This is a genomic window from Pandoraea commovens, from assembly GCF_902459615.1.
Classification (GTDB): Bacteria; Pseudomonadota; Gammaproteobacteria; order Burkholderiales; family Burkholderiaceae; genus Pandoraea; species Pandoraea commovens.
The window spans coordinates 113,450-171,120 of sequence record NZ_CABPSA010000003.1 but is presented as its reverse complement, the minus strand read 5'-3'; the positions used below and the strand labels follow the sequence as shown (position 1 = coordinate 171,120).

Below are 57,671 nucleotides of genomic sequence, written 5' to 3'. Positions count from 1 at the left end.
GCGAGCGGCGTCGCGCTCGCCTGAGCGGCCTGACTTTTCATGGTGTCTCCTGAAAGGATGGAATACCTGTCCGGGTGAGGGCGCTTGCGGCACTGACTCAATGCCGTGCGCCTCTTGTCACTCAGGCGGTACGTTGTTGTCTGGGCAGATCGATTTGCATCCAGGGGAAATCGGTGCGATGGCGGGCTTCGAATGCGGTGATGGCGTCGCTGTCCTTGAGCGTCATGCCGATCATGTCGAGACCTTCCACGAACATGCGCTTCTGACGCGGGGGCAGATCGAACGCGAACGACTCGCCGCTTGCCGTCACCACACACTGGCGCTCGACGTCGATGGTCAAAGCGTTCTGCGCGGGATCGCTCACGGTCTCGGTCAGCTTCGCGATGTCCTGCGGGGCGAGCACGATCAGCAGCAGACGGTTGTTCTGCGCGTTGAAGTAGAAGATCTCGCCGAAGCTCGGCGCGATGACCGCTTCAATGCCCGATTGCTGCAAACCCCACACCGCGTGCTCACGGCTCGATCCGCAACCGAAGTTGGCCCCGGCCACCAGAATGCGAGCGTCGCGATACGCGGGACGGTTCAGAACGAACGCGTCGTTGGGCGTGCCGTCGGCATTCGTGCGCAGGTCGTACAGCACACCGCGCGCGAGGCCGGACTTGTCGATGCCGAGCAGAAATTGCTTGGGCATGATCTGGTCCGTATCCAGATTGTTCAGCGGTAGCGGGGCGGCCGTACCGGCCACGATCGTGTGCTCAGCCATGAGCGGTCTCCTTGCGAATGTCGACGATGCGACCAGCGATGGCGGCGGCGGCGGCCATGACGGGGCTCATCAGATGCGTGCGTGCGCCGCGTCCCTGACGTCCCTCGAAATTGCGGTTGGTGGTCGACGCGCATCGCTGACCGGGCTTGAGAATGTCGTCGTTCATCGCGAGGCACATCGAGCAGCCCGGTTGACGCCACTCGAAACCCGCGTCTTTCAGCGCATCGGCAATGCCTTCGCGCTCGGCCTGATCGCGTACGCGACCCGAACCCGGCACGACCATCGCACGCACGCCGTCGGCCACCTTGTGACCTCGTACGATCTCGGCAATCGCGCGCAGGTCTTCGATACGCGCGTTGGTGCAGGACCCGATGAAGACATGATCGATGGGCAAGCCGTCGAGCGACTGACCGGCGTCCAGCCCCATGTAGCCCAGCGCCTTCGACGCGTTGTGCCGCTCCACCTCGTCTTCCGAGAGCGAGGGAATCCGCGCGTTGATCGCAATCGCCTGATCGGGGCTCGTGCCCCACGTCACGAAGGGCGCGACGTCGGTGGCATCGAAACAATGCGTGACGTCGAACGCTGCGTCCTCGTCGGAGCGCAGCGCGAGCCAGCGGCGCTTGGCGTCCTCCAACGCGTCGCCGGACAGATCGCGAATGTGATCGCCGACGTATTGCAGCGTGGTGGCGTCCGGCGCGATGAGCGCACCGCGCGCGCCCGCCTCGACGGTCATGTTGCACAACGTCATGCGGGCTTCGGCAGACAGCGCCTCGATGGCCGCGCCCGTGTACTCGACAACGAAGCCGCGCGCGCCTTGCGCACCGATACGGGCAATGATGTACAGCACGAGGTCTTTCGACGTGGTACCACTCGCCAGCGTACCGTCGACGTGGATTCGCATGTCGCGCGCCACGCGGTAAATGAGCGTTTGCGTCGCCAGCACATGCTCGACTTCCGACGTGCCGATGCCGAACCCCAGCGCCCCGAGAGCGCCGTAGGTGGTTGTGTGGCTGTCGCCGCAAAGCACCACCATGCCGGGACGGATCAGCCCCAGTTCGGGGGCCACCACGTGTTCGATCCCTTGCTCCGGGTCCGTCACGTCGAACAGGTGAATGCCGTGTTTCTGGCAGTTGCGGGTGAAGTTGGCGGCCTGATGGGCGGCGGCGTCGATCACGATGGTGCGTTTGTCGACCGGCACCGGGTGCGTGGGAATAACGTGATCCACGATCCCCATCTGCTTCTCCGGGCAACGCACCGGCAGGCCTTTCTCAGCGAGTCCCGCGAACGCTTGCGGGCTCGTGTACTCGTTCATGATGTGCAGGTCGGCATAGAGCGCGACGTGCTGCGCATCGACGTCGAAGGCCGTATGGCTTCGCACGATCTTTTGGTAAAGCGTTTGTCCCATGAGGTACTCCTTGATGCGGGCGGTCGTCGTTTTGCTATGTCTCGCAACCTTGCGTGCAGTCTAATTCGTTCATAGAATCGCAAAATGCATATTCGCTTAACCTATTTTTAAGTTGAAGTTAATAATGGACGCCATCGCCGATCTGGAATTCTTCGCCCGTCTGGTGACGTTGGGCAGCCTGTCGGCGCTGGCGCGCGACCTTGGCGTGACGCCGCCAGCGATCAGCGCACGCCTGAGTCAGCTGGAGCGACGACTGGGCGTCAAGCTGCTGAACCGCACCACCCGGCGACTGGCGATGACGCATGAGGGGGAGCTGTATCTCGGCACTGGCTCGAAGATCATCGAACAGGTGCAGGAGCTGGAGCGCATGGTGTCGAGCAGCCGCGATTTGCCGCGCGGTCTGCTGAAGGTGAATGCGACGTTCGGCTTCGGACGCCGCCATGTCGTGCCTGCGCTATCGGAATTTCGCGAGCAGTATCCCGAGGTCGAAGTGCAGCTCGATCTGACGGACCGTCCGATGAATCTGGCCGAGTTCGCGTTCGACGTCGGTATTCGCTTCGGCGAACTGCCCGACCAGCGCGTGGTGGGACGCCGCATCGCCGCGAACCGGCGACTGGTGTGCGCGTCCCCCAAATACCTCGCGCGCCACGGTGTGCCCAAGGTGCCCGACGATCTGCGCAATCACCTGTGCATCGTGCTGCGCGAGAACGACACGGCGTACGGCACGTGGCATTTCACCAAGGGCAAACGGCACGAACTGGTAAAGGTGCACGGGGCGATGAGCAGCAACGACGGCGAAGCGACGCTGCGCTGGGCGCTCGACGGGCATGGTGTGCTCGTGAGATCGGAATGGGATGTGCAATCCGCATTGGCTTCGAATGCACTGACGCAATTGCTGAGCGACTGGGCGTTACCGGCCGCCGACATCTACGCGATCTATCCGGAGCGGCTCAATCTCTCGGCCAAGGTACGGCTCTTTGTCGAGTTTATGGAGCGCTATCTGGCGCGTGAATTGAATCGGGATGTCGGCGGTATCGAGTAATGAATTAAAAGTATTCGCGTATATCGATTACGCAAATGGTGTGCGTCATGCTTTGCGATTTGCATGCAATTCCCCGGTTCAAATGAAAATTCCAAACGATCGTGTGAATGTTTGGCGAGGGTATGTGGGCGGCCCGGCGGCGTGGCTTGTCACCATTGGGTATAGCGCCTCAGATGTTAATGAACCGGTATCGGAATTCGTCGGCAATAAGTTTTGTATAACGAACAATCCGGAGGCATGAATTCCGGTCTTCCCCTTATAATCCGCTGAATCGGGCGTCGAATATCCGGGCGGTCGCGCGCAAACCTGCGAAGTCATCACGGGGTGCATGGCGTTGTGCGCATCAATCACCGGTTCATATGACGCGCAATGACACCGGGTTGAACTTGGTGCTCGTGTCTCGCGCGTCGTCACAACGGCATCCGAAGTTGTCCATCAAGCCGCTCACAGGCGAGGAGACCGACGATGAAGTGTCCCGCTGTATTACCCATGGAAACGCAGAGGCTGGCTGCACTGGCGGAGTACGGCCTGGGCAGTGAACGCCCGCTTCCGAGCCTCGATGCCGTTGTGCATATTGCCGCGCACATGTTTGGCGTGCCGGTGGCGGCCGTCAACATGGTGGGCAACGATCACGTATTTTTCGCGGCGGCCACAGGCTTTTCCTCCACCAACACCGATGTCGACATGAGCCGCGACGCGTCTTTCTGCGCGCACGCGATCAATGGTGACGGTGTGATGGTCGTGCCCGACGCCACGGCCGACGAGCGTTTTCACGACAACCCGCTCGTGACCGGCAACGCGCAGGTGCGCTTCTACGCGGGCGTGCCGCTCATGTCGGTGGACGGTCACGCACTCGGTGCGCTGTGCGTCATCGACAACAAGCCGAATCACACATTCTCCGACGTGGATCGCGCGCGTTTGCGCGAGCTGGGACGCATGGCGTCAGACCGTCTGGAATTGCGTCGTGTGGAGTTGTTCATCGAACGTGAACGGCGCACCTTTGCCGAGCCGGAGCGCTATTCGCCCACGGCGATGATCCGCTTCGATGCCTTCGGCGAAATCCTCGACTGGAACCATGCGGCAGTGACGATGTTCGGCTACGCGATGTCCGACGGACCGGGGCGTTCGCTGGAGACGCTACTCGCCGGGCGCAGCCGCTCGGCGCTTCGCGATCAGATCACGCAGGCGGTGAGCGCTGGCTCGGTCGATGGCATGACGATGCCCTCGGAGGTCTATGGCCTGCGTCGCGATGGACGTGAGTTTCCGATGAGTCTCTCGCTGTTCTGCTGGGTCGAGAACGATGTGCAGACGTTCAACGCACATGTGCATGACCTCAGCACGCTGCGCGAGGGCGGGGAAGTGTTGCGGCGGCTCGCGAGCACCGATGTGCTGACGGGCATCGCGAATCGCGCGAGCTTCTATCGCGACGCGGAGGTGGCGTCGGTCTGTCTGCGCGGCGCAGCCGTCGCGATATTCGATCTCGACGGTTTCAAGGACATCAACGATACGCTGGGCCACGCGGTCGGCGACGGCATTCTGTGCGAAGTAGCGCGCCGTTTGACGCGTCTCGTGCGCACGGTCGACACGGTCGCGCGCATCGGTGCGGATGAGTTCGCGCTGCTGCTGTGGGGCGTGACGGATGCGGTGGAGGCGCGTCGCCGCGCCGATGCGGTGCTGTTGGCGATTGCAGAACCGATGGTGATCGGCGGGTTCGATGTGCGCGTGAGCGCTTGCTGCGGCATCGCAGTCGTCCCGCAGCAGGCGGAGGAGGCGCTGAGCCTGATCAGCAATGCCGATCTGGCGCTGTCGCGGGCGAAACAGCATGGGGCCGGGCAGACGTTCGTCTTCATCGATGCACTGCGCATCGAAGCGGCGGCGCGGCGCGTCTATAACATCGAACTGCATCGTGCGGTGAACGACGGCGAGTTCGTGCTCTTCTATCAACCGCAGGTGGATTTCGCCGATGGGTCGCTGACAGGGGCCGAGGCGCTGATTCGCTGGCGGCATCCGCAACGTGGACTGCTGTCGCCTGCCGCGTTTCTACCGGCGCTCGAACGCGGGCCGCTGGCGGCGTCGGTGGGCGCGTGGGTGCTGGACGAGGCGTGCGCGCAGGCGGCGTATTGGCGACGCAACGGTGCGCCGTGTTTCCGGATCGGCGTCAACTTATTCGGATTGCAATTTCGCATCGGCAGCATCTTCGACGAGGTGGTCGCGGTGCTTAACCGGCACGGGCTGCCACCGCAGGCGCTGGAACTGGAGGTGACGGAGAGCATCGTGCTGGACGACGACGTCGTACTCGAAGCGTTGCAGCGTCTGCATGCGTACGGTGTGAGTATTGCCTTCGACGACTTCGGCACCGGCTACGCGTCGATCAGCATGCTGCGACGCTATCCGTTAAGCCGTATCAAGATCGACCGGTCGTTCGTGCAGGGGATGATGGAGTCGGAGCGCGATGCGTCCGTAGTGCGTGCGTTGGTAGACATGACGCGCAGCTTCGACCTGCGCACCATTGCCGAGGGTGTGGAGACGGAGCAACAGCGCGACAACCTGCGTCGACTCGGTTGCGACGAGGGGCAGGGATACCTGTTCGGGGTGCCCATGCCTGCCGTCGAATTCGGGGAGATGTTCGACGTGGGACGTCAGTTGAATCAAGCCTGAGCGCGGCGTCTGTACGTCTCTCGCAACGATGCGCCGCTTACCCGACGGGTGTGGCGGCGCATGTATTTCACGTTGCCTGCGTCACTTCCTTACTTCGCTTCTTTCGGCGGCTGAATCATCTTCCAGCCGTTGCCCGCCGGATCCCGGAAACCGGCATCGACGCTGCCGTAACGGTCCACCGGTTCTTGCGTGAATTCCACGCCTTTCTCCTTCAGGCGCGCGTAGTGCGCGCGGCAGTCGGCCACGTAGAGCACGAGCGGCGGCATGGCGCCCTTGGCGACCATGGCGCGCAGCGTCTGCGCGGTGGCGTCGTCGTGAATCGGTGCGCCGGGCGCAAACAGGCCGAGCTGGAACGCGGGCTGATCGGGATGCTGCACCGTCAGCCAACGGTACGGGCCGTTGCGTACATCGGTGTGAACGCGAAAACCGAGCTTGTCGACATAGAACGCGAGTGCTTCGTCCTGATCGTCGACATACAGCCCCACCACGCCAATTCCTTCGTTCATAAGACCTCCTCGTTGGTTGATGGAGGGACTTTACCGTCGGCCATGCGGCGGCGCTTCTCCAAAACTGCGATGTTGAGATCAGGCCGCTGGGCCGCCTTCAGGACGCAGCCCGGAACCTGATCGAGTGGCGTGCCGTTGGCCTGCGCCTGCTCGCGAAATTCGCCAGGGCTCTGTCCGGTGATGTCGCGAAAGATCCGTCCGAAGGTGCCGATGCTTTCCCAGCCGGTCGCGAAGGCGATTTCCGTGATGTTGAAGTCGGTATCGCGCAGGAGCGTGCTGGCCTGTTCGATGCGCCGGGTCAGCAGATAGCGATGCGGGGGGAGTCCGAAGGCCTGTTTGAACGACCGGGAGAAGTGCGCCTCGGACGTGCCACTGACCTCTGCCAGCCGCTTGACGGGCCACGCCTCATGCGATGCGGCATCCATACGGTCCTTGGCGCGCAGTAAGCGGCGAAGCAGTGCGGGTGACTGCATAGGGATGGCCGCGGCAGGGGCTTGGGGTGTGTCAGAGGCTTGGCTGCGTGCTTTAGCGGGCATAAGGGCTGACGGCGCAGGGACGGTGTGGGTAGTGTAGGCCCAACGTATGGCGCATCGCACGCATTGCACCAAAACAGGCATGCGGATGATCGTAAAATCGATCTTTGAGTCGTTAATGTTCGATTTAACGAGCATTCACTTTGTTGATTTTTCCGGAATTGCTCGTAAAATCACTCTTTGAGTCTGTAAGGAGCGATTTTACGAACATGAAAACTTCTCAAAGCAGCTCGCTTACGTCGGCGCAACTTACCGAAGCCTCGAAACTCGGCCAGTTGCTTGCTCGCCTGCGCACCGCTCGTCGGGTAAAGCAGGTCGATGCGGCGATCCGTGCGGGCTTATCACGCAATACCGTATATCGAATGGAACACGGCGATCCAGGGATTGCCTTTGGTCAAATCCTGCGTTACCTCGACGCCATCGCGCCAGGCACGACGCTCGGCGATCTGTATGCTGAATCGGATCCTGCACTTGCAATGCTGCGCGTGCGGGAGCAGACGAAGCGTGTGCGCGACATGTCGTCTTCGGAGCTCGATGCCCTCGACTTCTGACGCCTGAGCAAAACCGCTAACGTCTTCAGCAACTTATCTCGAACGAAGGGGCGCGATGCATGGCAGAGGTGACCACACGGTTGATTGTTTTTTCGCATTTGGCGCAAGGGTGGGCACCGTGCGGTCAACTGGACCTGACCGAGTCCGGCGCAACATTGATGGCCTCGACGTTTGCGTATGGTCTGAAATATCTCAAACGAAAAGACGCCGTTGAGATAGACCCGGTCAGCCTCGGCACAGGCGACTCCAACCTCGTCACTGGTAAGCGGCTGTTTCCCGTGAATCGCCTGACGTCATTTGGTGGTGTACGCGACGCAGCGCCTGACGCATGGGGGCGTAGAGTCATCGAGTCCAAACTCAAAGCGCCTGCGAACAGTCTTGCCGAGTCCGTGTATCTGCTGCACGCTGGCAGCGAGCGCGTTGGTGCACTGGATGTGCGTCGAGCGTTGAATGATCCGCCTACCGCTGGCGTGACGGGTGTGCAATCGCTGTCGCATCTGATCGAGGCGGCCGAACGAATAGAAGCGGGCGTACCGGTGCCAGCACATCTCGACGCCATTTTTGCAGACGGTTCTGCACTAGGCGGAGCACGACCGAAAGCTTCAGTTCGGGACGAAGAAGGCGCACTCTGGCTAGCGAAATTCCCTAGCCGTGGCGATTCCATCAATGTGCCAGCGCTTGAATGCGCAACGCTCAAGCTCGGCGCACACATCGGACTGTCTGTTCCGGACGTCGTCACTCGCAATATCGGAGACCGGCAGATCATGATGATTCGCCGCTTCGACCGTTTCTGGACGAATCCCGAGAGCGGTCTCGTCTCGGCGTCACCCGGTGAGGGACGAATCGAGCGGCGTATGCCGTTCGTCAGTGGGCTGACGCTGTTGGCGTGCGACGAGATGGAGTCACACGCCAAGTCTTATCCGGAAATTGCCGATGCCATTCGTCGCTATTGTCATCCGAGCGTTGTCCGGCAGAACAACACAGAGCTGTTCCAGCGCATGATCTTCAACATCTTCGTGAGTAACGACGACGATCATCTGCGCAATCACGGATTCCTATGGGATGCACAGATCGGTGGTTGGCGATTAAGCCCCCTATATGACGTCATGCCACGAGCCAGCATGGCGGAAGAGAGACTCTTACATCTCGGTGTGGGTCCTCAGGGACGTCTTGCAACGCTTGATAATGCGCTGGAAGCCCACGAGCGCTTTACGCTGTCGCGACGCGATGCCTGTCGACTAATTGATCGGGTTTGGCGAGACGTCCGGGAGTGGCGAGTCCACTTCGAAGCCTTTGGTGTCGGTGCTGATGATATCGACCGTATTGCGCCCGCATTTCGACATATCGACGCCATTTCCAGCGCGGCCTTGCGCAAAGCGTTGGTCTGACTCGCTGATCTCTTTTAACTATCCCGTCAATCCCGGCACCCGATCCACCGCCGACAACACCGCCTCCGGTGTAATCGACGTCGTGCATTCGAAGGCGCGCTCCGTGCCTTTGTGGCGAGGGCAGAAGTGGAAGTCGTCGTGGTTGTAGCGGATGGCGGGGTCGTGCCAGCAGCCGGTGCAGACGTCGGGGTTGATCACGCGGTACGGCGTCGCGAACTCGTTGTGCGGCAGGGTGAAGCCGGAGATCAGGACCGTCGGCGTGTTCATCGTCCACGCCAGCCACGACAGGCCGCTCGACAAGCCGATGAAGGCGCTCGCATGCATCAGCCAGCGCGCCCGTTCGGTCAGCGGCAGGTCGCCCGTCGCATCGATGGCCCCCTCGGGGATCGACTGCCAGAAATCGTTCTTGCCGTAGCGCGGCTTCTGATCGACGCACACGACCTGAAAGCCACGCTCGCGTAGGCCTGCAACGACGGCGTCCCATCCCCCGGGATGGTTCCAGTATTTGCACTGCGCCGTACTCTGCACGGCGATGCACACATAGGGCTCGGTCATCGGACGCGACACGTCCGGCAACGCCGTCTTCGCGCGTGCTTGCGCGTCGTCGACGCCGAGAATGTGCGCGGCCGTACGGTGCAGTCCCGTCTCGCGAAAGTCGCGAGGTTGCTGGATGCACTCCTTATCGTCGAAGAACAGGCCGATGTTGTAGGTCGCGTAGTACTTGCGCCGCTCCACCTTGTCCTGTGCAACGAATTCGACGTCGGGATGCGCGTCGCGGAACAGCGCGGCCACCGCTGGCGTAACCACGCACGCCAGTCGACAGCCATGCACGTCCTTGAAGCGCAAGGCATACGGTATCCATCCCAACACATCGCCCAGGGCCGCCAGCGGAATCTGGATCAGCACGTCCTGATCGCGGAGGTCGAAGCGATGCTCGAAGACCACCACGTCGTTCAGCCAGATCGTGATGCCATACGGCACGTAGTACTTTGCCGGGCTGCGCACCACGCCCGACGACAGCGAGACTTCCGTGAGCGTGCTGTCGTCGCGCAAATCGCTGATGCGCACGCGCCACGGCAGCGGCTGACCGAAGTCGGGGATGACCACGCGCGCGCCGTCGTTGAAGTCGAAGCGCAGCCCGGCCGGGCCGACCTGCGTGGGCAGCAGCGCCGGGGCCAGAAAGATCTGTTGCGGAGACGCGGCGAACGGGGTGACGGGCGGCGTGATGGGCGGCGTGGTGGGCGGCGTGGTGGGCGGCGTGACAAGCGGCGTCCCCGCCGATGCGGGGTTGGCCGATGTCGCGGTGTTCTGAGGGGAGAGGGGGACGGCGTCGTTCATGGGTCACACGATACGACGGACACAAATCGGGCAATCGTGCGGGAAACGAGCCGAAAAGGCTTCATTTCCCGAAATTCGCCGGTTTTGACGGCAAAGGGACTTTCAATGCCTTTCCGGCACCGGCTCAGGCCGTCCCCGCCATCAACTGATACTGAGTGCGCAGCGCCTGCGTAAAGAGCCGGTGCGTCTCCCGCGGGTTCTCGCGGCGGGTGAACATGGCCACGGGCGGCAGTGTCCACGTGAGCGACCACGGCACGATGGCTACGCCCGCGATGCGAACCAGTTCCTCGGCGATATCGGCCGGTAGCAGCGACACGGCGCGCTCGCTGCTGGCCAGCAGTTCGCCCGTCAACCGGGACGAAAAGCTCTCCACCACAGGCACCGGCGGCACCACCCCGGCATGCAGGAACAGGTCGGAGAGTTGGTCGCGCATCGGCGTATTCGGCGCGCCCATCACCCAGTCGAGTTCTGCCAGTTGCGCCCACACCGGGGCGCTGCGCCCCAGCCGGGCCGCCAGACGACGGCTTGCCACCACGCGTGGGGCCTGATGGTGCAGCACTTCGAACTGCACTTGCGTGACGTCGACGTTCGCTGCCGCGCGGGCGATCACCACGTCTAGCGTGTGGTCGCGCAATTGCGCCATCAGCGACTCGCTCGTGCCTTCATGCAGCGTGACGGTCAGGCGTTGGGGAATCTGGGCCAGCGTCTGCTGGATGGCGGCGGAGAGGGTCTTGCCGGAGATGTACGGGATCACACCGACTTGAAGGCGGGCAGCATGCCCGGCCATGACGGCTTCGATATCGCGGGTCAGGTGGTCGAGATCGTGGACCATTGCCTGTGCGCGGGCCAGCACGACGTCGCCAAGCGGTGTCGGCGTCATGCCGCGCGGGGTGCGGTCGAAGAGCGGGCCGCCCAGCATGCTTTCCAGCTCGGCCAGCGCGCTGGTCACGGCGGGCTGGCTCGTCGCCATGTGCTCGGCCACGCGCGTGAGCGAGCCGTGCTGCTGAATCTGCAACAACAGCACGAGATGACGCATCTTGAGCCGGGTCGTCAGCCGCCGGACTACTTCCCCCGTATCGAAAGGCACCGCCACCATCTGTCCTGAATCCTCTGAAACCCCCGATGTTCGGGGCTTATATGGAAAATATGATGCCCCCATAGTAATTCAGAATCGCCCCCCGCTGGCGGCTCCCTAGAATGGGCTCACCTCTATGCGCTCAGGTCGACAGCCGTCATCAGAACGGTTCGCCGCGCAAAACAGAGTGAGACACAAGTTCAGAGAACCTACGAGGACGACATTGCCATGAGCAACAGCAACGATCACCAGGCCGCCCTGGAGTATCACCAGTTCCCGACACCGGGCAAGATCTCCGTGACGGCCAGCAAGCCGCTCGTCACCCAGCGCGATCTGGCGCTCGCCTACACCCCGGGCGTCGCTATCCCGTGTCAGGAAATCGCGGCCGACCCGTCGGCTTCGTTCAAGTACACCGGCCGTGGCAACCTCGTTGGCGTGATCACCAACGGCTCCGCCGTGCTCGGTCTGGGCAACATCGGCGCGCTCGCCTCCAAGCCGGTCATGGAAGGCAAGGCCGTCCTCTTCAAGAAATTCGCTGGCATCGATGTGTTCGACATCGAAGTGACCGAGAGCGACCCCGACAAGCTGGTCGACATCATCGCCAGCCTCGAAGCCACCTTCGGCGGCATCAACCTCGAAGACATCAAGGCACCGGAGTGCTTCACCGTCGAGCGCAAGCTGCGCGAGCGCATGAAGATCCCGGTCTTCCACGACGACCAGCACGGCACCGCCATCACCGTGAGCGCCGCGTTCATCAACGGCCTGAAGGTCGTGGGTAAGGACATCCGCGAAGTGAAGGTCGTGACGTCGGGCGCAGGTGCGGCGGCTCTCGCCTGCCTGGACCTCATGATCGACCTCGGACTGCCGCTCGAGAATATCTGGGCGACGGATATCGACGGCGTGGTGTTCGAAGGCCGCACGGTCGGCATGGACCCGGACAAGGCGCGTTTCGCTCAGAAGACCGACAAGCGCACGCTCGCGGAAGTGATCGACGGCGCCGATGTGTTCCTCGGCCTGTCCGCCGGTGGCGTGCTCAAGCCGGAAATGCTCAAGAACATGGCCGCACGTCCGCTGATTCTGGCGCTGGCCAACCCGACCCCGGAAATCTTCCCGGAAGACGCTCGCGCCGCCCGTGAAGACGTGGTGCTCGCGACCGGTCGTTCGGACTTCCCGAACCAGGTCAACAACGTGCTGTGCTTCCCGTACATCTTCCGCGGTGCGCTCGATGTGGGCGCCACCACCATCACGCGCAACATGGAAATCGCCGCTGTGCACGCGATTGCCGGTCTGGCGCAGGAAGAACTGAACGACTCCGTCGCCAATGCTTATGGCGCTTACGACCTGTCGTTCGGGCCGGAATACCTGATTCCGAAGCCTTTCGACTCGCGTTTGATCGTGCGTATTGCCCCGGCCGTGGCGCGCGCTGCAATGGAAGACGGCGTGGCCACGCGTCCGATCACCGACTTCGACGCTTACGCCGACCAGTTGCAGCAGTTCGTGTACCACTCGGGCGCGTTCATGAAGCCGATCTTCTCGGCCGCAAAGCAACTCGTGCGTGACGGCGGCAAGTCGCGCATCGTATTCGCCGAAGGCGAAGAAGAGCGCGTGCTGCGTGCCGTGCAGGTGATCGTCGACGAGAAGCTGGCACGCCCGATTCTGGTCGGTCGTCCGGAAGTGCTGCTCGCTCGCATCGAAAAGTTCGGTCTGCGTCTGCGTCTGGGTGAAGACGTCGAAGTCACCAACCCGTACTACGACGAGCGCTTCCACCAGTACTGGACCAGCTACTGGGAACTGCGTTGCCGCGACGGCATCACCAAGGAAATGGCGCGTGTCGAGATGCGTCGTCGTCTCACGCTGATCGGCGCGATGATGGTGCGTCTGGGCGACGCCGACGGCATGATCTGCGGCACGGTGGGGGCCTATCACGACCACCTGCGCTTCGTCGATGAAGTCATCGGCAAGCAGCCGGGCGCGAACACCTACGCCGCGATGAACATCCTGCTGCTCGACAAGCGCACGGTGGCACTGGTCGACACGCACGTGAACGACGATCCGACGGCTGAGCAAATCACCGAGTTCACGTTGGCGGCTGCCAAGCAGATGACGCGTCTGAACCTGAACCCGAAGGTCGCGCTGCTCTCACGCTCGAACTTCGGCTCGGGTAGTGCGGCGTCGGGCACGAAGATGCGCCGTGTGCTGGAGATGGTGACGGCGCAAGCGCCGGATCTGGAGATCGACGGCGAAATGCACGGCGACTGCGCGCTCGACGAAGGTCTGCGCAGCCGTATCCTGCCGCAGTCGAAACTCAAAGGTGCTGCCAACCTGCTGGTGTGCCCGAACGTCGACTCCGGCAACATCGCCTACAACCTGCTGAAGACGGGCGCGGGCAGCAACGTCGCCGTCGGCCCGTTCCTGCTGGGCGTGGGCGCACCGGTCAACGTGCTGACGTCCAGCTCGACCGTGCGACGCATCATCAACATGACGGCCCTGACCGTCATCCAGGCCAATCGCGACTGAAGTCCACCCGGCGTCGATGCTCCGGCAGTTGTTCCGGGGCGCGCCGCCGGTCGCGATGCGCCAGACGGCTTAGCCGTCGAGTGACTCTTGCAAGCCCCGGCGGGGTCGGCAACCGTATCGATACGATGCGCTGCCAGCCCCGCCGGGGTTTTGCTTTTGCGTCGTCCGGATCGCTGGCTTGCGGTTGCAGAGGTTTGCCGAGCAGCGTCGTGCAAAGCCATTCGAGTGCGGTGCACATCACGAAGTAGATCAGCGCGACGAACGCGAACACTTCCGCCGGGTAGACCATCAACCGGCTGTTCACCTGTGTGGCGACGAACGACAACTCAGCCACGCCGACGATGTACGCGAGTGAGGTGTCCTTCACCAGCGAAATCCACTGATTGACGAACGACGGCGTCATGATGCGTAGCGCCTGCGGCAGCACGACGTGGTGCAACGTCTGCACGCGCGTGAGGCCGAGCGACATGCCTGCCTGCCATTGCGCCGTGCCCACGCCACGAATCCCCGCGTAGACCGTGTGCGAGAGATATGCGCCGCCGATCAGCGCGAGCGCGCACGCCACAGTGGCGAGCCCGGGCACGTCGACCCCGAAGAGGATCGGCAGCAGAAAGTACGTCCAGAAGATCAGCATCAGCACCGGAATGGCGCGAAAGAAGCCGATCACGAAAGTCAGCACCCAGCGCGCCGGGCCGCCGAGCATTGCGAGGGCGATGCCGCCCGCCAGACCCAGGACACCGGACGCCACGGCGCTCACCGTGGCGAGTACCAGCGTGAGCGCGGCACCGGAGAGCGGGCCGTCGGGGAAGTCGCCCCAAAGCAGGTGGGGCAGGTTGTCGAAGACGGCGGAGAAATTCATGAGGACGTCCGGGAGGTCGCTGGCGTCGGGTGCGGTGGGATCAGCGAAATCAGCGAAATCAGCGTGAAGGGGCGGTGGCGTGACGATGCGTCGTAACCATGCTCACGGCTTCGATCAGCGCAATCGCACCGACGTAAAGCAGCGTGGCAATGCCGAACGCCTGAAACGTCTTGAACGTTTCCGTCTCGACCTGACGCGAGGCATACGAGAGTTCCGCGAGGCCGATCGCCATCGTCAGCGAAGAGTTCTTCACCACGTTCATGTATTGCCCGAACAACGGCGGCATCGCAATGCGCACCGCCTGCGGCAGCACGACATGACGGAAGATCGCGAAGCGGCTCAGGCCGAGCGCGGCGGCCGCGTGCGTTTGTCCGGCAGGCACCCCGCGCAGACCCGCGCGAATCTCTTCGCCGATGAACGCCGTGGTGTAAAGCGTGAGGCCCACGAAGCCCGCGAGCGTTTCCAGCGTCGGCCAGCGAATGTCGAACAGCACGACATGCCAGACATGCGCCTGCGAGAGCCATTGCACGGCACTCGCAGGCAGCAGCGCTGCGACGCCGAAGTACCAGAAGAAGAGTTGGACGAGCAGCGGCGTGTTGCGCATCAGCGCAACGTACGCGGTCGCGGGGCGGGCGAACAACGCGCTATGCGAGTTGCGCGCCACGGCCAGCCCGAAGCCGAGCAGCGTCGCCGCCGCGCTGGCCGCGACAGCCAGTGCGACGGTGACGCCGAAGCCCGTGAACAGCCAGTCGAGATACTTCGGAGCGAGCCAGTCCGTCACGCCTTGTCGCCGATCTTGAACAGACGCGGCAACGGCTGGGCCGACTTCGGACCGAACCAGCGGTCGTAGATGTTGGCGGCGGTGCCGTCCTTTTCCAGATCGCGCAGCGTGTCGTTCACGAACGCGGTCAGCCGCGCCTCGCCCTTCGGTACGCCCACGCCCATGTAGTCGTTCGAAATCGTGAAGGCAGGGATCTCGTAGTTCTGCTTGTCCGGCACATTGGCGAGCAGGCCGACGAGCTTCGGCCCGTCCTGCGTAATGGCTTGCACGGTGCCCGTACGCAACGCGGCGAAAGCGAACGGTGTGTCGTCGAACGCGACGATGGTCGCTTTCGGGAATTTCTCACGAAGCGTGATTTCGTTCGTCGTGCCCTTGTCGGCACCGATGCGCAGCGCGCTCAACTGATCAGGCGACGACAGCGTGCCCTTCTTCGCGAGGAACTGCTGGCCCGAGGAAAAATAGGGAATGCTGAAGTCGACCTGCTTGGCGCGTTCGTCCGTGATCGTGAAGTTGGCCAGTACGAGATCGACCTTCTTCGACGTGAGGAACGGAATCCGGTTGGCCGGGTTCGTCGGTTGCAGTTCGAGCTTCACGCCGAGCTTGTCGGCCAGTGCCTTCGCGTAATCGACGTCGAGACCGACGATCTTGTGCGACTTCGCGTCGACGTAGCCGAACGGCGGATTGCTGTCGAACGTTGCGACGCGCAGCACGCCCGCCCTCTTGATGTCGTCGAGCTTGTCGGCGTGCGCGGCGAGCGGTGCGAGGGCTGCGATGCTCAGCAGAGCTGCGGCGATGGAGGAAACGGCTAGACGTGTGCGTGGCTGGCGAATCTTGTTTTGCATGGCCTGTTGGGCTCCGATTATCGTAGGTCGCGGCGGATAGCAGCGAGCGGATGTCTACGATAACGGTGCGCGTACTCGCGCCCAACCAACCGATTTTCCTTAGCAAAACGCCGGCGCTGATAAGCGCCGGCGTTTCGATGCCACGTTTTGAATCAGTAACGATTACCCGTGATAGCGGTCATGATCGTGGTCGTGATCGCCATGGTCGCCGTGGCCGCGATTGTCATGACGGTTCGGGCCGCCGGGGCCACCATGATCCCATCCGCCACGGTTCAGTTCCCAACCATGCGGGCCCTGATGCCAGGCCGGTGCACGGTAGGCGTAACCCGGGCGTGCACGTTCCCAGTGACCGGCGCGCCAGTCGTGACGGTGGCCGTCCCAATCCCAGAAGCCCGGGGCCCAGACGTAACCCGCGCGCGGCGGCGGGACCGGTTCATAACGCGGCGGCGGCGGTGCGCCGATGCTGATGGACACGCCCACCTGAGCGTGAGCCGGTGCTACGGCAAAGCCGCCGAGCGTGGCAGTAACGAGCGCGATGGTCAGAGTCAGTTTTTTCATTTTCGCCCCCTTGCAAGCGAAGTTTTGGTACGCCTTCATCGTACGAGGGGGCGCGTCGGTTACGAAGCTAATAGTCGTAAGAAAATGTTGAAATTGTTTCGTTTCATCCCGCGAAAAGCCGCGTGAACATTAGCTTCGGTGAGATTGACCGTCGGTCGGCTTTGCGCACATTTCCTCTTACAGTGAGGGCGCACGCTGATGCCGGTACTCCTGCGTGCGACCGCCGTAACCATACGCTGCGGCACGCGCGTCGATCACATGGATGTACGAGCACTCGTGCACGTTACCGAGCAGGCCGGACAGCGATTCGAACACCTGCGAAATGAACCGCGCCTTCTCGGCTTTCGTATTCGTTTCGTCCGTCACGCTGATATCCAGATGGAACGCGTTCTTGCCTTGCTCCGAGAGTGGCGCGCCGCCGATGAACCAGCGTTCGTGCGGAATGTAATCGACGGTCACGGCGATGACTTCCGGTGCCTTGTGCAAAGTGTCGACAGTCAGTTGCGAGACGATGCGAACGGCATTGCGCGAGAGCGTGTCGTCGGGCGTGCCGGAGAGTTGCAGGACGATGTGCGGCATGGTGAAGCTCCTTGAGAGTGAGAGTCGGTGCGGTGACAACGACTTCAGTCTAGGGAGATGTTTGACATCGGAAAAGCGGGAATATACGATTCCATCCATCGGTTTCTTTAATGGGTAGGATCATGGCCCCCGGATTCGATTTCGACCAGTTGCGTACTTTTGTGGCGGTCGCCGAGGCTGGCAGTCTGTCGGCAGCGGCACCGCGCGTGTTTCTGTCGCAGTCCTCTGTCAGCGAGCAGATGCGTAAGCTCGAAGAGCGTATCGGCGTGACGCTGTTCACGCGTGGCAAGCAGGGCGTGGCCACGACGCCCGCTGGCGAGCGGTTGCTCGGGCACGCGAGACATCTGCTCGCGCAGTCGGAAAGCGCCTGGCACGACGTGCGTGGCTTTTCGCTCTCGGGAGAGTTGCGGCTGGCGATCACCGACTACTTCCGTCCCGGCGATGTGGCGCGCATGCTCCGGCATCTCGGTGTCGCGTATCCGTCGTTACGCATCCACGTGACGATTCTGAAAAGCGGCGTGATCGAAAGCGGTTACGACACGGGTGACTTCGACATCGGCTTGTCGATGCGCATTCTTGGCAAGTCGTTGGGGCGCGATGCCGTCGCGGGCACCCGTCCGCTCGGGCGCGAGTCGCTCGATTGGGTGGCGTCTTCGGATTTCGTGCTGGACGCGGATGCGCCGCTACCGCTGCTGGTGCTGCCCGACACGTGCGCGCTGCATCGTTTCACGACGCAATGGCTCGACGAGCAGCAGGTCCCGTACACGATCGCGCATGTGGCGTCAGGCGTCGCGGGCTTGCAACTGGCGTTGAGTGCGGGGTTGGGGGTGGCGTGTCTGAATACGTCGGCGGCGGGGCCGTCGCTTGCCCGCGTCGACAAGTTGATGCCGGGGCGGCGCTTGCCGCCGCTGCCCGAAGCCGAGTTTCATCTGCTTCCGGCGCGGCGTGGCGAGCCCGAGTGGGTGACGCAGGCCCGCGACGCGCTGGCCGAACATCTGACGACGTCTACGTCGCTGACGTCGGCCACGTCGGTTACAACGCGTTGAGCGGAATCTTCAGATAACGCGTGCCGTTCGCCTCCGGCGCAGGCATGTCGCCTGCGCGGATGTTCACCTGTACGGCGGGCAGGATCAGCGTCGGCATGTCGAGCGTGCGGTCGCGTGCTTCGCGCATGGCGACGAAGGCGTCTTCGTCGATGCCGTCATGCACATGGATGTTCGCGCGCCGCTGCTCGCCTACAGTCGTCTGCCAATGCGCCGTGCGCCCGGCGGGCGGATAGTCGTGACACATGTACAGACGCGTCGATTCGGGGAGGGTCAGCAGGCGACGGATCGAGCGGAACAACGTGTGTGCATTTCCGCCGGGGAAATCGCACCGCGCGGTGCCCACGTCGGGCATGAACAGAGTGTCGCCCACGAAGACGGCATCGCCCACCCGGTACGCCATGTCCGCCGGTGTGTGGCCCGGTACGAACATCGCCTCGGCCTGCAATGTGCCGATGGCAAACGTCTCTCCATCCTCGAAAAGATGGTCGAATTGCGAGCCGTCGGGCGGCACGTCCGCGCCCAGATGGAAGAGCTTCTTGAAGACGTGTTGCACGTCGCGGATGTGCGCCCCGATGGCAATGCGCCCGCCCACGCGTTCCTTGAGCCAGCGGGCCGACGACAGATGGTCGGCGTGCGCATGCGTCTCGAGAATCCAGTCGACGGTGAGCTTCTGCGCGGCGACGAATTCGAGTACGCGCTCGGCCGAACCGGTGTGCGTGCGGCCCGCCTTGGGATCGTAATCGAGCACAGGGTCGATGATCGCCGCGCGACCGCCGGGTGCATCGAACACGACATAAGTCACCGTAGCGGTGGTCGTGTCGAAAAAGGCTTCGATGTGTGCTGGCGTGGCTGACATGACCGGCTCCTGCAAAAATTTATCAATTCATATATTATAAATCAGTAAAGTGTACGCGCTACGCGTGACATCTTGCGAAAGGGCGCGGCATCTCGTCGCGGTCCGGTTTCCTGATTTGCATCGATCCTGCCATGCCACGAGTCACTGCGCTATCCCCTGTTGCGCCTGTCGACCCTCCTGCGGCTGTTGTCCCGGCTGCTTCGCTCGACCTCGCGCGCTTGCGTGCCGCGGCGCATGACGCGACGGCGCTGCTACGCGCCCTCGCCAACGAGGACCGTCTGCTTATCCTGTGTCAGCTCACACAGGGCGAGCTATCGGTGGGCGAGCTTGAAGCGCAGCTCGATATCCGGCAGCCGACGCTCTCTCAGCAACTCGCCGTCTTGCGCAGCGAAGCGTTGGTGACGACGCGGCGCGACGGCAAGCGCATCTACTACGCCGTGGCCGACGGCGCGGTGCTCGCAGTGCTGGCGTGCCTCTACGATCAGTTCTGTCCGAAATCCTGATACCACGACGGAGCCTCACCTCATGACACTCGACTCCTTTCACTTCACGCCGTGGGCATCGCTCGCCGGTGGCGTGCTGATCGGCATTGCGGCCGTCTGGCTGATGTTGTCTGCCGGACGGATTGCAGGCATCTCCGGCATTGCGGGCGGGTTGTTGCGGCCTCGTGCGGGCGACGTGGCCTGGCGCGTCGCATTCATCGTTGGCCTGATGGCTGCGCCGTGGGTGTACCGCGCCGTGGCGATCGTGCCCGACGTGCAGGTGGAGGCGAGCACGGCGATGCTCGTCGCTGCGGGCCTGCTGGTCGGCTTTGGCACCCGGCTCGGCTCGGGCTGTACCAGCGGACACGGTGTGTGCGGGCTGTCGCGTCTGTCGTGGCGCTCGCTCGTCGCAACGCTGTGCTTTATGGCGACGGGATTCCTGACAGTCTACGTCGTACGTCATGTGCTTCACGTCGGAGGTGCCGCATGAAGAAGATTCTCTTCGCCCTTATCGGCGGTCTGGTGTTCGGGGTGGGACTGATCCTCGCGGGCATGGCAAATCCCGCAAAGGTGCTCGGGTTTCTGGACATCGCAGGCAAGTGGGACCCGTCGCTCGCCTTCGTGATGGGCGGTGCGGTCGCGGTGGGACTCGTGGGGTTTCGGCTTGCACAGTCGCAGGCGCTGGCGTGGACCGGCGAGCCTCGTGTCTGGCCTACCTTGAAGGGGCTCGACAAGCGGCTGGTGGGCGGCGCGTTGCTGTTCGGCGTCGGCTGGGGGATCGCCGGGATTTGCCCCGGTCCCGCGCTCGTGCTGCTTGGCGCGGGATCGGGCAAAGCGCTGGTGTTCGTCGTCGCGATGGTCGTCGGCATGGCGGTGCATGCCGTCGTCACCTCAGGCCATTCGGCCTCCTCTGCCAGCGGGAAAGCCGCGAAGTAACGTCCCCCGGGGTCAGTGCTTGCGTGCGAGTTCCGTACCGGCGTCCGCAGGCAGTTGCCGCGTGATGGGAATGGATAGCCAGGAGAACAGGCCGATCACGAGGAAGGCCGGGAGGAAGTCGCTGGCGACCAGTTCGGTGTGGCCAGCCAGTCGGCTGCTCGCCTGAAGCACCATCCCCGAAATCGTCACCCCAAGCCCCAGCGACAGTTGCTGAACGACGCTGGCGAGACTGGTGGCGCGACTCGCATCCTCGCTCGCGATGTCGGCGTAGACGATGGAGTTCAGGCAGGTGAATTGCAATGAGGGGAAGAAGCCACCGAACGCCACGACGCCTAGCATGACGCTGACCGGCGTATTGTGTGTGAAGAGGCCGTATGAGGCGAGCGCCAGCCCGGCTAGCCCGGCGTTCACGATAAGCACCTGGCGGAAGCCGAATCGCGCCAGCACCCGCTGGGCAATCGCTTTCATGAAGATCGCGCCGAACGCCGAGGCGCAGGTGATCATGCCGGACTCGAACGGGTCCATGTGCAGACCTTCCTGCAACGCCAGCGGCAACAGGAATGGCACCGCACCCAGGCCAATGCGAAAGAGCGAACCGCCGACCACGCTCGCATGGAACGTGGGGATGCGCATGAGACGAAAGTCCAGCAGCGGCGCTTCGACACGATTAGCGTGTCGCCAGTAGGCGTAGACGAATACGCCGCCGAGCACGCACATAGTGATCACGAGCGTGTCGCTGACCTGATGCTCGCCGATCATTGCCAACCCCAGCATCAGCAGACCGCTGCCGAGCGCCGAGAGAATAAAGCCGATCGCGTCCAGCGGACCTGCATCGCCGCCGCGCTCGTTATCGATGTACTTCCCCGCGAGATAGATGCCGAGCAGACTCACGGGAATATTGACGAAGAAGATCCAGCGCCAGTGCAGATAGGCGGTGATAGCGCCTCCGAGCGGCGGGCCGATGACCGGGCCGAGCAGGGCGGGCATGGTCAGATACCCAATGGCTTTCACCAGATCGTGCTTGGGCACCGCCCGGAAGATCACGAGCCGGCCGACCGGCACCATCATCGCGCCGCCCACGCCTTGCAGGAAGCGGGCAAAGACGAACGTCGGCAGCGAAAACGACACCGCGCAGAGAATAGAGCCGACCATGAAGATGCCGATGGCAGTGCGGAACACATTGCGCGCGCCGAAGCGGTCGGAGACCCATCCGCAGATCGGAATGAAGATGCCCAGCCCGACCACGTATGCGGTGAGCGCCATCTTCAGTGAAATCGGATCCTGATGGAGGTCGCGTGCCATGGCTGGCAGCGAGGTAGTGATCACCGTGGCGTCGATGTTCTCCATGAACAAAGCGCAGGCGATGATGAGCGGGATGATGACGGCGCGCGACACGATGGGGGAACGGCTGGCGCAAAGACTCGGATTCTCCCACGATTTAAGCGTCCGCTTCAATCTCGCAAGCGACGTTCATCCCTTGTGTGCCGCCAATCGGCGGCGTCCAGCCGGTAAAGCACATGACGGCGCAGCCGGTGGCCAGGCGGAATCAGCGGGTGCAGAAAGTCTTCGTCGGGACAGTGGCGCATGCCGATGCGTTGCATTACGGCGCGTGAGCGAACGTTGGCAGGCACCGTGAAGGAAACGAGATCGTCCATGCCAAGCGTCTCGAAGGCGTAACGGGCAGCGGCGTTGGCCGCTTCCGTCGCATATCCCTCCGACCACCAGGCGCGCGCGAGCCGCCACCCGATTTCGACGGCCGGAATGAAGGGCGCGTCGAACCCGACGCGCATCAGCCCGACGAATCCCGCGAACGGCGTGACGCCAGGGATCTCCAGCGCCCACGGGCCGTAGCCGTGGGTGTCCAGATGCTGGGCCAGACGGAGCGCGACGGCGTCGCTCTGTGCTCGATCGAGCGTCGTTGGAAAGTGGCGCATGACTTCTCGATCGGCGTTGAGCGCGGCGAATAGCGGCAGGTCGCTGGTGCGCCACTGTCGCAGGATCGTGCGGTCGGTCGTGATCGAGGGTGCCTCGGTGTCGAAAGGCGAGTGTGAATCCGTTGCCGTCGTCGATGTCGTCATGCGTTCCTTCATGCGTCCCAATCCGTAGGAGAGCGACGCCAATTCAATTCGGGAATTGGCGATTTCGGTTAATCAGCAAAAGCTTAATTTGACTGTCGGGGTTATGGCATTCCATCCGGATGGCCCGACAGCGCTGGCTTTGGCGGGCATCGGGATGTTGGCGTATTAGCTTATCTTACGAAAACTTCCAGGATCCGTGAAATCAGATTCCCGTATGGGTTTGACGTATACGTCAACAAAAAATGACAGTTTGCCTCACGTCGCAATTTATCCCTATGCCGACTTGTGGACGCTCTTCGCCTGAAATGCGGTCGATAGGTCGACGTATTTTGCTAAATCCTCAACTCCACTTATCCGTAAATTGCGGCAGTCGGTTGAGAATTGTCCGAATGATTACGGTGCTTCGGATAACAGAATGATCGGATTGCAGTTAAATATTTGTGATCGTATATTTTGATGCGTCGATTTATGTGAAAACGCGATCCGTCGGGCGACTCGAAGGGATAGACGGGGGAAAGCTTTCTAACCCTTGCAGCATGAAGCGTGAACCAATAGTGCCGTGTGGAGTCCTCATCACCGGCCAGTGGATTCATCGCATATTGCAAGGAAATTGACGGTGACCCCAACTTGTTTTCGGAGGGGTTATGGGTGAAGGACTGTGACGGTAATCACGGATATATGCCCCGATTCTGTGCATTTTCTGAAGTGTCCCTCGGACAATTCAATGCAATTTCTGCCTCCACAGACTCATTTGATGGAAATGCGGTTTTCAAATTATTAAAACTCGTGCTATTTTAAGTGGCGATCCATTTTTAACAAGGTAAGGACACGCCAGATGGCAAGCTATAAGGAACTCGTCGCGCAACGCGACAAAATCGAAAAGCAGATCGAAGAGGCCCGCGCCCGTGAAGTGGCTCAGGTCATTGCCGCAGTCAAACAGAAGATCGAGGAATACGAGCTCACCGCGAAGGATCTCGGTCTCGCTACGACGGACGGCCGCCGCCGCCCGGCCCGTGCGCCCATCGCTCCGAAGTACCGCAACCCCGAGACCGGCGAAGTTTGGTCGGGCCGTGGTCGCGCGCCGAAGTGGATTGGCAAGAGCCGCGAGAAATTCCTGATTGCGAAGTAATTCGCCGGCGTTAGCCGGACTGGCATTGCCGGTCACATGCCAGGGAGGTTGGGGAGTCAATGTCGCTGTGCCTCACTCGCACAGTCTTTGCCATCTCCATCGTGTCCCTGTGAGCAGTAAAGCGCAGCCCAGTAGTCGCATTGCCCCCCAACCCGGATCGCCTGGCTGTGGCTTGATGTGATGCAGTGCCGTAAAAGTCAAAACCCGCCGTTCGTTAATCGACGGCGGGTTTTTTCATTGGCTGGGAATCGGTGCGGGCGTGGGCGTGTTCGTCTTATCCCTCGGCGCTGGGATCGTCAGGCGGGAACATCAACGTGACTTGCAGACCGCCCGAGGCGCGGTTGGCGAAGGAGACGCGTCCGCCGAGTTGCTGCGTGAGCTTATCGACGATGGCGAGGCCGAGACCGCAATGGGCATTGCCGCCGCGCGCCGGATCAAGGCGCACGAACGGGCGCACGATGCGATTGATGTCTTCGTTGGGAATGCCCGGGCCGCTGTCCTCGATCACGAGACGCCAGCCGCTTGCGTCCTGTGACGTGCGGATCGTCAGCGGCGCGCGGCCGTACGTCACGGCGTTATCGAGCAGGTTGTTCACGATGCGCTCCAGATACGTCTGGCGCAGCTTGAAGCCGGGTCCTGCCTGCAAGTCCAGGTCGATGGTGTATCCCTGATCGAGGAACGGCGCGATCAGCGACGGGATACGGGCTTCGACGGGCGAGGCGGCGCTGTCTAGTTCCACGCCACGCGCGAACAGCAGGAACTGGTCGACGATGCGTGTCATCGATTCAGCGTCGCGGGTGATGCCTTCACTCATTTGTACGTCGTCGAGCATCTCGGCGCGCAGACGCAACCGCGCGAGCGGCGTTTTCAGATCGTGCGCAATACCGGCGAGCATCGTATTGCGCTCACGATCCGTCTGCACGATGTCCTGACTCATGCGATTAAAACGCTCCGTCAATTGCCGCAGCTCCAGCGGGCCGCGCTCTTTGACCTGCGTTCGAACACGATGGGTCGCCAGTTGTTCGGCGGCGGCCGCCATGTCCCGCACCGGACGCTGCAATTGCCATGCGGCGAACAACGCGAAGATGACGGTAATCCCCAGCACGGCGGCCAGACCCGGCAGAATCGTCGCCGTCCCCGGCGGATTTCGTACGGACAATACGGGGGTCGCGATCCAGTAGTCACGACCCGGCAGACGCGCCCAGATCCGTGGCGGCGGCGTGCGCTCCACGCGCAATTGCGTGCCCGCGGGCAGACGGCGGGCGAGTTCGGTCGTCAGGCGCGCGCTCTTGCTGGCCGGTTCGAAAACATCGCCATGCGCGAACGAGACGGGCACGACCTGAACGAGATCAGGGAGCGTGAGCGTCGATTTACCTTCGTGGACTTCGGACGCCGCCTTGATGATGAACGCCATCTGTTCGGCGGCGTTCTGCACGCGCGTCTCGTCGTGATCGCTGCGAAGGATCGTGAGATACGAGAAGTGACTGATGACCAGCGCCGCGATGATTAGCACCGCGAGTCGGCCGAACAGCGTGTCAAAACGACCTTTCATGCGGTGGCCATGTCGGCGCGTTGGCCGTCGGGAACAAAGATATAGCCGCGCCCGCGCACGGTTTGAATAAAGCGTGGGCTTTGCGCGTCCTCATCGAGCAGACGGCGCAGGCGCCAGATCTGCACGTCGATGCCGCGATCGTTCACGTCGCTGTCGGCACCGTAAAGCAATTCGATAATGCGTTCGCGCGACAAGACCTGCATCGCGTGGTTCACCAGCAGCCGCAGCAGGCCGTATTCGCCATCCGAGAGCGTGAGCAGCTGCGAGTCGCGGGTCAGCGTGCGGCTGCGGAAGTCGAGCATGAACGGGCCGAACGCGTAATTCTCGCGCTGCTCCGGCACGGCGGCGTCGGGCGTCTTGCGACGGCGCAACACCGCGTTGATGCGCGCGAGCAGTTCGCGCGGGCTGAAGGGCTTGCCCAAATAGTCGTCGGCCCCAATTTCCAGCCCGACGATACGGTCGATCTCGTCGCTGCGTGCGGTGAGCAGAATCACCGGCACGTCGTCGTTGCGCGCGCGCAGGTCGCGCAGTGCGGTCAGGCCGTCCACCTTGGGCATCATCAGGTCGAGCACGATCAGGGCGGGGCGCTCGCGCTCAAGGCGTGCGGCCAGCCCTTCGCCGTCGTGCATGACTGCAACGGAGAAGCCGTGGCGGCTCAAATACTCGCGCAGCAGGTCACGCAGATCGGGATCGTCGTCGACAACAAGAATCTTCATATTCGCTCGGACAGGTTGTGTCGTCATGATAGTGGCCTCGCTGCGCGGCTTTGTACGTGTTTTGTTTCCGGAAATTACAGTCTTGGTCGCCTGTAACGATGCGTAATAATAGTGCGAGCCGCGATAACGCAGGAAACGCGCACGAATTTCATCGGCGTCGAGTAAGCTTCGGTCTCTTAATCAGACTGCCTGATTAGCCCTGACGGAATCGGTTTTGCCAGTGTTTCGTCGCGCGTCGTCCTTAACGGGCGGTCGGTCTGGCAGTAAATCGCACACCCAATCGCACGTCTCACCTCACGGGACGCTGCGCCAAGGCACTGCACAGCGATGCACGGCAAGGCGATGCAAGGCATCGGTGGACACGATCGGGGGGGCAGGCGCGAACCATCGTTCGTCCGGCCGGTCATCTAGCAGCGTCGGACAATTCCGATCAACGGCACAGAGGAAACTCTTGTAACAAGCCATCCCATCGAGCTGTTACAACCGTCTGCTATGCTGGTCAGCCAATGAGGTGCATGCCGCTGTTTCGGGGCTTCCCGGGCAGTTTGCCGCGCCGCAGCAAACCAAAGAAAAGAACGTCGTCCGCATTGGACGAATCCGCCAACTACTCCGCTGTTACGAGGAAGTCATGACCGAGCACGGTCCCCACGGTTCCGAAAAACCGAACGGTTCTGAGCGTTCGCCTGCCCCGCAGGTGCCGCCGACACCCCCGGTTTCGCCGACATCCACCGAGCCGTCGCGCAAGCGTCGCTGGCTTGTGCCGGGCATTCTCGGAATGATCGTCGTGCTTATCGCCGGGGGTGTTTACTACCGTCTGCACTCGCAGAACGCGCAGGGACCGGCACAGGCCGGTGGCCGCCGGGGCGGTCCGCCAGCAGGCATGGCAGGCGCGGGTGCACCGGCTACACCAGTCACGGCAGTCGCGGCGAAGACCGGCGATCTGCCGGTGTTCCTCAACGGGCTGGGCACCGTCACGCCGACACGCAGCGTCACTGTGCACTCGCGCGTGGACGGCCAGCTCATGAAGGTCCACTTCAAGGAAGGCGATCTCGTCAAGGCGGGGCAGTTGCTCGCCGAGATCGATCCGCGTCCGTTCCAGGTGCAGGTCACCCAGATGGAAGGCCAACTGGCGCGCGATCAGGCGCTGCTCAAGAATGCGCAGCTTGACCTCGTACGATACGAAACGCTGCTCAAGCAAGATTCGATTGCCACGCAGACGGTCGACACGCAGCGCGCGCTCGTCAAGCAGTACGAAGGGACGGTCAAGTCCGATCAGGGCCAGCTCGACAATGCTCGCCTGCAACTGACCTATGCGAGCGTCACGGCACCGGTCTCCGGCCTCGCGGGTCTGCGTCAGGTCGATCCGGGCAACATCATCCACGCTTCGGATACCAACGGGATCGTCATCATCAACGAAGTCACGCCGATCACCGTGGTCTACACCATTCCCGAAGACAACCTGCCGAAGGTCGTCAAGCGCTCGCGCGGCGGCGAGACGCTGCCCGTCGAGGCGTTCGACCGGGCAGGCAAGACCAAGCTGGCCGACGGCAAGCTCGCCTCCATCGACAACCAGATCGATACGACGACGGGCACGGTCAAGCTCAAGGCCGAGTTCGCCAACGCCGACGGCATGCTGTTCCCAAATCAGTTCGTCAACGTGAAGATGCTGGTGGACACGCTCAAGGGTGTGACGCTCATTCCGAGCGCGGCAGTGCAGCGCGGCACGCAGGGCAGCTTTGTCTACACCGTTCAGCCGGATCAGACGGTCAAGCTCAAGACGGTGAAGCTCGGACCGACCGACGGCACGAACATGGCGGTGGAGTCCGGGATCGAGCCGGGCGAGAAGCTCGTGATCGACGGCATGGACAAACTGCGCGATGGCGCGAAGGTCGAAGTGATCACGGCAGAGAGCCGAGCCGCAGCGGTTGCGCCGCGTGCCCCGGGCGAGAAGCGTAACGGTAACGGCGGTGCGCATCGCCGTCAGGCGCAGTGAGTCACACCCCGCAGTGAGCTAGATTAACGTCGCTAATGAATCCGTCACGTCAGTTTATTCTCCGACCGGTCGCCACATCGTTGCTGATGCTGGCGATTCTGCTCGCCGGTTTCGTCGCTTACCGGCTATTGCCGCTCTCGGCGCTGCCGGAAGTCGACTATCCGACCATTCAGGTCGTCACGCTGTATCCGGGCGCGAGCCCCGATGTGATGACCTCATCGGTGACCGCGCCGTTGGAGCGTCAGTTCGGGCAGATGCCGGGGCTGAACCAGATGTCGTCGACCAGCTCGGGCGGGGCGTCGGTGATTACGCTTCAGTTCTCGCTCGACCTCGGCCTCGACGTGGCCGAGCAGGAGGTGCAGGCCGCGATCAACAGCGCCAGCAACCTGCTGCCGAGCGATCTGCCGATGCCGCCGATTTACAACAAGGTCAATCCGGCGGACACCCCGATCCTGACGTTGGCGATCATGTCGAAGACCATGCCGCTGCCGAAGCTGCAGGATCTGGTCGACACGCGCGTGGCGCAGAAGATTTCACAGTTGCCGGGCATCGGTCTGGTGAGTATTTCCGGCGGGCAACGCCCGGCCGTGCGCATTCAGGTCAACCCGCGTGCCATCACCTCCTATGGGCTGAACATCGAAGACGTTCGTACTTCGATTGCGGCTGCCAACGTCAATCAGGCGAAGGGGAGTTTCGACGGTCCGCTGCGCGCTTCGACCATTGACGCTAACGACCAGTTGGCGTCGGCAGACGAATACCGCAATCTCGTCATCGCCTATAAGAATGGCGGGCCGATTCGTCTGTCCGACATTGCCGATGTGATCGACGGCGCAGAAAACACCAAGCTCGCCGCGTGGGCCGACACCACCCCGGCCATCGTGCTGAACGTACAACGCCAGCCGGGTGCGAACGTGATCGAGACCGTCAATAAGGTCAAGGCGTTGCTTCCGCAATTGCAGGCGGCGCTGCCGGGCAGCATCGACGTGCAACTGCTGACCGATCGCACCACGACGATCCGTGCGTCGGTTTCGGACGTTCAGTTCGAACTGATTCTTGCCGTCGCTCTGGTGGTGATGGTGATTTTCGTCTTCCTGCGCAACGTATCGGCCACCATTATTCCGAGCGTCGCGGTGCCGCTCTCGCTGATTGGCACCTTCGGCGTGATGTATCTCGCTGGCTTCTCGATCAATAACCTGACGCTCATGGCGCTGACGATTGCGACCGGTTTCGTGGTCGATGACGCCATCGTGATGATCGAGAACATCGCCCGGTATATGGAGCAGGGTGAGAAGCCGTTGCAGGCGGCGCTCAAGGGGGCCGAGCAGATCGGCTTCACCATCATTTCGCTCACGTTCTCGCTGATTGCCGTGCTGATTCCGCTGCTGTTCATGGGCGACGTGGTGGGGCGGCTGTTCCGCGAGTTCGCAGTGACGTTGGCGGTATCGATTCTGATTTCGGCCGTGGTGTCGCTGACGCTGACGCCGATGATGTGCGCCAAGTTGCTGCGTCACGTGCCTGATGAGAAGCAGGGCAAGTTCTATCGCAAGACCGGCGAGTTGTTCGATCGCATTATTGCGAAGTACGGCGAATGGCTCACGTGGGTACTCGATCGTCAGCCGGCCACTTTGCTCGTCGCGCTCGGCACGCTGGTGCTGACGGTGCTGCTCTATATGTGGGTGCCCAAGGGCTTCTTCCCGGTCCAGGACACCGGCGTGATCCAGGGCATTTCCGAAGCGCCGCAGTCCATTTCGTTTGCGGCGATGGGCGAGCGTCAGCAGGCGCTGGTCGCCGAGGTGCTCAAGGATCCCGCAGTCGAGTCGGTGTCGTCGTTCATCGGTGTGGATGGTGTGAACGCAACGCTCAACAGCGGGCGTCTGCTCATTAACCTAAAAGACAAGGCGACGCGCGGGATCGACGCCTCCGAGGTGATTCGCCGCATTCAGCCTGAAGTCGCGAAGGTCCCGGGCATCGCGCTCTATATGCAGCCGGTGCAGGATCTGACGATTGAAGACCGCATCAGCCGCACGCAGTATCAGTTCACGTTGCAGGATCCGAGTCTGGATACGCTGGGCGTCTGGGTGCCGAAGCTCGTCGACAAGCTGCAACACGTGCCGCAACTGGCCGACGTGACAAGCGACTTGCAGGTCACCGGCTTGCAGGCGTATGTGGAGATCGACCGCGATACGGCGAGTCGTCTGGGCGTGACGCCTGCGGCTGTCGATCAGACGCTATATAGCGCCTTCGGTCAGCGTCTGATTTCCACGATCTATACGCAGGCGTCGCAGTATCGCGTGGTCCTGGAAGTGGCTAACGACTTCCAGCGCGGGCCGGATGCGCTCAAGGGCATTTACGTCGCGTCGACGACTGGCGTGCAGGTGCCGCTCACGTCGTTCGCGAAGATTATCGAGAAACCCACACCGTTGGCGATCAACCATCAGGCGCAGTTCCCGGCGGCGACGATCTCGTTCAATCTGGCCAAGGGTGCATCGCTTGGCGAAGCGGTGAAGGCGATTACCGAAGCGGAACAGTCCATCGGCTTGCCGGTGAGCACGCAGACGACTTTCCAGGGCGCTGCGCAGGCGTTCCAGGCGTCGCTCTCGAATACGCTGTGGCTGATTCTCGCGGCGGTCGTCACGATGTACATCGTGCTGGGCGTGCTCTACGAGAGCTACATCCATCCGATTACCATTTTGTCGACGCTGCCGTCTGCCGGCGTCGGCGCGCTGCTTGCGCTCATGGTCTCGGGCAACGACATCAGCATCATCGCGATCATCGGCATCATTCTGCTGATCGGTATCGTGAAGAAGAACGCCATCATGATGATCGACTTCGCGCTCGAAGCGGAGCGCGAACACGGCATGGCACCGCGCGAGGCGATTTATCAGGCGTGTCTGCTGCGTTTCAGGCCGATTCTGATGACGACGATGGCTGCCGTGCTGGGCGCACTGCCGCTGATGCTCGGCTCCGGTGTCGGCTCCGAGTTGCGTCAGCCGCTCGGTATCACGATGGTCGGTGGTCTCATGGTCAGTCAGGTGCTCACGCTCTTCACCACGCCGGTGATCTACTTGTGGTTCGACCGTTTGGCGCTGCGGGCGCGGGCGTGGCGCGAGCGCCGTTTCGGACCGTCGGATAGCGAAGGCCACGACGATCATGGCGGCCCGGGGGGGACCGGTCCCGCTGGTGCGGTGACCACGGACGGTCCGGCACGATGAACCTGTCTGCTGTCTTCATCAAGCGCTCGGTCGCGACCGTTCTGCTCACCATCGGGGTGACGCTGGCGGGCATCGTTGCCTTCGGGCTGTTGCCTGTCTCGCCATTGCCGCAGGTGGACTTTCCGACGATCTCGGTCTCGGCGTCGCTGCCCGGCGCGAGTCCGGAAACGATGGCGGCCAGCGTGGCCACGCCGCTGGAGCGTTCGCTCGGGCGCATCGCCGGTGTGACGGAAATGACGTCGAACAGTTCGCTCGGCTCAACCCGCATCACACTGCAATTCGACCTTTCGCGCGATATCAACGGCGCGGCACGCGACGTGCAGGCGGCCATCAACGCGGCACGCAGCTTGCTGCCGACGGGATTGCCGAGCAATCCGACCTACCGCAAGGTGAACCCGGCGAGTGCACCGGTGATGATCATTGCGCTGACGTCCGAGAGCATGACGCGCGGCCAGATGTACGACGCGGCATCGACCATCCTCGCGCAGAAGATCTCGCAACTCGAAGGGGTGGGCGATGTGACGGTGGGCGGCAGCTCGCTTCCGGCGGTGCGCGTCGAACTCAATCCCACGGCGCTCAACAAGTATCAGATTCCGCTGGAGACGGTGCGTACGGCCATTCAGGCCGTGAATGCGAACCGACCGAAGGGCGCGCTTGAAGACGGCGACCGCCGCTGGCAGATTCTTGCCAACGATCAGGCGAAGACGGCCAAGGAATACCTGCCGGTCATCGTTGCCTATCAGGACGGGCGTCCGGTGCGACTCTCCGATATCGCCGACGTGGTCGATTCGGTGCAGGACGTGCGCAACGCCGGTTCCGCCAACGGCAAGCCCTCGGTGCTGCTCATCATTACGACGCAGCCCGGCGCGAACATCATCCAGACGGTCGACGGCATCAACAAGATCCTGCCGAACCTGCGCGCTTCGATTCCGGCGGCGATCAATCTCGACGTGGTGATGGACCGCACGCCGACGATCCGTGCGTCGCTCAAGGAGGTCGAGCGCACGCTGCTGATCTCGATTGCGCTTGTGATCATGGTCGTGTTCCTGTTCCTGCGGAACTGGCGCGCCACACTGATTCCGAGCGTGGCCGTGCCGGTCTCGCTGATCGGCACGTTCGGGATCATGTATCTGTGCGGTTTCAGTCTCGATAACCTGTCGCTCATGGCGCTTACGATTGCGACCGGCTTTGTCGTCGACGACGCCATCGTGGTGCTGGAGAACATCTCCCGGCATATCGAAGAGGGCTTAAGTCCGTTCGCGGCGGCGCTCAAAGGGACGCGTGAAGTCGGCTTTACCGTGCTCTCGATGAGCATTTCGCTGGTGGCGGTGTTCATCCCGCTGCTGCTCATGGGCGGCATCGTCGGCCGCCTGTTCCGCGAGTTTGCGGTCACGCTGTCGGCGGCGATCATGGTCTCGCTGGTCGTTTCGCTGACGACCACGCCAATGATGTGCGCGAGGCTGCTCAAAGGGCGGGCCGCACCGGGTGTGCCCGCTGGCACCGCGCCGCTTGTGCCTGAACCGCCCAAACCACCTTCCATCTGGATGCGTATGGGCAACTGGACTGAGCGCATGTTCGACGCGATGCTGCGCGAGTACGAGCGTTCGCTCGCGTGGGCGCTGCGCCACGGCCCGCTCATGCTGCTGATTCTGCTGGCGACGATCTGTCTGAACGTCTGGCTCTACATGGTAGTGCCGAAAGGTTTCTTCCCGCAGCAGGACACCGGGCGCATGATCGGCTTCATTCAGGCCGATCAGGCGATCTCGTTCCAGGCGATGGAGAAGAAGCTCTCGGACTTCATCAAGATCGTGCAGGCCGATCCCGATGTGGCAACGGTCACGGGCTTCACCGGCGGGTCGAATCGCAATGGCGGTTCGATGTTCGTCACGCTCAAGCCGTTGGGCGAGCGAAAGCTTACGGCCGATCAGGTGATTGCGCGTCTGCGGGGCAAACTGGCCAAGGAGCCGGGTGCGATGCTGTACCTGCAATCCGTGCAGGACATTCGCGTGGGTGGGCGTTCGAGCAACGCGCAGTATCAATACACCCTGCAGGCGGACGACCTCCAGCAGTTGCGGGAGTGGGAACCGAAGGTGCGCAACGCGATTTCGCGTCTGCCGAATCTCACCGACGTGAACACCGATCAGCAGGACAAGGGCCTGCAGACCACGCTCGACGTCGATCGCGATCAGGCGTCGCGGCTCGGTCTGACGATGAGCCAGATCGACAACGTGCTCAACGACGCGTTCGGTCAGCGTCAGGTCTCGACCATCTACAACCCGCTCAATCAGTACAAGGTCGTGATGGAAGTTGCCCCGCAATGGTGGCAGAGTCCGGAGTCGCTCAAGGACATTTACGTGGTGACGTCGGCGGGAGCTCAGGTGCCGCTTTCGGCCTTCGCACGTTATCGTCCGACGAATACGGCATTGGGCGTCTCGCATCAGGGGCAGTTCGCCGCGAGTACGATTTCGTTCAACCTGCCGGCGGGCGTCTCGCTCTCGCAGGCGCAGGCGTCGATCAACGATGCGGTGGGGCGTCTTGGCATGCCGACGTCGGTGCAGGGCAGCTTCCAGGGCACGGCACAGGCGTTCCAGTCGGCATTGTCCTCGCAGCCCATCCTGATCCTGACGGCGCTGCTGACGGTGTATATCGTGCTGGGCGTGCTCTATGAGAGTTACATCCACCCGCTCACGATTCTGTCGACGTTGCCGTCGGCGGGCGTTGGCGCTTTGCTGGCGCTACTGCTGTTCAATACCGAGTTCAGCATCATCGCGCTCATCGGCGTGATTCTGCTGATCGGCATCGTGAAGAAGAACGCGATCATGATGATCGACTTTGCGCTCGATGCGGAGCGGCGTCAGAACCTGCCGCCGCGTGAGGCGATCTTCAAGGCGTGCGTGCTGCGCTTTCGTCCGATCATGATGACGACGATGGCTGCCATGCTAGGCGCGATTCCGCTGGCGCTGGGTACCGGCGACGGCGCGGAACTGCGCCAGCCGCTCGGTATTTCCATCGTGGGCGGCCTGTTGGTGAGCCAAGTACTGACGCTCTATACGACGCCGGTTGTGTATCTGTATCTCGACCGTGTGCGGCTGCGCTGGATGCGCTGGCGCGCACGTGGCCAGACCGGCCACAGCGATGTTGGGGAGGTTGGCCATGGCTGATGCAATGCGCGATGCGCGCTCGTCGAAGGCTGCCCTGACTCCCTTGACTTCCGGGGCCTCTTCACCGATTGAAGCCTCTGCTGTCCCAGTTCATTCAGTGACCTCTGTTGCGGCCGAAGGGCCGATGTCTGCCATGCCTCGTATCGTGAACCGTCAAGTTTCCAACGTTCGTTTCCACGCCGCTGCCGTGAGCGTTGCGAACGGACAAGGGCGTGGCCTGAGAATGTCGCCGCGTGTGCGTCGTTCGGCAACGTTCCTCGCGGCGAGCGCGGTCCTGTGGCTTGCAGGCTGCGCGCTGGGACCCGACTATGTTCGCCCGGAGATCGACACACCGGCGGCGTTCAAGGAAACCGGCGACTGGAAGCTGGCCGAGCCGAACGACGCGGCCGACAAGGGCGATTGGTGGGCCATTTATCAGGATCCGGTGCTTGCCGATCTGATGTCCCAGGTCGACATCAACAACCAGAACATCAAGCTGGCCGAGGCGAACTATCGTCAGGCGCTGGCAGTGGCGGGGCAGGCCCGCGCGGCGTTCTTCCCGACGATTGGTGCTAATGCCGGTGTGACGCGCAGCAGTTCGCGCGTGAGCAATACGGCCGTCAGCGGTTCGGGCGTGGGGGGGATTTCCAACAGCTACAGCTTGTCGGGGACGGCAAGCTGGGAGCTCGATATCTGGGGCAGCGTGCGTCGGTCGGTGGAAGCCGGTAATGCGAGCGCCGAGGCAAGTGCGGCGGATCTGGCGAACGCACGTCTGTCGGCGCAGGCGTTGCTCGCCCAGAACTACTTCGACCTGCGCGTGACGGATGCCCAGAAGGCGCTGCTTGGGCGCACCGTCGCGGCCTACGAGCAGACGCTGAAACTCACGCAGAACCAATATGCCGTGGGCGTCGCGCAACGCTCGGACGTTATTCAGGCGCAGACACAACTGCAACAGGCTCAGGCGTCCGCGCTCGATATCGAAGTGACGCGCGCTCAACTGGAGCACGCCATCGCGTTGCTCGTCGGCAAGGCCCCGGCCGTGTTCTCTCTGACGCCTGCGCCATTGCGCGCCGCCTTGCCGCCTGTGCCGGTCAGCTTGCCGTCGAAGCTGTTGGAGCGTCGTCCCGACATTGCGTCTGCGGAACGTTCCGTGGTCGCCGCGAACGCGAAGATCGGGGTGGCGAAGGCCGCATTCTTCCCGACGCTTTCCCTCTCGGCAACGGGGGGCTTCCAGAGCAATAGCTTTGCCGATTGGCTGACGTTGCCGAGCCGTTTCTGGTCGGTCGGTCCGGCGCTGGCGGCCACATTGTTCGATGGCGGCCTGCGACGCGCACAGACCGACGCGGCGATTGCCGCCTACGACGCGCAAGTCGCGACGTACCGCCAGACCGTGCTCACTGCATTCCAGTCGGTGGAGGACAATCTGGCGGCGCTTAACTATCTGGGGCGCGAGGCAGCCGTTCAGAATCAGGCGGTGCAGTCGGCGCAGGAAGCGGCGCAACTGATCCTCAACCAGTACAAGGCAGGGACCGTAGGATTCCAGAATGTGCTGACGGCGCAAGCGACTGCGTACACCACGGAGCGTACAGCCCTGACCATTCTCGGCAGACAGTTCACGGCGAACGTGTTGCTCGTGACCGCACTCGGCGGTGGATGGCATGGATTGCCGCATGACGGCGCGGGAGCAAGCGGCGCGGCCAGCAGTGGGACCGATGCGCCGAACGGCGGCAACGCGTCGGGGCCTTCCGCGAAGGAATAACTACGCATCTCGGGAGGCGTGCAACGCGCCGACCATTAAATCCAGCGCAGGTGTTTAAGGTAATTCCGACTTTCGCAATCGGAATGCCGGAAACCCGCGCTGTGAATCTTTCGAATGCCGGTGACGCGAGTAGCACAAACTCCCGCAGTATGTGGCTGTGCAATTTCACGTCCGTGCAAGCCACTTCAAGTAGTTAGCGTGCAGTACCCGCTCTATCGGGCAGCATACGGGCCTCTCGTGGATGGACCACACCGCGTGGCACGCCGCTGTGTCCGATATGACTATGTGACGTTTCCCATCCGGTCGCCCTGTTCTCTTTTTGCCAGAATGGACCCGCTTCGTTGTGACGGCCGACGCGAAGCACCGCGTGCGTCGCGCGGTCACCACGGTCTGCCAAACGAAGCGAGGGGGGGACACAATGACGATCAATGTCGTGGTCGCTGACGATCATCCGATTGTGCGATTTGGAATACGACGTCTGCTCGAAGAGCGGGACATGATCCACATGGTCGGGGAGGCGGGAAATTCGTCGGAGCTGGTCAATTTGCTGGCCAAAGCGCCGTGCGACATCCTTGTTACCGATTTCTCCATGCCCGGCGGCAACTTCAAGGACGGGCTCTTTCTCATCGGTTATGTGCGCCGCTACTTCCCCAACATCAAGATCATTGTCGTCACGATGCTGGAGAATCTCGCCATTCTGCGGGGCATGCTCAAGCTTGGCGTGCACTCGATTCTCTCGAAGCTCGATGAGCAGAGTTCGATTGCAGACATTGTGTGCGTGGTGGCCGATGGCAGCCGTTACATTCCCGCTGGCCTGGCAACGCGCTTGCACGACTCGGTGATCGACGATCTCGAAATCGATGCGTCGAAGCTCTCGGGGCGCGAAGTCGAAGTGGTGCGCTTGTTCGTCTCCGGGCTGACCATCAGCGAGATCGCGTTCCAGCTGAGTCGCAGCGTCAAGACCGTGAGCTCTCAGAAGACCAACGCCATGCGCAAATTGGGATTGGACCGGGACGTCGATCTCTATCACTACGCGACGCGCACGGGCATCACCTGAAGCACAAGCGAACCGGTCCGGCGCGCGCTATCACGGGTTCAAGCGGGCAGACGAATCGCCCGCATGTCGCGCAGAATCAGCTCACCCGCGCGCAACATCTGTTTGAGCTGATGCACGACCTGCTTGATCTCCTGCACGTGCGCGTCGACAGCGTCCGGTTGCTGCTCCTGCGCGACGACCAGGGCATCGAGACGCTTCGTGTAATCGCGCATCGCTTCGGTGGCGGCTTGCGTGTCTGTCGGCACGGACGCCGCCGGTGCGGCGACCGCTTGCGAAAGCAGGTCGCTGATCGCGGCAACCACCTGCCCCAACTCCCCGCTCTTGTCTGCCGCGATCTGTCGCGGCAGCACATCCGACAGGCCCGTGATGTACGACGCCATCACGTGGTTCTGCACCAGCAAATCGTTCAGCTCTGCAACCGCGACCTGCTTGGACTTCGGCTCCAGCATCATCCGCTTGAAGGCGGCACCGAAATTCCCGAAGGCAATGTGCATGTCCTTGCGCGCCATGCGATAGGCGAAGTCGTCGCGTTTTCCGTCTAGTGCGGCGCTCGACTCGAGATAGGTGCGCGTGGACTGCACCGCATTGCGGATCAGCGGCCCCATCAACCGGTATTCCCAATACGGGAACAGATACGAACACACCAGCGCGATGGCCGATCCGATCAGCGTATCGATGGCGCGCTCGCCGATCACCGAGAGCGAGCCCGGCAACAGGAAGTGGAACAGCAGCAGCACGTACGACGACATAAAGACAACCGAGAGGCCGTAGTTGAACAACGACAGGCTGTTGCCCATGACCATGCAGAAGAACATGAGGGCGAGCAGGATCCAGGCCTTGTGAACGAAGGAGAGAATTACCAGCACGCTCACGCAGCCGATCAGCGTGCCGGTCAGACGCTGCGCGTTCTTCTGCTTCGTCAGGCTGAAACCCGGCTTCAAAATCACGATGATCGTGAGCAGTACCCAGTAGCTGTGATCCTGCCCGGCGAGCAACGACCAGTTTTCGCAGATGAGCAGCCCGGCGGCGATGGCGATCGTCACTCGCAACGCGTGACGGAAACTCGGCGACGAAAAAGTCAGATTTTTCCAGAGAAGTTTCGGAGAAAAGCTCTGTCGCGACGTAAAGCGTTGCAGGGCCTGATCGATCTGCACTTCGGTCGCGCTGCCGGCCGTGCTCACATCGGTGTTGCGGTGCATCCGCTCGACGATACGCGTGGTGCTCCACACACGACGGAACGTGCTGGTGAGCGCCTGATAGGCTTCCGGGGACTTCTGTTGCAGCGACTGCTTGCGCATCAGTTCGATTTCGTACTCGATGGCCCGGAATTCTGCGCGCCAGCTGCGTTGTGCCCGCGAGGGCTCGTTGGTCGCAATGGCGTAGCCAATCGCGTCCACTTCGATGGCGATCTTGCGGATCATGTCGCGGAAGAACAGCAGCACGTCGTTGTCGGCGAACTCGCGGCGCAGCATCGGATAGTCGGTATGCACCGACACCACCGTCTCATGCAGATCGACGATGTTGATGAACAGATTGAACAGCATGGTGCGGCGTGGTTCCAGCGCACCGATGCGCAGCCGGGGCAGGTTGCGCAGAATGATCTCGCGCGCCGCCTGCTGTTTTTCCACCACATTGACTTGTGCCGCGATCAGACGGCGGTAGCAATCGTCGATATCGGTCGACGTATCGTAGAAGGCCGCTTTAGCTTCCAGATACTCGGACGTGACGAAGAAGCACTCCGCGAGCGTTTGCTGCTCGATGCGAAACCACCAGATGCGACAGACGAACAGGCTGAAATAGGTGTACCAAAGCCCCCCGGCCAGCACGGCTCCGGCATCGAGCACCGCCTGATGGCGCGTGAGGTCCGCTTCGACGTTGAGGACCATCATCATGAGACAGGCGAAACTGACGAGCGACGCGCGCAACCCATAGACCACAAGCATCGACAGACCGAACGTCAGAATCAACGAGGTGATCCAGAGTTGCCATGGCTGTGCGGCCGTCGCCATACCGGTGATCAGGACCGTCAGCGCGCCGAGGAGTGTGCAGCTCAGCAGTTCGGTGTGCTTGTGACGCAGCGGCCCGTTGATGTCGACCACGCTCGCGCAGAGCGCGCCGGAGGCGACCTCGATGCCGAGCAGGTGCTGATCCATCCCCCAGAACAGGACGAGCGCAGGCAGGATGACGCCGACTGCCTGCCGGGTGCCGCTGAAAAAGTAGTGGCTATAGAGAAACTTCTTGATATCGGTCTGGTAGTCCATGCGTCGGGTGCGAGGGTTCCGCTGCAAAGCCGACCGCGCGATGGGGTAGGGCGCGGCGCAGTGAGAGTCTAGCCGATGCCCGGCGTGCCGCGAAGTGGGGATACCGCCGGTTACACGCGGGCCGCCGATGGAGGCCGGTCGTGCACGCCGCGCGTGGCGTTGGGTCGCCGTCACCCATGACGGGGTGAGCTTTCGGATCTGTCCGATAGGCTTTGGCACAGGGCATTTGTTATGCTTGCGAACAGACTCGCTAAGCCGCCACGCCCGCATGCTCCATCTATTCTTCTCCAACCGGTTCACCACGCTCGAAGCCGCCCTGTTGCGCGACATCGCACAGGCACCTGACGCGTCGTCGGGGGCGGGGAATCCCTTTGAGACGGAAACCATCGTGGTGCCCAGCGTGGCTGTGCGCCGCCGGCTCGAACTGGACTATGCGGACGTCTTCGGCGTGTGTGCAAACGTCCGCCTGACGTATCTGGCGCAATGGCTCTGGGACATGGCAGGCAAACTGCTCACCGTGCCGGAAAGTTCGCCGTTCGCGCCCGACCGGCTGGTCTGGCCGCTGTATCAGTGTCTCGCGCAGCCGTGGGTGGAGGCGTCGCCGCGGCTGGCCGGTTATCTGGCCGGAGCAGACGACGTCATGCGGTTCGAGTTGGCCGACCGACTTGCCCACATTTACGATCAATACCTGACTTACCGGCCGGACTGGCTGGAACGGTGGCAATCCGGCGAAGTTATTTCGCCGGGGGCGTCGACGACCTGGGGCGACGTCCAGCGTGCCGACGAGGCTTGGCAAAGCGCTTTGTGGCGGCAGGTGCTGGCGCATCTGGAGATTCGCGAGCGCCATCCGACGCTGCGGGCCATCGACCGGATCGAACAGCTCACGCCGGAGGCGGTTCCGGTCGGCTGGCCGTCCCGGGTTTGCGTGTTCGCGCTGTCGTCGATGCCGCCGCTTTCGATGGCATTGCTCAAGGCCATGTCCCGCCTGATCGACGTGCATCTTTATGTCCTCAATCCCTGCGAGAGCTACTGGTTCGACATCGTGCCGCCGTCTCGGCTGTCGTATCTGACCCAACGTGACGGCAAAGCCCACCGCGAGGTGGGCCACCCGTTGCTGGCGGAATGGGGACGGCAGACGCAGTCGCACATCGATGCGTTATACGCGGATCTTGCGCCGCAGGCGGTGGAGGACCGGGCGTTGTTTCAGCCGAATCCAGCGCCCACGCTGCTGGCCGCCTTGCAGAACGGCATTCTTTCCCTGGACGATGGTCGTCATGGCGCACCCGACGGTGTCGCGGCCGATGGCTCGGTGCAGGTGCATGTCTGCCATAGCCTTGCGCGTCAGATCGAGGTTCTGCACGACCGCCTGCTGGCGTGCTTCGACGAAATTCCCGATCTGCGTCCCGACGATGTGCTGATTACCGTGCCGGACCTTGGCCGTGCGGCACCGCTCATCGACGCGGTGTTCGGCACCGCAACGCCCCGCATTCCTTATCTGGTAACCGGCCTGCCGCCGACGCGGACCAACCCTGTCGCACGTGCCTTCGCGTCGATTCTGGCATTGCCGCAGCAGCGGGTGGCGGCGTCGAGCCTTGTCGAACTCGCACGCACAGAGGCAGTAGCGCAGCGTTACGACCTGGGCGGCAATGTGCTCGACGCCATTCAGAACTGGCTGCACAGTGCCGGCGCACGCCGGGGCTGGCGCGGAGACGCCTTGTTGCGGCTTGACGGTGCCGGACAGACGTCACGTGATGGCGCGGTGGCCGGAGCCGGTGCTGGCGTACCTCCTGCCTTGGAGCGCCATACGCTGGGCGACGCCATGATGCGCCTGTTCCTCGGCTATGCCTTGCCGGACGACGCCATGCCAGTTGACGACTGGCTGCCTGTCGGCGGAATCGAAGGCGGCAGGGCCGAGTTGCTGGGGCAACTGGCGCGGCTGATCGACGATCTCGATATGACGGCGGTGTCGCTCCAGACCGAGCGGACCGGCCTCGCGTGGCGCGATCAGTTGCTGGCAATGTTGGAACAGTTCTTCTCGGATGAGCCACGTTTTGCCGATGACGTCGCCGAAGTGCGTATGGCGATCGAACAAATCGGCACGGCCATTGCCGACGGTGCGCCTGAGGTGCGCGTGCCGGTGGAAGTGGTAGCGCGCGTGCTGGCCGACGCGCTCGACGATCCGACACGCGGCGGGGTACCGTCGGGACGCGTCACGTTCGCCGCGATTCCGAGCTTGCGTCTGTTGCCATACCGCGTGGTCTGCATGATCGGCATGGACGATGGCGTGTTGCCCGGGCGCTTGCGCGCCGACGAGTTCGATCTCATGCGTGCGCTGCCACAACGTGGCGACCGTCAGCGCCGCGATGACGAGCGCAATCTGTTCCTCGATTTGATGCTGAGTGCGCAGGACCGCTTTCTCATCACCTATACGGGGCGAAGCGTTCGCGATAACGCGCCGTTGCCACCGTCCACCGCCGTGGACGAATTGCTGGATTTCACGGGACAGTTGCTCGCGCCGGTATCGCAGGGATTCGACCTCGACGAGCAACGCAAAGCTCGTGAGACGCTTGTTGTCCTGCATCCGCTTCAACCGTTCTCACCCGCGTACTTCGATGGACGTGAGCCGTCGTTGTACAGCTATGACGTTGCTAACGGCGAGGCTGCTCAGCAACTGGTGGGTCAGTTGGCATCCCCTGCACCGGACGCAGCCGCAACGCCGTTCGTCAATGAGCCATTGCCCGCCATCGTGCAAACGCATCTTACGCTGGACGACCTGCTGCGCTTCTGGCGTCACCCGGGGCGGGCGTGGGCGCGCGACCGGCTAGGCCTGTCGCTCGGCGAAATGCTCACCGAAGTCGAAGACGAAGAGCCGTTCGTACTCGACTGGTCGGGGCGCGACGCGCTCGCCGCGCGGCTGCTGCCGCGACTGTTGCGCGATGACGCTCAGGATTCGCGAGCTCAGGCGGCGGCGATCGAGCGCATCGCGAACGTCAGTCATGAGCTGCCAGGCGGTGCGACGGGGGCGGTATGGCGTCGACGTGAACTCGGCGGGTTACGCGCACTGGCTACGCAAGTGAGAGAAGCGCAGGCGGAGGGCACACAGGAATTGCTCGTGACGTTGTCGCTCAAGCCCTCGCTCCCACCGTCGTGGACGGCATCGACGGATGCGATCTGGCACGGCGATGCGACGCTGTGCGCAGACTGCTTGCTGCAAGGGCGTCTGGCCCCGGTGTCGCGCCACGGACTCGTCATGTATCGCTATGGCAGCATGCGTCCGAGCGATCTGCTTGCCGCCTGGCTCGCCCACCTCGCGCTATGTGCACATTTGCAGCAACCGGAACATGCGGGGCTTGAGGTCGCACCACGAACGCTCTGGTATGGAGAGGACGAGACATTTGCGCTGCGACCCGTGGACGATGCGGCGGCACTGGTCGCGCAATGGGTGGCGTTGTATCGCCTTGGCCAGACCCGGCCGTTGCCGTTCTTTGTGCGGAGCGCGTGGAAACTGGCGAGTACCGGAAAAATGACAGATGCCGAAAGCGCGTGGTCCGGCTCTGCATTCGCTCGCGGCGATGCCGACGATCCCTATACCAAGCTGATCTGGCGGGGTGTGGAAGACCCGCTGACGTCGCCGTTCGACTTGCTGGCGAACACGATGTTCGGGCCGATGGTGCAGCACCTTGAAATCGTGGAGGGCGCATGACGCAGCTCATCGACCTCGACGTCTTCGGTTGCGATCTCGATGGTGTCTGCCTGATCGAAGCCTCTGCCGGTACGGGCAAGACGTGGAACATCTGCGCGCTCTATGTACGGTTGTTGCTTGAGAAGCAACTGACCGTCGAGCAGATTTTAGTCGTGACGTTCACGAATGCCGCAACGGCAGAATTGCGTGAACGGATTCGTGGACGACTCGCCGGACTGGTCGCAGCGATGGCCCCGATCTTCGATGAGGACGAGGACGGAGGCGAGGGCGGCGACGATGACGGAGACGACTTCCCCGACTTCGATCCGGACGCCAGCGACGATCCCCTGTTCAACGTGATGATCGCCGGGCTGATCGAGCGTGGAGAGATGTCGCCGAAGGCCATTCGCGAATGCCTCCAGCGTGCGTTGCGCGGTTTCGATCAGGCGTCGATTCACACCATCCACGGTTTCTGCCAGCGAGCACTCGCCGAAGTGCCGTTTGCTGCCGGGCTGCCATTTGCTTATGAGTTGGTGCCGGACGACAACGGCGTGCGTCACGATCTGGCCGTAGAGTTCTGGCGTCGCGTCGTTGAGCCGATGGCGGGACAGGATGACAACTTCGCCGCATGGCTGGTGGACCGCAAGCGTTCGCCGGGCACGCTTACGGATCAATTGGCGCGTCGTCTGAAGAAGCCGATGTCCGAGTTGCGTTGGCCGGAGGCCGTGCAAAGCGATGCGCAAGCGTCGCCCGATTCGGCGTTGCTGGCGACATATTTGGCAGCGTGCGAGTGCTGGGAAGCTGAGGCATCGGTGATTGCCGACCTGATGCGCGCAGTACTGCCTTCCTACAAGAAGAATATCTACAACGAGACGTCGCTCCCGCAGGCCGTCTCGGCATGGCAGCGATATCTTGGCGCGCGAGACGCCGGTGCATTGCTGGGGCCGAAGGCCGAGTTGCTGACGACAACGCGACTCGCCAAGGACATCAGGAAGGGGGAGACGCCTCCCGACCATCGCTTCTTTGAAATGGCGGACGTACTCGTTCGGGCGCGCGCGGATGCCGACGAGCGCTACGCGATGCAGTGGCTGCGAATCCTGCGTGAGTGGCTGATGCAGGCGCCGGAACAGTTGGCGCTGCGCAAGCGCGAACTGCGCGTGGTGTCGTTCGACGACCTGCTTGGCAATATCGCGCGCGCGCTGAATCAGCATCCCGATCTGGCGGACGCGTTGCGCGAGCGCTATCCGTGCGCACTGATCGACGAATTCCAGGATACCGATCCGCTGCAATTCGCCATTTTTAGTGCCGTGTACGGACATCGGGCAGCGGCATCGGAGGGCGCCTCGGGCGAAGCAACGGAACAAATGCTGTCGGCCAGTGGGCGCGGCCCGATGTTCATGGTCGGCGATCCCAAGCAGGCCATCTACAGTTTCCGTGCGGCAGATCTGCACACTTATCTGGCCGCGCGCGAGAACGCCGACGCGGCGTACACGCTTGCCGTCAATCAGCGCTCGACGCCTGCCATCATCGAAGCCGGTAACCGCTTGTTCGGTGCCAATGATCGTGCGTTCGTACTTGACGGGCTGGCGTACCCACCGGTGCGTTCGGGCACGCGTCGTCGTCCTCCCTTGACGGACGTGCGGGACGTCGCCGACTTTACGGTCTGGTGGCTGCCCGACGCCGACGAGCCGCTACCCAAGGACGAGGCGCAGCAAGCGTGCGCCCGCGCAACGGCGGCCGAAGTGGCGCGCTTGCTGGCGGGGGCGTCGCGCGGCGAGGTACTGGTCGGCGATGAGCCGCTCGCACCTGGCGATATTGCCGTGATCGTGCAGACGCACCGTCAGGGCGCGCTGATGAAATCGATGCTCGCCGAACACGCGGTAGGGAGCGTGGAGTTGACGCAGGACTCGGTATTCGCGAGCGAAGAGGCGGAAACCTTGCTGCGTGTGCTTCGTGCGGTGGAGGCGCCGGGCGATGTTCGAGCCCTTCGCGCAGCACTCGCGACAGAGTTGTTCGGACTCGATGCCACGGCGCTTTACCGCATGCAGACAAGCGATGCTTCCGATGCGGAGGCGATCGCGTGGATCGAGCGCCTGCAACGGTATCGTCAGTTGTGGACGGATCGTGGGTTCTCCGCGATGTGGCGCACGCTCATGCGCGAGCTTGGACTTGCGGCACGGTTGGTTGCGCAGCCCGGTGGAGAGCGTCGTCTGACCAATTTCATGCATCTGGCTGAGCTTGCACAAGCGCGATGGGCAGAGCAGCCGGGCATGCCCGCGCTGCTGCGCTGGCTGGCGTCGCAGCGCAATGCCAGCGGAGGCGAGGAGGCTCAGTTGCGCCTGGAGTCGGATCAGAATCTGGTCCAGATCGTGACCGTCCACAAATCGAAGGGGCTTGAGTATGGTGTCGTGTTCTGCCCGTTCCTTTGGGACGGTTCAGTGCGCGACGGCGGAGGTCTCGAAGGTCTGGAGTACCACGATGGTGCTACGGCCGTCATTGACTTTACCGACGCGGCAGGCAAGGGATCACCTGCCGCTGCCGCGTTGCGGCAGGAGCAATCGGCAGAGCAGGCACGCCTGCTGTACGTCGCGCTGACGCGCGCGGTGTACCGCTGCTATCTCGCAGCGGGCATCTATTCGTCGCGTCGTAGCGTGAAGGAGGCGTGCGGCGGCATGCTCAACTGGCTTGCGGCCGGGCAAGGGACGGCGTTCGACGCTTGGATCGCTTCGACCATCGATGCCGATGAGCGCGTCGAGGCGATTCGCCTGGCATGGAAGGCGCTCGTTGGCGGGCCATTTGACGTCGTGCCATTGCCAGTGGGCGATGCGCTCGACGGCGACACGCGTATCGTGCACGACGCCGCGCCGGAACTGACCACGCGCGCGAGTACGCGAGCCTTGCGCGAAGCATGGCGCATCGGCAGCTTTTCTGGGTTGCTTGCAGGTATGCACACCGGACCGCAACTCAGTGGTGGCCAGTTGAGTGCACCGGAACGCACGCGTCCCGATTACGACGCGCAAGCCAATGCGGGACCGACGTTTGCGTTGCCGCCGGAAGGCGATGACGCGTGGCCGCCCGCGGACGACATTCTTCGCTTTCCGCGTGGCCCGGCTGCCGGGGAGAGCTTGCACCGAGTGTTCGAACTGGCGGACTTTCAGTCGCGTGCCCAGTGGCCGCATGCGGTGTCGCGGGCGCTGCGCGAACGTCCACCGGGACGTGGCGCGGAGCAAAACGACACGTGGCGCGCCATGATGACGAACATGTTGAGCGACACGCTCGCCACGCCGTTGCGCCCCGGCATGCAACTGGCGGATGTCTCGCTGGCCGAGCGTCTTACCGAGATGGAGTTCACGTACCCGGCGGATGCGGTCTCGCTCGACGCACTGCGTGGCCTGTTGCGCCAGTTCGGCTATCCCGATCTACCGCTGGACGCGACGGTCCTGCGAGGCTATCTCAAAGGCTTCATCGATCTGGTGTTCCGTCACGGCGGTCAATGGTGGATTCTCGACTGGAAGTCGAACTACCTCGGCACCGCCCCCGAGAACTACGGCGGCGACGGCTTGCGCGAGGCCATGGCCGAACACGGCTATCACCTGCAGTACTTGCTTTACACGCTGGCGCTGCATCGTTTTTTGCGGCGTCGCTTACCTGATTACGATTACGACCGCGATATGGGCGGCAGCCTCTATTTGTTTGTGCGCGGCGTGCGCCCGGATTGGGCCAGCGCGCACCTCGCCGGAGATGAAGTCCCGGGGGTTTTCTTCGACAAGCCTTCGCGGGAAATGGTCGACGCACTCGATGGACTGTTCGCCGCGGGTGAAAACGCGGCGCTGGCTCAGGCGCTCTCGCTGGACACGCAAGGCGCATCGGCCGGGACCGACGAGGAGGACGCATGAGCGATAGACGCCATATGGGCGATGCGTCCGGGGCACCACTGGCGGACAGCGGCGTGGTGCGACTTGCACAAGGTTTCGCGCGTCGCATGGGATTGCTCGCGCGAGGGAACGGGGCCGACGAGGTTACGTGCCGCTACGTTCGGCGGGCGGCGCTCGAAGTGAGCCTCGCGACGTCGGAAGGCCACGTTTGCGTGCCGCTCGACAACCTGCTCGACGAACAGGCCAGCGGCGAGCTGTTTCCCGGTGACGCGCCTGCGTTGTCGGTCTGGCGAGATGCGCTCTTCGCAAGCGGCTTGTGTGCGCCGGCCAGCCTCGCACATGTACTCACGGGCGATGTGCAGGCAGACGCCTATCCGCTCTTGCTCGACGATCAGGACCGTCTGTATCTGGCTCGCTACTATCACTACGAAGCGCGCCTTGCCCTCGCGCTGGGACGAAAACTGACCCTGAGCGGCGAAGCGATGTCAGCATCGACTGCATCGACTTCGGCGATCACGGAGGAAGACCACAAGCGCTTGCAGCGCTACTTCAGCGACGGCGTGTTGCTTTCGCCGGAAGGCCAGCGCGAGCCGAATTGGCAAATGGCGGCGGCGGCCCTCGCATTGCAACGCTCGCTGGTCGTGCTCAGCGGCGGCCCGGGAACGGGGAAGACCACCACGGTCGTCGGTCTGATTGCCTGTCTGCTCGAGCGCGATGCCAACCTGCGCGTTGCGCTGGCGGCACCCACCGGTAAAGCGGCGCAGCGTATGCAGGAAGCTTTGACGGCACGTCAGGACTTGCCGGAAACCGTGCGACTCGCGCTCCCCGAAGCAGCGGTGACGTTGCATCGACTGCTCGGTGTATTGCCGGAGTCGGCGGAGCAGGTCGGGCGACGCTTTCGTCATCACGCAGGCAACCCGTTGCCCTATGACCTGATCGTGGTGGACGAAGCGTCCATGATCGATTTGTCGATGGCGACGCAACTGCTGGAAGCGGTGCCGGAGGGGGCGCGTCTGGTATTGCTGGGCGACAAGGATCAGTTGGCGGCCGTCGAGGCGGGAGCGGTGTTCGGTGAACTGAGCGCCCAACGAGGGTTTTCGCCATCGATGCGCATGCAGTTGCTGTCGGCGCTCGGCTGGCCGTCAAACGACTTACCTACCTCGGGCCCGCTGGCCGTGAGCGGCGCCAGCGTGTCGAAATCGAGCGCTGTGCCGACGGCGCAAGTTCAGGCGCGACGCGGTTTGGAGGACGCCGTCGTCTGGCTGGAGCGCACCTATCGCTTTGGCGCGAACTCGGCGATTGGCCGTCTGGCCACGGCCATCAAGACAGGGAAGGTCATCGATGCCCGTAAGGAGTTCACTGTTGCCGAGAGCGTGTCCGGCCGCACGAATACCGGACGAGGAGCGAGTGCCGCACACGCCGAAGCCGACTCGGTGGACCGCGTGCTGCTAAGCGAAGATGGCGGAATTCAGTTGTCGCCAGCCACACTCAACGCGCTGGCCGATGGCTACGGCGAATACCTTGATGCGCTCGCTCAGGCTTTTACGACGATTGAACAGTTAGGCGATCCCGCTGCGGCCACAACGGCAGACATTGCGATGGTCGCTCAGCCTGTCTTTGCTGCTTTTGGGAAGTTTCGCGTGCTGTGCGCGACGCGGGGCGGCCGACGGGGCGTCGAGTTTCTCGGCGCACAACTGACGGCGCTGCTGGCGCGTCGTGCGGGCGTGGCGTTGGGTGCGGGGGGCGGCGCGTGGTTTGCGGGGCGTCCGGTGCTTGTGACGCAGAACGAATACGCGCTGAACCTCTTCAACGGCGATATCGGCATTGCCTTGCCGCTGGGTCCTTCCGGCACGTTGCGTGTGACGTTCGCCACGCCGGACGGTGGCTATCGCCTTTACTCGCCTGCAAGTTTGCCCGCGCACGAAACGGCGTTCGCGATGACGATTCACAAGTCGCAGGGATCGGAATTCGAGCGTGTGGCGATTGTGCTGCCGGAGCAGGCGAGCCGGGTGCTATCGCGAGAACTGATCTATACGGGAGTCACGCGTGCGCGCCGGGAGGCGTGGCTGTATGCGCCGTGGCCGGTGATCGCCTCGGCCATCGCGCGCCCGACGCAGCGCGATGGCGGTCTGACCGACCGTCTGACGGAGGTGCTGGCTACGATGTCTGATTCTCCGACGGATTCGCGTTCAGCTTTGCCGCTGCGATAGCAGCCTCGGCGACGGCACCGATGCGGGTGACGAGCAACTGGTCGATCTTGTAGTTGTCGATGTCGACCACTTCGAACTTGTAGCCCGCCGCTTCGGTGGCTTCCGACTTCTTCGGAATGCGCTTGAGCTGATAGATCATGAACCCGGCGATGGTCTCGAACTCGCCCTCACCGGGGAGTTCGTCGATATCGAGCGCCTTTTTCACGTCCTCGACGGACGTGACACCATCGACAAGCCATGAGTGCTCGTCACGTTGCACGATCTGGTCTTCGTCGGCCGGGTGGACGACATCGCCCATGAGGGCGCCAACGATGTCGTTAAGCGTCACCACACCGACCACCAGACCGTACTCGTTGATGATGACGGCGAAGCCTTCGCGGGTTTCCTTAAAGCGTGCCAGCGCTTCGGACAGATTGAGCGTGTCCGGAATCACCAGCAGTTTCTTGGCGTAGAGACGATCCAGATTGCGGATCACGCTGGAGAGGTCTTCGCTCGCAATGCGCTGGAGCAGGTCTTTCGAGTCGACGTAACCGAGCACGTTGTCGATTTCGTCGCGACACACGAGATACTTCGAATGCGGACTTTCCGTGATTTTCTGACGGATGCTGCGCTCGTCTTCGGCGATGGTGAAGTACACCACGTCGTCGCGGAAGGTCATGACCGAGCCAACGGTGCGTGACTCCAGTTCGAACACGTTCTCGATCAGGTGCAGTTCCTGTTTGCGCAGCACACCTGCCTGTGCACCGGCACCGACCATGGCTGCAATGTCTTCCGACGTGATGTTGTCGATCGCATGGGTGGGTAGCTTGAACATGCGCAGAAACAGGTTCGCTACGCCGTTGAAGAGGTAGACCAAAGGCCGCAGGATTTTCAGGCAAAGCAGCATCGGGTCGATGATGGCCATCGCGACGCGCTCAGGATTGACCATGGCGAGACGCTTCGGAATCAGATCGGCGAACTGGATGAAGGCGATCGTAATGAACAGGAACGATCCGATACCGGCCAGTCGCAGGGCGAGTGCTTCGTCGGTGAATGGCGAGAGCCAATTGAACAGGTAGCTGGTGAGGAAGCTTTCGCCGAGCACACCGCCGAGCACGGCGACGGCATTCACGCCGATCTGAACGACGGTGAAGAAATTGCCCGGCTGTTCCTTGAGCGCGAGCACTTTGACGGCTTGCTCGTCGCCCTTCTCCATGAGCACCTGAAGTTTGGTGCGCTTGGCCGCAGTGAGCGAGATTTCGGCAGCGGAAAAGAAGGCGCTTGCCAGCACCAGCAAAAGAATACTGAAAAGAAAACCGTAACCACTCATATTGTTGTCCCTGTAAGTGCGAGTGCGGAAACATAGCCGCGACGCAGGCCGGACCGGTTCGCACGGGAGTGGGTCCGGGAGCAGGGAGACATTTCAAAACAAGGCCGGCGGGCCATCATTTTGAGATGCCTTCGGGCTAGAGCGCGGGAGCAGCGCACCCGCTGGGCGGGGCGCGTCAGCCGCGTCGGCTGTACCGCTGTCCGATAGCATGCCATAAGTTCGGGGCACTCCGACAGCGCGACCCCTGCGTACCCGACCCGCACCGGGCGCACTCCAGACGCTCTCAGGCGGCGCGGCTGTCCACTCCGAGGCGGTCGCTTGCACGAGCTGCGAGAGTCAGCGTGCAGAACCGAAAATTCGCGAACGACCGTTCGGGCATCGTGGACGCTGTCTTGACCACGCCTCCCGGCGACGTCGAGACAGTGGTGCACACCACGCTTCTCCCTTCCCCTATTTGAGGACTTATCGATGACTTTCGGTATGCAGTTCGCGAATCACGCCCCCGTCATGGGCGGCCTTGCCCCGATGCCCGTCACACTTCATCCCGGCGGAATCAATAACGTCGTGGATATGCCACTTACGGGCATCGAAAATATACGAAGCGCTCGCCTGGACCATCCCGGGACCCCGCATGCGTCGCAGGCGACCGCCGTTGCGCAATCGTCGAGTTACGCGGCTCGCGAGATGGGTCGTCTTCAGTTCGAAGCCGATTTCGCGAGCGTTTCGTCGCAAGAAAACCGGTCGGGCGAGACATCTTCAGGGGGGCTCGAGGATGTCGACAGTGTGGATGTCCTTGAGGCACCCATGACCGGTGAATCCCTGGCGTCCCTTCTCGCACCGCGTGTCGCGCAACCGGTCCTCCCGCTTGCGGCGGTGGCCACGTTGCACGTCTGTGCCAGTTCGCATCAGGTCAGCACCCGTGCCGCATCGCTGGACGGGCGCAATCACCCGGTCGTCATGCCGGACGGACGCAGCGAACGCGCGCAAGTCTGTCGCGACATCGTCAATGGTTCATTGCTCGGCACGGACGGTCGCAACGGCACGGTGCCGTTCGAGCCGACGCGTGCCGACGTGACGAAGACGGTGGCGGACACGGCGCGTCGATGGACCGGCAAGCCCGCACTGGCAGGCAAGAAGGAGTGGTCGACGGCATGTCTGGTGCGCGAGACGCCGGACAAATTCATCGGCAAGCTGAACGCGCGCCTGCAAGCCGGCACGCGGCCCATGCCCGCGAGCGAAAGCACCGAGTGGATGCTTCGTGTGGGGTTTGCTGCCGGTCTGCCGATGCATCAGGCGATTGTGCGCGGCGATCTGCCCGCGTCCATCGGGTTGGGCACGGACGAGTGGGCGAAGCTCGCTCTAGGCGTCGAACAACTGGGGGAGCGTCACTGGGAGATGCGCCACACCGAAGTGATGGACGCCGCAGCCATGCCTGCGACGAACACGGAGGCATTCACCGCGCTGGCAACGTCGATGTCTTCGGTCGCCAAGCACATCGCGACAGAGCGGCTGCGCAACTACCTCACGCAGCGTGGCGTGCCCACGGTGCCGGCCGCCGTTACCAGCGAGTCGCCTTCCGTCGTATAACGACGGTGTCAAACCTGTCAGCGATATCGTCCGCCTGACTTGGGCAAGAGCAGTCGGCAACGCCATCGCAATAAAAAACGCGCCCGGTATTACCCGGGCGCGTTGTGCTTGCTAGGCGATGATTTGCCGTACGCGACAGCGGCGTCGATGCCACCGTCGCTCACGGGCTAATCAGGTGCGACGATAGATTTCGGCACCGCTCTTCACGAACTCGACCGCCTTGACCTCCATCCCTTGCTTGAGGGCAGCTTCGTCGGTAAGTCCTTGCTTGGCGGCGTAATCGCGCACGTCCTGCGTGATCTTCATCGAGCAGAAGTGCGGTCCGCACATCGAGCAGAAGTGAGCGACCTTGGCGGAATCCTTCGGCAGCGTCTCGTCGTGGAATTCACGCGCCTTGTCCGGGTCGAGACCGAGGTTGAACTGGTCTTCCCAACGGAATTCGAAGCGTGCCTTCGACAGCGCATTGTCACGAATCTGCGAACCCGGGTGACCCTTGGCGAGGTCGGCCGCGTGGGCTGCGAGCTTGTACGTGATGATGCCTTCCTTGACGTCGTCCTTGTTCGGCAAGCCAAGGTGTTCCTTCGGCGTGACGTAGCACAGCATGGCCGTGCCGTACCAGCCGATGGTGGCCGCGCCGATACCCGACGTGATGTGGTCGTAACCCGGGGCGATGTCCGTGGTCAGCGGTCCGAGCGTGTAGAACGGGGCTTCGTCGCAGTACTCGAGCTGGAGATCCATGTTCTCCTTGATGAGCTGCATCGGCACGTGGCCCGGGCCTTCGATCATGACCTGCACGTCGTGCTTCCACGCGATTTGCGTGAGTTCGCCCAGCGTCTTGAGTTCGGAGAGTTGCGCTTCGTCGTTGGCGTCGTAGATCGAGCCGGGACGCAGACCGTCGCCCAGCGAGAACGCGACGTCATAGGCCTTCATGATTTCGCAGATCTCTTCGAAGTGCGTGTACAGGAAGCTTTCCTTGTGGTGTGCGAGGCACCACTTGGCCATGATCGAGCCGCCGCGGCTGACGATACCCGTCATGCGGTTGGCCGTCATCGGCACATACGCGAGACGCACGCCAGCGTGGATCGTGAAGTAGTCGACGCCTTGCTCGGCTTGCTCGATGAGCGTGTCGCGGAACATTTCCCACGTCAGGTCTTCGGCCTTGCCGTTGACCTTTTCGAGCGCCTGATAGATCGGCACCGTGCCGATCGGCACCGGGCTGTTACGCAGAATCCATTCGCGCGTTTCGTGAATGTGCTTGCCGGTCGACAGATCCATGACCGTGTCGCCGCCCCAGCGGATCGCCCACGTCATCTTGTCCACTTCCTCGCCGATCGACGACGTCACGGCCGAGTTGCCGATGTTCGCGTTGATCTTCACGAGGAAGTTGCGGCCGATGATCATCGGCTCGGATTCCGGGTGGTTGATGTTGTTCGGGATGATGGCGCGCCCGCGCGCGATCTCTTCGCGCACGAATTCCGGCGTGATTTCGGCGGGAATGCTGGCGCCGAAATGCTGGCCCGGGTGCTGACGCGTGAGCAGCTTCGCCAGGCGCTCGCCCTGCGGACCGGCGGCGCGCACGCTTTCGATGTATTCCTGACGGCGCAGGTTTTCACGAATCGCGATGTATTCCATCTCGGGCGTGATGATGCCCTGACGCGCGTAGTGCATCTGCGTCACGTTCTTGCCGGCCTTGGCACGGCGCGGGGTGCGATGCAGGCCCGGGAAACGCAGGTCAGCGGTGGCGCTGTCGTTAGCGCGCTCAAGGCCGTAGGCGGAGCTCAGGCCCGGCAGCGCTTCGGTGTCGCCGCGCTCTTCGATCCACTTCGCGCGCAGCGCGGGCAGGCCGGAGCGGATGTCGATGGTCGCGTTCGGATCGGTGTACGGGCCCGAGCAGTCGTAGACGTAGATCGGCGGATTCTTCTCGCCGCCGAAGCTCGTGGGCGTGTCGGCTTGCGAGATTTCGCGCATCGGGACCTGAATGTCCGGGCGCGAGCCTTCGACGTAGATCTTGCGGGAATTGGGCAGCGGTGCGATCGCAGCTTCGTCCACGCGCGCGTTGGCTGAGAGGAACTTCGGATTGGCGTTCATGCAATGTCTCCTGGCGGGGCACGTGTTGACGCCGACAATTTCGGCGCAAAGCGGCTCAGGAGCATGAACGGGGGCGAGGAATTTCTACGCTCCCTGCGCTGGCATTATCCAGATCAGGTTCTAAGGGTATTTCTCACCCACAACTCACGTTGCAGGACCCCTGCGCTTAGCTTTGCGGCAACGATACACCGACACGCCGGGCAAAACAAGCACGATGTGTCCCGAAAAACGTGAACTGAAAATGGTGCGGTGCGACATGCCGACGGGCGCTTCAACCGTCCTGCGCGACCCGCACCTCGCGTTGAAAGTCGCGCGGCATCAGGCGTAGTGCATCGCGGAAAAAGCGCCGGTCGGGCGGCGGCAGCATCGGGAGTACACGACCGAGCGATTGCGCGGCGTGGAATGCCTGCGGCGAGTCGCCGTCCTGATGCAGCGCGAACCACAGCATTTCGAACCACAGATTGGCGAGCTGCAATGGCTCGAAACGTACGCGTCCCTCCTCGTGGTCGGCGAGCGTTGTAGCCACAACGTCGGTCCAGCGCAGGAAACCTTTGGCGCGCGAGAAGGGCGCGCCGAATGGCTGGACGGCGTCGAGAAAGGCATCGACTGCGAGGGGCGTGCTCGCGCGCAGCGTCTCCAGATCGGGATCGCGTCGCACCGGGACAGCGCCTCGTGCAATGCGCAGCAGGAACACCGTATTCCAGACGGAATTCCCGCCCACACCGAAGCGGTCGCAAATCCACTCCGATAAGCCGATCCACCGCAATGCCTGACGCTGGACTTCGGCCGCTGCAAGCCTTCTGCCCGGATCGATCAGCGCCCCTTGCCAGAACAGCCAGAGCGACAGGCCGATGTTGGCGGCCACGTGCTGAGCCAGCTCGATGGAGTCGGCTTCGAACGCGGCTTGCAGGGCGTCCGAGAAGCCGGCCAGCGCGTCGGCGGCGGATTGCGCACGGGCAGGCATCGGACCATTGCGCGCGGCGTGCGACTTGTGCAGCAGCGCCTGGAGATTGCGGCTCTCGAAGCGAATGCGCGGGTTGTAGACGAGACACGGGGCGAGCGACGCGTCGTCGCTGATGCGTTGCAGATGCGCGAACGCGCCCGGCTCATCGCGCAATGCGTAGGCCTGCCATGCCTGCACGATCCAGTGCATGGCACGTAACGTCGGCGAGCCGGGCTGGCTCGCGCCGAAGGTGGCCGCGAGTGTGGCCAAGGTCTGTTTCGTGCGCGCGGCGTCTCCCATGCGACGCCACACGATGGTCTCGGCGAGCAGCGCAATGCCACGCTGTACGTCGTCCACGGCACACACCTGCGCCGCGTGGAACGACGGGATCGCGCCCGTGCGCTGGCGTCTGGCTTCGCTTGGCGTCGCAGGCGGTGACGGCGAGAAGAACACGCCGTCCTGCATGTCGCGCTTGCCGAGCGTCAGGTGATGCCAGAACGCAATGTCCTGCATGACGTAATCGAGTGCGGGTGACTGAGCGTCGGGCGTGCTGTCCTGCGGCAAACCGAGAAACGCAGCGATCGCGCGGCGCGGATCGGCGGGTGTCGTGTCGCCGATGGCGACTTCGATACGCGACATCTCGTGCGCGGCGAGCCAGAAGGGGCCCTTGCCACGTCCGCGCGTCGGGAGCAGACGCACATCGGCGTGCCGGTCGTCGCCCCAGCCGACTGCGACGCCCCATCGCGCAAAGTCAGAAAACGCGCGGCTGATGAGCATGCGCAGATCGCCCCCGAGGCCCGCCTGACCGAAGCGGATCTTGAGCGACGCAAGCGTCACCGGCGACGCCTCGAAATGCGCGGCGTAATAGACGCGCATCAGCAACCACAGGCTTTGGTATCGCACCGGCTGACCGTCGATTTTCTGCGGCGCGTCGAGTCGCACGACGAGTGCGGGAGCGAGCGACGGTTCGGTGGTGTCGTTCATGTTGACTGAGTGACTCGGGCAGCAAGCATGGCAGGGACCGGCGACGCGCATTGCGTCGCGAACGGCGTGCACACGTTCCACGTGTTCATGGAAGGGGCGAGCCGATGATACGGCGGTTACGTCGGTTACGGTAGCTTTGCTTTGCAGCTGTCGAAACGCGCACTAAGCTGCAAACGCATTTCGAAAATGCAGTGCCTGGCCAGCGCGACGCGTATCGGCAGCGACGACGGTTTCGATGTCGCTGCCACCCTCGGTGTGTCATCGCTATGTCACCCACAAGCTTCTTGAAAATAAGGATAACGAAATGAAACGAATTCTCTCTCGCTGGCGCCGCGTGGCCGTCATGCTGCGCCTGGCGTCGTCGGTCGTCGCGTATGGTGTGCTGCCTTCGCCAGCACACGCGCTGGAATTGTCGCGGGCGTCAGCAGCGGGAGCACCTTCCGTGGCAGCCCCCGTCCACCTGACCGAGCGCGCCGACTGGGGCAAGTTCTTTGCGGCGGAAAACGTGAAGGGCACGGTCGTTGTGCTCGACGGCAAGACACAGACGTATCAGGCATACGATTCGGCGCGCGCCGAGCGGCGTATGTCACCGGCGTCGACATACAAGATATTCAACAGTCTGCTGGCGCTGGAATCGGGCGCGCTGGACAACGAGCGCGAGACGATTCCGTGGGACGGCAAACCACGCCGGATGAAGGCGTGGAATGCGGAGTTGAATCTGCGCGACGCGTTTCGTGTGTCTTGCTACCCGTGCTACCAAGTCGTTTCGCACAAGATTCCGCGCGCGTATGCGCAGGCGAAGCTCGACGCCGTCGGGTACGGTAACCGGACCATCGGTCGCGTGAACGACACCTATTGGGTGGATGACAGTTTGCAGATCTCGGCGCGCGAGCAGGTCGATTTTCTGCAACGTCTGGCGCGTGGCACGTTGCCGTTCTCGGCCCGTTCGCAGGACATCGTCCGGCAGATTTCCATCGTCGAAGCGAACATGGACTATGTTCTGCACGGCAAGACGGGCTGGTTTGTCGACAAGAAGCCGGATATCGGCTGGTGGGTGGGCTGGCTCGAGCGTGACGGCAATCTGACGATGATTGCGCTGAACATCGATATGAACGGTGACGCCGACGGACCGAAGCGCGCGCGTATCGTGCGTGAGGTGCTGAAGAACCTGAAGTTGATCTGAGTCTGGCGCCGTGCGACGCGAACGTCGAATGACGTCGTGTCGCACGCGTTGCGGGTGATTTACCGACGCGCTTTACAGAGCGCGCCCGTGTTTGAGCGCCGCGGCGATTTCCGCGACGTGACGGCCTTGCGTCCTTGCAATCGTCAACTCGTTCTCGCTCGGCTGACGTGAGCCGTCGGCGGCAGCGAGTGTCGTGGCACC

At 62.7% G+C, this 57,671-nt stretch carries 41 protein-coding genes, 1 pseudogene and 1 riboswitch (2 of these 43 running past the window's edge); of the genes and pseudogenes, 20 read left to right on the top strand and 22 right to left on the bottom strand.

From position 1 onward, the window contains the following. The 3 genes from PCO31010_RS11110 to leuC all read right to left on the bottom strand — a co-directional run. Positions 1-41: the 5' portion of a 2-hydroxycarboxylate transporter family protein gene (locus tag PCO31010_RS11110; RefSeq protein ID WP_150664334.1), read on the bottom strand. Its footprint begins 1,282 nt before the window's first position; only the first 41 of its 1,323 coding nucleotides appear in the window; its start codon is at positions 39-41; its stop codon lies off the left edge, out of view. An 80-nt stretch (positions 42-121) separates the two neighbouring features. Continuing rightward, positions 122-760, bottom strand: coding sequence for a 3-isopropylmalate dehydratase small subunit (gene leuD / locus PCO31010_RS11105; protein WP_150664333.1), 639 nt, complete (start codon positions 758-760; stop codon positions 122-124). Next, complete coding sequence (leuC, locus tag PCO31010_RS11100; protein WP_150664332.1) at positions 753-2,165, bottom strand: 3-isopropylmalate dehydratase large subunit; 1,413 nt, start codon at positions 2,163-2,165, stop codon at positions 753-755. Before leuC ends, leuD begins: the two co-directional genes overlap by 8 nt. Positions 2,166-2,289: 124 nt before the next feature. Between leuC and PCO31010_RS11095 the strand changes: the two genes are divergently transcribed. After that, on the top strand, positions 2,290-3,207 hold the full coding sequence (locus PCO31010_RS11095) for a LysR family transcriptional regulator (protein WP_150664331.1): 918 nt from the start codon (positions 2,290-2,292) through the stop codon (positions 3,205-3,207). Between the two features lie 465 nt (positions 3,208-3,672). Then, the gene (locus PCO31010_RS11090; RefSeq protein ID WP_150664330.1) at positions 3,673-5,865 is read left to right on the top strand and encodes a putative bifunctional diguanylate cyclase/phosphodiesterase; all 2,193 of its coding nucleotides are present in this window, start codon (positions 3,673-3,675) and stop codon (positions 5,863-5,865) included. A gap of 89 nt (positions 5,866-5,954) precedes the next feature. On the opposite strand, the gene PCO31010_RS11085 is transcribed toward PCO31010_RS11090, so the two are convergent. Together PCO31010_RS11085 and PCO31010_RS11080 are read right to left on the bottom strand one after the other, a co-directional pair. Next, positions 5,955-6,371 (bottom strand): VOC family protein, encoded by a 417-nt coding sequence (locus PCO31010_RS11085; RefSeq protein ID WP_039400783.1) that lies wholly within the window; start codon positions 6,369-6,371, stop codon positions 5,955-5,957. Then, positions 6,368-6,844, bottom strand: coding sequence for a helix-turn-helix transcriptional regulator (locus PCO31010_RS11080; protein ID WP_246184554.1), 477 nt, complete (start codon positions 6,842-6,844; stop codon positions 6,368-6,370). The genes PCO31010_RS11085 and PCO31010_RS11080 overlap by 4 nt, the downstream gene beginning before the upstream one ends. 203 nt (positions 6,845-7,047) lie before the next feature. On the opposite strand from PCO31010_RS11080, the gene PCO31010_RS11075 reads away from it, so the two are divergent. After that, a complete protein-coding gene (locus tag PCO31010_RS11075; protein ID WP_246184553.1) occupies positions 7,048-7,455 on the top strand; it encodes a helix-turn-helix domain-containing protein in 408 nt (135 codons plus the stop codon). 59 nt (positions 7,456-7,514) lie between these two features. After that, positions 7,515-8,843, top strand: a complete 1,329-nt coding sequence (locus PCO31010_RS11070; protein WP_150664328.1) for a type II toxin-antitoxin system HipA family toxin — start codon at positions 7,515-7,517, stop codon at positions 8,841-8,843. Between the two features lie 18 nt (positions 8,844-8,861). Here the strand turns inward: PCO31010_RS11070 and PCO31010_RS11065 are convergent, their stop codons facing one another. Both PCO31010_RS11065 and PCO31010_RS11060 read right to left on the bottom strand, forming a co-directional pair. After that, positions 8,862-10,181 (bottom strand): autotransporter strand-loop-strand O-heptosyltransferase, encoded by a 1,320-nt coding sequence (locus PCO31010_RS11065; protein WP_150664327.1) that lies wholly within the window; start codon positions 10,179-10,181, stop codon positions 8,862-8,864. Positions 10,182-10,305: 124 nt separating this feature from the next. Beyond that, entirely contained in the window at positions 10,306-11,268 is a 963-nt protein-coding gene (locus PCO31010_RS11060; protein WP_150664578.1) for a LysR family transcriptional regulator, read from the bottom strand. Between the two features lie 216 nt (positions 11,269-11,484). Between PCO31010_RS11060 and PCO31010_RS11055 the strand changes: the two genes are divergently transcribed. Continuing rightward, complete coding sequence (locus PCO31010_RS11055) at positions 11,485-13,773, top strand: NADP-dependent malic enzyme (protein WP_150664326.1); 2,289 nt, start codon at positions 11,485-11,487, stop codon at positions 13,771-13,773. Between the two features lie 222 nt (positions 13,774-13,995). Here the strand turns inward: PCO31010_RS11055 and PCO31010_RS11050 are convergent. The 5 genes and pseudogenes from PCO31010_RS11050 to PCO31010_RS11030 form a co-directional block, all read right to left on the bottom strand. Continuing rightward, positions 13,996-14,632, bottom strand: a pseudogene (locus PCO31010_RS11050) (amino acid ABC transporter permease); the annotation flags it as partial. 58 nt (positions 14,633-14,690) lie between these two features. After that, positions 14,691-15,413 (bottom strand): amino acid ABC transporter permease, encoded by a 723-nt coding sequence (locus PCO31010_RS11045; RefSeq protein ID WP_150664324.1) that lies wholly within the window; start codon positions 15,411-15,413, stop codon positions 14,691-14,693. Then, positions 15,410-16,255 (bottom strand): ABC transporter substrate-binding protein, encoded by an 846-nt coding sequence (locus PCO31010_RS11040; protein ID WP_150664323.1) that lies wholly within the window; start codon positions 16,253-16,255, stop codon positions 15,410-15,412. Before PCO31010_RS11040 ends, PCO31010_RS11045 begins: the two co-directional genes overlap by 4 nt. 162 nt (positions 16,256-16,417) lie before the next feature. After that, complete coding sequence (locus PCO31010_RS11035; protein ID WP_150664322.1) at positions 16,418-16,813, bottom strand: YXWGXW repeat-containing protein; 396 nt, start codon at positions 16,811-16,813, stop codon at positions 16,418-16,420. A 177-nt stretch (positions 16,814-16,990) separates the two neighbouring features. Further along, positions 16,991-17,392 carry a tautomerase family protein gene (locus PCO31010_RS11030; RefSeq protein WP_150576296.1) on the bottom strand — a complete coding sequence of 134 codons (402 nt, stop codon included), beginning with the start codon at positions 17,390-17,392 and terminating at the stop codon, positions 16,991-16,993. 122 nt (positions 17,393-17,514) lie between these two features. On the opposite strand from PCO31010_RS11030, the gene PCO31010_RS11025 reads away from it, so the two are divergent. Further along, entirely contained in the window at positions 17,515-18,438 is a 924-nt protein-coding gene (locus PCO31010_RS11025; protein WP_150664321.1) for a LysR family transcriptional regulator, read from the top strand. Here PCO31010_RS11025 and PCO31010_RS11020 read toward each other — a convergent pair. Next, positions 18,425-19,294 (bottom strand): MBL fold metallo-hydrolase, encoded by an 870-nt coding sequence (locus tag PCO31010_RS11020; RefSeq protein ID WP_150664320.1) that lies wholly within the window; start codon positions 19,292-19,294, stop codon positions 18,425-18,427. The two genes, PCO31010_RS11025 and PCO31010_RS11020, sit on opposite strands and share 14 nt — an antisense overlap. Positions 19,295-19,425: 131 nt before the next feature. On the opposite strand from PCO31010_RS11020, the gene PCO31010_RS11015 reads away from it, so the two are divergent. The 3 genes from PCO31010_RS11015 to PCO31010_RS11005 are packed head-to-tail and all read left to right on the top strand — an operon-like array spanning position 19,426 to position 20,712. Further along, a complete protein-coding gene (locus PCO31010_RS11015) occupies positions 19,426-19,797 on the top strand; it encodes an ArsR/SmtB family transcription factor (protein WP_150664319.1) in 372 nt (123 codons plus the stop codon). 22 nt (positions 19,798-19,819) lie between these two features. After that, entirely contained in the window at positions 19,820-20,266 is a 447-nt protein-coding gene (locus tag PCO31010_RS11010; protein ID WP_150664318.1) for a YeeE/YedE family protein, read from the top strand. After that, positions 20,263-20,712: a DUF6691 family protein gene (locus PCO31010_RS11005; protein ID WP_150664317.1), complete on the top strand. Its 450-nt coding sequence runs from the start codon at positions 20,263-20,265 to the stop codon at positions 20,710-20,712. Before PCO31010_RS11010 ends, PCO31010_RS11005 begins: the two co-directional genes overlap by 4 nt. 12 nt (positions 20,713-20,724) lie before the next feature. On the opposite strand, the gene PCO31010_RS11000 is transcribed toward PCO31010_RS11005, so the two are convergent. After that, on the bottom strand, positions 20,725-22,107 hold the full coding sequence (locus PCO31010_RS11000) for an MFS transporter (RefSeq protein ID WP_150664316.1): 1,383 nt from the start codon (positions 22,105-22,107) through the stop codon (positions 20,725-20,727). A gap of 56 nt (positions 22,108-22,163) precedes the next feature. Then, entirely contained in the window at positions 22,164-22,802 is a 639-nt protein-coding gene (locus tag PCO31010_RS10995; protein WP_150664315.1) for a GNAT family N-acetyltransferase, read from the bottom strand. 823 nt (positions 22,803-23,625) lie between these two features. Between PCO31010_RS10995 and PCO31010_RS10990 the strand changes: the two genes are divergently transcribed. Continuing rightward, positions 23,626-23,919 carry an H-NS histone family protein gene (locus PCO31010_RS10990; protein ID WP_039400758.1) on the top strand — a complete coding sequence of 98 codons (294 nt, stop codon included), beginning with the start codon at positions 23,626-23,628 and terminating at the stop codon, positions 23,917-23,919. 274 nt (positions 23,920-24,193) lie between these two features. On the opposite strand, the gene PCO31010_RS10985 is transcribed toward PCO31010_RS10990, so the two are convergent. Both PCO31010_RS10985 and PCO31010_RS10980 read right to left on the bottom strand, forming a co-directional pair. Continuing rightward, positions 24,194-25,471 carry an ATP-binding protein gene (locus tag PCO31010_RS10985; RefSeq protein WP_150664314.1) on the bottom strand — a complete coding sequence of 426 codons (1,278 nt, stop codon included), beginning with the start codon at positions 25,469-25,471 and terminating at the stop codon, positions 24,194-24,196. Beyond that, positions 25,468-26,187, bottom strand: coding sequence for a response regulator (locus PCO31010_RS10980; protein WP_039400753.1), 720 nt, complete (start codon positions 26,185-26,187; stop codon positions 25,468-25,470). The genes PCO31010_RS10985 and PCO31010_RS10980 overlap by 4 nt, the downstream gene beginning before the upstream one ends. 628 nt (positions 26,188-26,815) lie before the next feature. Here PCO31010_RS10980 and PCO31010_RS10975 point away from each other — a divergent pair. From PCO31010_RS10975 to PCO31010_RS10955, 5 genes are all read left to right on the top strand, one after another. Then, positions 26,816-28,180: an MdtA/MuxA family multidrug efflux RND transporter periplasmic adaptor subunit gene (locus tag PCO31010_RS10975; RefSeq protein ID WP_246184552.1), complete on the top strand. Its 1,365-nt coding sequence runs from the start codon at positions 26,816-26,818 to the stop codon at positions 28,178-28,180. 35 nt (positions 28,181-28,215) lie between these two features. Further along, complete coding sequence (locus PCO31010_RS10970) at positions 28,216-31,392, top strand: MdtB/MuxB family multidrug efflux RND transporter permease subunit (protein ID WP_150664313.1); 3,177 nt, start codon at positions 28,216-28,218, stop codon at positions 31,390-31,392. After that, positions 31,389-34,553, top strand: coding sequence for a multidrug efflux RND transporter permease subunit (locus PCO31010_RS10965; RefSeq protein WP_150664312.1), 3,165 nt, complete (start codon positions 31,389-31,391; stop codon positions 34,551-34,553). Before PCO31010_RS10970 ends, PCO31010_RS10965 begins: the two co-directional genes overlap by 4 nt. A 223-nt stretch (positions 34,554-34,776) precedes the next feature. Continuing rightward, a complete protein-coding gene (locus PCO31010_RS10960) occupies positions 34,777-36,291 on the top strand; it encodes an efflux transporter outer membrane subunit (RefSeq protein ID WP_150664576.1) in 1,515 nt (504 codons plus the stop codon). 418 nt (positions 36,292-36,709) lie between these two features. After that, positions 36,710-37,348: a response regulator gene (locus tag PCO31010_RS10955; RefSeq protein ID WP_150664311.1), complete on the top strand. Its 639-nt coding sequence runs from the start codon at positions 36,710-36,712 to the stop codon at positions 37,346-37,348. Positions 37,349-37,386: 38 nt separating this feature from the next. Here the strand turns inward: PCO31010_RS10955 and PCO31010_RS10950 are convergent, their stop codons facing one another. Then, positions 37,387-39,609 carry an FUSC family protein gene (locus PCO31010_RS10950; protein ID WP_150664310.1) on the bottom strand — a complete coding sequence of 741 codons (2,223 nt, stop codon included), beginning with the start codon at positions 39,607-39,609 and terminating at the stop codon, positions 37,387-37,389. A gap of 268 nt (positions 39,610-39,877) precedes the next feature. Between PCO31010_RS10950 and recC the strand changes: the two genes are divergently transcribed. The 3 genes from recC to recD are packed head-to-tail and all read left to right on the top strand — an operon-like array spanning position 39,878 to position 49,376. Beyond that, positions 39,878-43,312 carry an exodeoxyribonuclease V subunit gamma gene (gene recC, locus PCO31010_RS10945; RefSeq protein WP_150664309.1) on the top strand — a complete coding sequence of 1,145 codons (3,435 nt, stop codon included), beginning with the start codon at positions 39,878-39,880 and terminating at the stop codon, positions 43,310-43,312. Then, positions 43,309-47,187 carry an exodeoxyribonuclease V subunit beta gene (recB, locus tag PCO31010_RS10940; protein WP_150664308.1) on the top strand — a complete coding sequence of 1,293 codons (3,879 nt, stop codon included), beginning with the start codon at positions 43,309-43,311 and terminating at the stop codon, positions 47,185-47,187. Before recC ends, recB begins: the two co-directional genes overlap by 4 nt. Next, positions 47,184-49,376 carry an exodeoxyribonuclease V subunit alpha gene (recD, locus tag PCO31010_RS10935; protein WP_246184551.1) on the top strand — a complete coding sequence of 731 codons (2,193 nt, stop codon included), beginning with the start codon at positions 47,184-47,186 and terminating at the stop codon, positions 49,374-49,376. The genes recB and recD overlap by 4 nt, the downstream gene beginning before the upstream one ends. Here the strand turns inward: recD and paeA are convergent. Further along, positions 49,324-50,685, bottom strand: a complete 1,362-nt coding sequence (paeA, locus tag PCO31010_RS10930) for a polyamine export protein PaeA (RefSeq protein WP_150664307.1) — start codon at positions 50,683-50,685, stop codon at positions 49,324-49,326. The two genes, recD and paeA, sit on opposite strands and share 53 nt — an antisense overlap. Positions 50,686-51,489: 804 nt before the next feature. Between paeA and PCO31010_RS10925 the strand changes: the two genes are divergently transcribed. Then, the gene (locus PCO31010_RS10925; RefSeq protein ID WP_150664306.1) at positions 51,490-52,272 is read left to right on the top strand and encodes a hypothetical protein; all 783 of its coding nucleotides are present in this window, start codon (positions 51,490-51,492) and stop codon (positions 52,270-52,272) included. Positions 52,273-52,443: 171 nt separating this feature from the next. Here PCO31010_RS10925 and thiC read toward each other — a convergent pair whose 3' ends face one another. Both thiC and PCO31010_RS10915 read right to left on the bottom strand, forming a co-directional pair. Then, complete coding sequence (gene thiC, locus PCO31010_RS10920) at positions 52,444-54,360, bottom strand: phosphomethylpyrimidine synthase ThiC (RefSeq protein ID WP_039400731.1); 1,917 nt, start codon at positions 54,358-54,360, stop codon at positions 52,444-52,446. A 73-nt stretch (positions 54,361-54,433) separates the two neighbouring features. Beyond that, a riboswitch (TPP riboswitch) is annotated at positions 54,434-54,532 on the bottom strand. 99 nt (positions 54,533-54,631) lie between these two features. Next, a complete protein-coding gene (locus PCO31010_RS10915; RefSeq protein ID WP_150664305.1) occupies positions 54,632-56,287 on the bottom strand; it encodes a hypothetical protein in 1,656 nt (551 codons plus the stop codon). A gap of 304 nt (positions 56,288-56,591) precedes the next feature. Between PCO31010_RS10915 and PCO31010_RS10910 the strand changes: the two genes are divergently transcribed. Further along, complete coding sequence (locus tag PCO31010_RS10910; RefSeq protein WP_150664304.1) at positions 56,592-57,470, top strand: OXA-62 family carbapenem-hydrolyzing class D beta-lactamase OXA-1149; 879 nt, start codon at positions 56,592-56,594, stop codon at positions 57,468-57,470. 72 nt (positions 57,471-57,542) lie between these two features. On the opposite strand, the gene wrbA is transcribed toward PCO31010_RS10910, so the two are convergent. Further along, positions 57,543-57,671, bottom strand: partial view of an NAD(P)H:quinone oxidoreductase gene (wrbA, locus tag PCO31010_RS10905; protein WP_039400726.1) — the end only. Its footprint extends 504 nt past the window's final position; 129 of the gene's 633 nt are visible here — the last part of the coding sequence; its start codon lies beyond the right edge, outside the window — the gene reads right to left on this strand; it ends in the stop codon at positions 57,543-57,545.

Coding starts and splice junctions, on each gene's coding strand:
- leuD (WP_150664333.1), bottom strand. CDS start 760: ATGGCTGAGCACACGATCGTGGCCGGTACGGCCGCCCCGCTACCGCTG.
- leuC (WP_150664332.1), bottom strand. CDS start 2,165: ATGGGACAAACGCTTTACCAAAAGATCGTGCGAAGCCATACGGCCTTC.
- PCO31010_RS11095 (WP_150664331.1), top strand. CDS start 2,290: ATGGACGCCATCGCCGATCTGGAATTCTTCGCCCGTCTGGTGACGTTG.
- PCO31010_RS11090 (WP_150664330.1), top strand. CDS start 3,673: ATGAAGTGTCCCGCTGTATTACCCATGGAAACGCAGAGGCTGGCTGCA.
- PCO31010_RS11085 (WP_039400783.1), bottom strand. CDS start 6,371: ATGAACGAAGGAATTGGCGTGGTGGGGCTGTATGTCGACGATCAGGAC.
- PCO31010_RS11080 (WP_246184554.1), bottom strand. CDS start 6,844: ATGCAGTCACCCGCACTGCTTCGCCGCTTACTGCGCGCCAAGGACCGT.
- PCO31010_RS11070 (WP_150664328.1), top strand. CDS start 7,515: ATGGCAGAGGTGACCACACGGTTGATTGTTTTTTCGCATTTGGCGCAA.
- PCO31010_RS11065 (WP_150664327.1), bottom strand. CDS start 10,181: ATGAACGACGCCGTCCCCCTCTCCCCTCAGAACACCGCGACATCGGCC.
- PCO31010_RS11055 (WP_150664326.1), top strand. CDS start 11,485: ATGAGCAACAGCAACGATCACCAGGCCGCCCTGGAGTATCACCAGTTC.
- PCO31010_RS11040 (WP_150664323.1), bottom strand. CDS start 16,255: ATGCAAAACAAGATTCGCCAGCCACGCACACGTCTAGCCGTTTCCTCC.
- PCO31010_RS11035 (WP_150664322.1), bottom strand. CDS start 16,813: ATGAAAAAACTGACTCTGACCATCGCGCTCGTTACTGCCACGCTCGGC.
- PCO31010_RS11030 (WP_150576296.1), bottom strand. CDS start 17,392: ATGCCGCACATCGTCCTGCAACTCTCCGGCACGCCCGACGACACGCTC.
- PCO31010_RS11025 (WP_150664321.1), top strand. CDS start 17,515: ATGGCCCCCGGATTCGATTTCGACCAGTTGCGTACTTTTGTGGCGGTC.
- PCO31010_RS11020 (WP_150664320.1), bottom strand. CDS start 19,294: ATGTCAGCCACGCCAGCACACATCGAAGCCTTTTTCGACACGACCACC.
- PCO31010_RS11015 (WP_150664319.1), top strand. CDS start 19,426: ATGCCACGAGTCACTGCGCTATCCCCTGTTGCGCCTGTCGACCCTCCT.
- PCO31010_RS11010 (WP_150664318.1), top strand. CDS start 19,820: ATGACACTCGACTCCTTTCACTTCACGCCGTGGGCATCGCTCGCCGGT.
- PCO31010_RS11005 (WP_150664317.1), top strand. CDS start 20,263: ATGAAGAAGATTCTCTTCGCCCTTATCGGCGGTCTGGTGTTCGGGGTG.
- PCO31010_RS10995 (WP_150664315.1), bottom strand. CDS start 22,802: ATGAAGGAACGCATGACGACATCGACGACGGCAACGGATTCACACTCG.
- PCO31010_RS10990 (WP_039400758.1), top strand. CDS start 23,626: ATGGCAAGCTATAAGGAACTCGTCGCGCAACGCGACAAAATCGAAAAG.
- PCO31010_RS10985 (WP_150664314.1), bottom strand. CDS start 25,471: ATGAAAGGTCGTTTTGACACGCTGTTCGGCCGACTCGCGGTGCTAATC.
- PCO31010_RS10980 (WP_039400753.1), bottom strand. CDS start 26,187: ATGAAGATTCTTGTTGTCGACGACGATCCCGATCTGCGTGACCTGCTG.
- PCO31010_RS10975 (WP_246184552.1), top strand. CDS start 26,816: ATGACCGAGCACGGTCCCCACGGTTCCGAAAAACCGAACGGTTCTGAG.
- PCO31010_RS10970 (WP_150664313.1), top strand. CDS start 28,216: ATGAATCCGTCACGTCAGTTTATTCTCCGACCGGTCGCCACATCGTTG.
- PCO31010_RS10965 (WP_150664312.1), top strand. CDS start 31,389: ATGAACCTGTCTGCTGTCTTCATCAAGCGCTCGGTCGCGACCGTTCTG.
- PCO31010_RS10960 (WP_150664576.1), top strand. CDS start 34,777: ATGTCGCCGCGTGTGCGTCGTTCGGCAACGTTCCTCGCGGCGAGCGCG.
- PCO31010_RS10955 (WP_150664311.1), top strand. CDS start 36,710: ATGACGATCAATGTCGTGGTCGCTGACGATCATCCGATTGTGCGATTT.
- PCO31010_RS10950 (WP_150664310.1), bottom strand. CDS start 39,609: ATGGACTACCAGACCGATATCAAGAAGTTTCTCTATAGCCACTACTTT.
- recC (WP_150664309.1), top strand. CDS start 39,878: ATGCTCCATCTATTCTTCTCCAACCGGTTCACCACGCTCGAAGCCGCC.
- recB (WP_150664308.1), top strand. CDS start 43,309: ATGACGCAGCTCATCGACCTCGACGTCTTCGGTTGCGATCTCGATGGT.
- recD (WP_246184551.1), top strand. CDS start 47,184: ATGAGCGATAGACGCCATATGGGCGATGCGTCCGGGGCACCACTGGCG.
- paeA (WP_150664307.1), bottom strand. CDS start 50,685: ATGAGTGGTTACGGTTTTCTTTTCAGTATTCTTTTGCTGGTGCTGGCA.
- PCO31010_RS10925 (WP_150664306.1), top strand. CDS start 51,490: ATGACCGGTGAATCCCTGGCGTCCCTTCTCGCACCGCGTGTCGCGCAA.
- thiC (WP_039400731.1), bottom strand. CDS start 54,360: ATGAACGCCAATCCGAAGTTCCTCTCAGCCAACGCGCGCGTGGACGAA.
- PCO31010_RS10915 (WP_150664305.1), bottom strand. CDS start 56,287: ATGAACGACACCACCGAACCGTCGCTCGCTCCCGCACTCGTCGTGCGA.
- PCO31010_RS10910 (WP_150664304.1), top strand. CDS start 56,592: ATGAAACGAATTCTCTCTCGCTGGCGCCGCGTGGCCGTCATGCTGCGC.